We start from the raw sequence: 57,671 nt of genomic DNA on the forward strand, positions 1-57,671 counted from the left end.
GCATCGGGCTCGGGCAGCATTTACTCCTATACCGCTGTGACCGCACGCGACGGGAACTACGTGCTCGCGCTCGTCACCCTCACAGAGGGCCCCACGATCATGACCAACATCGTCACCGACAATCCCGGTGTGATCGCAGTCGACATGCCCGTGAAGGTCCAGTTCGTCGACACGGCGGGCGATGAAAAGATGTTCGTGTTCGCGCCGTCCTGATCCGGCGCTCCATCACTCGAATCGGCTCCGAGATGCTGTGGAACGCTGGTCACGACCACTCTCGCAAGGGGCAAAGCTGAAGGAATGAGCATGTCTTCGTCACGTCCCGAACCCCGTCGTTTCCGTGCGCGCCTCAAGGCGGGCGAGCCCATGATCGGAACGTTCATGAAAGTGCCGGCTCCTCAGAACACTGAAGTGCTGGGACTGGACGGCTTCGACTTCGTCATCCTCGATGAGGAGCACGCTCCCTGGAACCGGGGGACGCTCGACGCGGCGCTGCTGGCCTGCCGCGCCTTCCAAATCGCCGGTGTCGTTCGGGTTGCGCGCCCGGACGCGAACAGCATTTTGGCGGTGCTCGACGATGGCGCGATGGGGGTCATGGTGCCGCATGTCGACTCCGCCGAGAAGGCGCGCAGCGTCGTCTCTTGGGCAAGGTATCGCGGTGGCACGCGAGGCGCCGGCGCGAGCCGGGGTGGCGAGTACGGTAGAAACGGCGCCAGGAACTTCGACCTCTCGGACGAGACTGCCGCGGTCATCTGTATGATTGAGGACCGCCAGGCGCTCGACGCCATCGACGAAATCGTTGCCGTCGACGGTGTGGATGCGATCTTCCTCGGCCGCGGGGATCTCGGACTCTCGCTGAGCAACGCCACCGGTCCGGCACCGACCGTCGACGAGGCAGTATCCAAGGTCGTCGAGGCATGCAGACGTGCCGGAAAGCCGCTCGCCGCCCTGACTCAAACGATGACCGGCGACGAAGCCCGGTGGCTAATCGACCTTGGCGTGAAGGCGATGGTGGTCGCCTCCGACCTCGGCTTCCTCCGGCAGGCGGCTGGCGCTGCACTCCGCGATTTCAACGAGGTGATGAGGTCACCTCACCCGGCGTCGGGCGAGCGGTGAGCAACGCCCGCTCCCCGGCCCAATCTCCAACTCGATAGGCAGAGGCATATGCAAGACACACCCGTTCCCGAACTATCGCCAGAGGCAGGATCGTCGGCGCTAGCACGGCCCCGCATCTACGACGCACATGCACACCTGATCTCCGACGATCCCGTGCGCTATCCGCGCAATCCGATGCGTTCGGACGGGGCCACCCCGCCGAACTCGCCCTTCGGGCCTGGCACCATCGGCAAGCCGGGGGGCATGCACGGACCTGATCCGATCAACGAGAAGCCGACGGCCGAGCAGATGCACGCTTGGATGGCGGAGGAAAACGTCGTCGGCATTACCGCCGTGCAGAAGGGGATGATCTACGGCACGGACAACAGCTACATCGTCGATGCGGCAGACGCGTTCCCCGATCAAATGCGCGCGATCATCATCGTCGATCCGCAATCGCCAGAGACGCCGCAGATGGTGCGCGCCTATGCCGAGCGCGGGATCGTCGGCATTCGATTCTTCGGCGTCGGCGTGAAGGACAAGAGCGTCTGGTTGAGCTCTCTGGCAGCTCAACAGGTCTGGGCGTTGGCGGCCGAACTCGATCTCGTTGTCGATATCGAAGCTCCCGCGCTGGGCGCGCAGGTGCTCATCCCAGTGATTGAAAACATGGCGGATCGATACCCGGACCTGCGCATCGTACTCGACCACATCTTTCTGCCAACGGTCACCGATCCGGACTTCGGCATCGGCGAGCGGTTCGCCGGGTTCGCCACGCGAAAGAACATTTCTGTCAAGTTCACGTCGCTCAACATGGACGTGATCCGCGAGGCGGGCGTTGCTCCCGAGGCCGTGCTGCGTCGCGCCGTCGACTTCTTTGGCTCCGACAAGGTGATGTGGGGATCCGACATCGGCACGTCGTCTGGTTCCTACAACGAGATGATCGGGCGGGCGATAGCGTCGACCAGAATGCTGAACGACGAGGAGCGTCGAAAGGTGCTCCACGACACTGGACGCCGTGTGATGCTCCGGTGGGCCGACGGGTAGGCCAGAAGCACCTCCGTTCTGCCGAGCACTCGGCGCGACGCGCGCAACGAACCGCAAAGACACACGAGCATCGACGCCGAACTTCCACGTGGAGTCAGGGCAGTCGGCCGACTTAGGGAGAGTTCCATGACCAACATGTCTCAGAAGATGCGCTGCTCGACGTCTGTCATGGTCCTGACCATGACCGCGTTGACGCAGGTGCCGACCAGTGCATCGGGATCGACCCGACTGACCGACCGAATGCCGCAGGACGCGACTGCTGCGACGGCTGCACTTCAGGCGCAGGACCGCCCACAGGCTCCCGTGGGTGGCGGTACCACCCCGGCCAATCCCGGGCAGGATAGCGGCAACGCGGCTTCTGACCCATCCCCGCCGGCCAGCGCGGAGCCGGCCGGCAGCGATGCGTCGGCGGACATCATCGTCACCGGTTCACGTCTGGCTCGGGCCGGATACGACGCACCGACCCCGGTCAACGTGGTGGGTGAGCAGCGCCTGCAGCAGCTCGGCATCAACAACATTGGCGACGCGCTGAACCAAATTCCCTCGTTCAGGGCCACCAACACACCCGCGAACAACTCATTCCGGGTATCCGGCAATATCGGCGGGCGGGTGCTCGATCTACGCGGCCTGGGTGCGACGCGCACGCTGGTCCTGCTGGACGGACGCCGCTTCATCGGCAGCAGCGATCAGAGCACGGTCGACCTGAATGCCATCCCCTCCATCCTCATTCAGCGGTCGGAGGTCGTCACCGGCGGCGCTTCGGCAGCCTATGGAGCCAATGCCGTCTCCGGCGTGGTCAACCTGATCGTCGATAGCAAGCTGAACGGCATCAAGGCCGAGGCGAGCAGCGGCATCAGCCAGCGGGGTGATGCACGGCAGACCTACCTTGCCGCTGCGGCGGGCACCGATTTCGCGGGTGGTCGCGGCCACATCGTCTTTGGTGCAGAATATCAGAAAGAAACCGGCATCGGCGCGTGCGAGGAACGGTCCTGGTGTCGGAAATACACCAACTACGTCGCCAATCCCGGGTACAATGCCGCAACCCGCACCAGCACCAACGGTCTTCCGGCCACCTTGGTACTCGACGACGTGATGTTCGTGTACAACGAGAACGGTATCCTCACCGGAGCGACGAAGCCGGGAGCGACGCCAGGATCGACGATCACGCTTGGCCAGCAGCTGCTGAACGTGGGCGCGACGTCACTCCCTGCCGCGTTGCGCAACCGGCAATTCGACGCCGCGGGCAACCTGGTGCCCTACGCTTTCGGCAATTTCCTAAGCGGCACGTTTCAGCAGGTTCCCGGCGGCGACCCCACGCAGCCCTTCCTGCTCGGCTTCAGTCCGACTCCGCTGCTGGTGCCGGTGAGGCACCACTCGGCACTCACCCGTGCGGACTATGAGCTGAGCGACACGATCTCCGTCTCGGCCGAGTTGCTGTACTCAAGGGTGGTCGGCGGACCGACCCAGGCCGGCGCGCCGGTCGACTCTACCTCCGTCGGGCTGGACAATCCTTACCTGTCGGCTGACACGGTCGCTGCTGTGCGGGCAGCCGACCCCGCAATCACGCGCCTGCTGGTCAATCATGGTGCCACACTCTTCGGTGCCGTGTCGCAGGGCAGAAGTGTCAACGACACCTATCGCGCCGCCGTATCGATCAAGGGTGCGTTCGGCGACGGTTGGGCTTGGGACGCCTATTACACCTACGGCCGGGTCGATTCCGACGTGACCGTCGGCAACGTGCGTCTCAAGCTCTGGAACAACGCTATCGACGCTGTGCGGGTCACCGCGGCGAACCGCGGCAACTCGGGCCTGGCGATCGGCAGCATCGCGTGCCGCACGACACTGTCGAACCCCGGTAATGGCTGTATCCCGCTCAACCTGTTCGGCGTGCAGCCGGTCACCCCGGAGCAGCAGGCCGCCTACTTCGCCACCGCCACGCAGGATCGTCGGTACCGGCAGCATGTGATCGCCGCAAATCTGCGCGGTTCTCCATTCAGTACATGGGCAGGTGACGTCAACGTGGCGATCGGAGGCGAGTATCGGCGGGACACGGCGGTCGGCGGTACCGACGCCAACACTCTGGCCGGCAATTACATAAACGCAACGACTTCGGCGCTGCCGTTCACCAAGACGACGGTAACGGAAGGATATCTCGAAGTCGGAGTTCCGCTGCTGAAGGACTCGCCGCTCGGCAGATCCCTGGACGTCGACGGCGCGGTCCGTCGGACGCACTACAACAGCTTCGGCAATGCGACGACTTGGAAGGTGGGCGGCGTCTACACGCCGGTGAGCGACATCACCTTCCGCGTTACGCGCTCTCGCGACATCCGCGCGCCAACTCCCGCGGAATCGAGCCCGAACTCGACAACCAACGTCATTCCCCTGCCGGATCCTTTCATCGGCAGCACCACGCAGCAGCTGGTCGTGACCGGTGGGAACCCGGACCTCCGGCTCGAACGCGCAAACACCTTCACCGCCGGCGTCGTACTCAAGCCCCGCTTCGTCCCGCGCTTCAACCTGTCCGCAGACTATTACAACATCCGGGTCAGCGGGGCGATCGACTCGCTGACGGGTCCCGCGATCGCCACCGCATGTCGTACGCAGAACCTGTTGTGCGATCTGCTGTCCTTCAATCCGAACGGCTCCATCAACACCGTCTTCTCGAACTTCCAGAACCTGAACCAGCTGCGCGCCAAGGGGGTGGAACTGGTCGTGGACTACCGCCTACCGGTCGGTGCAGGGAACATCGACTTCCAGGGTAACGTGAATTACGTCATTGATCTGTCGACCACCGGCGGTACCGGGCTGATCACGCAGCTGGACAATGTGACGGGCAACGCTGGAACGGTGACGAACGTCCAAGGTGTTCCCCGCTATAAGCTTGACGGCGTCCTGACATACTCTCAACGCGCATTCTCTCTGACCGCCCACGGCCGATACATACCGCAAGGTATGCTCGACTCGACCAAGATCGGACCGGAGGACGACGGCTACGACATCAACAATCCGAACAGCATTACGACCAACAGGATCGATGATCGTTTCTATCTCGACCTGACAGCGCGCATAAAGATACAAGACAGCGACAGCGCGGATCGTTGGGAGTTCTACGGAACGATCAACAATGTGTTCGACAAGGATGAGCCCCGGCAGCTGCGGTTAATCGGCAATCCTCTGAACTTCGATCCTATCGGTCGCTTCTTCAAGGTCGGCGTCCGCAGTCGATGGTAGCCGATGGCCGCTTCGGTTTTCGGGCGCTGAATAGCGTCCGCGGACGATCCACGAGGCTGACTTGTGCCGCCCCTTTAGTTGCTGCTTCGTGGCGCCGAATGACTGCCGCTACCGTCCGCTTCGATGACGGTATGCGACGCGCACAGTCGGCTAAAGCGCATCGGGAGATGTCCGTCCGGGTGCTGAACCTAGCGAAAGCGGCGCCTTCAGTGGAGTAACATAGGTGGCACGTTCAATTGTCAGTCATGATGGTGGGATGTCGTTTACTGAGAGCCAATAGCCTCCTTTCTGCAGAACGATCCGAGTTTTGCAGCGGCCAAACCCTGTCCCCGCAACCAAACCTCAGAATGCCACAACCGCCCGGGACATCCTGCGGCGGTTTTTTTGTGCCTTTTCTCCGCGGCTTGTGCCCGGTTCAGGGCACCTCCGTTTGTCCCATCCGCACCCCCGGAATGCCAGGAGGTCGGCTTGCATTCGGGGGTGTTTTCAGGGGTACTGCCCGGCATCACCGCCGGAGTACCCCCATGGCCCTGAAGGAACTCGAAGCCCGTTACGCCACGAAAACGCGCAAAGGATTACAAGCTTGCCGAGGGGCTGTACCTGCTCGTCCGCGCCAGCGGCTCGAAGCTGTGGCGCTTCAAGTACTGGTTTGCCGGCAAGGAGAAGCTGCTCGCCTTTGGCGTCTATCCCGCCGCAGCCTTGCTGCTGCACGGCTGCGGCGTGCCGAGGCGAAGGTGGCGCCCGGACAGGACAGGATCCCCGGTGCCAAGGATGCGCCGGCAGCGGTCATGACATTCGAACAGGCGGCGCGGGCGTGGCATAAGGTCGAGTCGCTGCTCCGCAACCGAACGAAAGAGTTGGTGATCGACGTCGCGCATGGGCCATCGCTGTCCCAGAGCCTCCAGCGCAGTCTCGACCTCTCGCGTTCGCGCGGGATTGCGCTGTAGTCGTCAAGGCCATGGACACGAACTGCGACGCCGGCAGCCCCGCCACCGACCTTGCCCAGGCCTTGGAGGCGCTGCGCGGCGATATGGGTCTTGGGCAGCTGCCTCACAGACCAAAGTGAAATGATGTAGACAGTGATCCGCTTTCGACTGACCGCGCCCATTTGGCGTACGTCGGCGCGTTGCAAAAGAGAAAACCTCGTTCTATGTTGCATTCGGATGCAAAGAGGAGGACGAGTGTGCGCCATCTTAAGCGGGGCCTGGCACAGGACGCGCGTGTCGAGCAGAATCGGTCGGTTCGCGACACGGTGGAGGGCATTCTCGCCGATATCGAGGCGCGCGGCGACGCCGCAGTGCGCGAGCTTTCGGTCAAGTTCGATCGCTGGGACCGCGACACCTATCGCCTGACCGATGCCGAAATCCAGGGGTGCATCGATCAGCTCAACCCGCAGGATCTGCGCGATATCGAGTTTGCGCAGACTCAGGTGCGCAACTTTGCGCAGATCCAGCGCGCCAGCATGACCGATGTCGAGGTGGAGACGCTGCCTGGCGTGGTGCTGGGCCACAAGAACATCCCACTCAACGCCGCCGGCTGCTACGTGCCCGGCGGCAAATACCCGCTGCTCGCCAGCGCGCACATGAGCGTCATCACCGCCAAGGTCGCCGGCGTGAAGCGGGTGGCGACCTGTGCGCCGCCGTTCAATGGCGCACCTGCCCCTGCAATCGTCGCGGCGCAGGCGATGGCGGGCGCGGACGAGATCTACTGCCTGGGCGGTATCCAGGCGGTGGCGGCGATGGGGCTCGGTACCCAGTCGATCGCGCCGGTCGACATCCTGGTCGGTCCCGGCAACGCCTTCGTCGCGGAGGCCAAGCGCCAGCTGTTCGGCCGCGTCGGCATCGACCTGTTCGCGGGTCCGACCGAGACGCTGGTCATCGCCGACGAGATCGGGGCCGATGGCGAGCTTTGCGCGACCGACCTGCTCGGCCAGGCAGAACATGGGCCCGACAGCCCGGCGATCCTGCTGACCACCTCGGAAAAGCTGGCGCGCGAAACCTTGGCGGAGATCGACCGACTGCTGACCATCCTGCCGACCGCCGACCATGCCCGCAAGGCGTGGGAAACCTATGGCGAGGTGATCGTCGCCGATTCCGACGAGGAAATGCTGCAGATCGCCGACGAGATCGCGTCGGAGCATGTCCAGGTGATGACCCGCGAACCCGATTACTTCCTGGCCAACATGACCAATTACGGTGCGCTGTTCCTGGGCCCGCGCACCAACGTGGCGTATGGCGACAAGGTGATCGGGACCAACCACACGCTACCGACCAAGAAGGCGGCGCGCTATACTGGTGGACTTTGGGTGGGCAAGTTCCTGAAGACCTGCACCTATCAGCGGGTGACCAGCGACGCAGCGTCGGCAATGATCGGCGAGTATTGCAGCCGGCTGTGCGCTCTGGAGGGCTTTGCCGGCCACGGCGAGCAGGCCAATGTCCGCGTGCGCCGCTATGGCGGCCGCAACGTTCCTTATGCCGGCCGGGCCGAGCCGGTCGCCGAACCGGCGTGATCCTGCCGCGGACGCCCTCGTTCCGGCTCGACGGTCGGCGCGCTCTGGTTACCGGCGCGGGGCGGGGCATCGGCCTGGCGCTCGCGTCGGCGCTGGCGGAGGCGGGGGCGGAATTAGTGCTCGCCGCCCGGACGACGGATGAGATCGAAGCGGGCGCGGCGGCGATCCGGGCATCCGGCGGACGGGCCGGGGCGGTGGTGCTCGACGTCGGCGATGCGGCCGCGGTCGCCGCCTTTTTCGACAACGCCGCCCCGTTCGACGTGCTGGTCAACAATGCCGGCACCAACCGGCCCAAGCCGATGCAGGAGGTTACCGCGGCGGATTACGACGCGGTGCTCGACCTGAACGTTCGCGCAGCCTTCTTCGTGTCGCAAGCCTGTGTGCGGGCGATGCTGGCGGCAGGCATCCGTGGGTCGCTGATCCATATCGGCAGCCAGATGGGGCATGTCGGCGGGCCCAACCGCTCGCTCTACTGCGCATCAAAATGGGCGCTGGAGGGAATGAGCAAAGCCTTCGCGCTTGACCTGGCACCGCATGGCATCCGCTCCAACACGATCGCGCCGACCTTCATTGAGACGCCGATGACCCGCCCCTTTTTTGAGGATGCGGCGTTCAAGGCGAGCGTGCTCGCCAAGATCAAGCTCGGGCGGCTCGGCCAGGTCGAGGACCTGATGGGTGCCGCCGTGTATCTCGCCTGCGACGCATCCGCGATGGTGACGGGAACCAGCCTGATCGTCGATGGCGGCTGGACCGCCGACTGACCTTTTCCCGAACGAAAGCACCGCCATGCCCGACCATATCCTGACGACCCATGTCGGCTCGCTTCCCCGCAGCGCGGAGGTTACCGAGCTGATCTTTGCGCATGAGCGGGGCGAACCAGTAGATGCCGTGCGCTTCGACGCGGTGTTGACCGAAGCAGTTGATGCGTGCGTCGCGCGGCAGGTCGCCTGCGGCATCGACCTGGTATCGGACGGCGAGATGGCCAAGATCTCGTACGCCACGTACATCAAGGATCGCATCACCGGCTTCGACGGCGACAGCGAGCGTACGCCGCCCGCCGATCTGGAAGCCTTCCCCTCCTTCCTGAAGCGCCAGGCGACCAGTGGCGGTACACCGACCTATCGCCGACCATGCTGCGTCGGGCCGATCGCGCCCAAGACGCTGGTGCCACTGAGGGAGGATCTGGCCCGCTTTGACGCCGCGATCGCGGCACACCGGCCCGCGGACGGCTTCATGAACGCCGCATCGCCCGGCGTGATCGCGCTGTTCCAGCCGGATCGCCATTACGGTTCGCAAGACGCGTATCTGGAGGCGCTGGCCGAGGCGATGCGGCCGGAATATGAGGCTATCGTCGCGGCCGGCTATATCCTGCAACTCGACAGCCCCGATCTGGGGCTGGGCCGGCACATGATGTACAAGGACCGCAGCGACGACGATTATCTCGTCCTGATCGCGCGCCATGTTGAGGTGCTCAACTACGCACTGCGCAACGTGCCCGCCGATCGCGTCCGCATGCACGTCTGCTGGGGCAATTACGAAGGGCCGCATCATTGCGACGTCGAGATGCGGACGATCCTGCCGGTGCTGATGAAGGCAAAGCCGCAGGGCCTGTTGTTCGAAACGTCCAACCCGCGCCACCAGCATGATTGGCAAGCGTTCCGAGACCTTGCCGTCCTTATCCCGGACGATCGCGTTCTGATCCCCGGCGTAATCGATTCGACCACCAACTTCATCGAGCATCCCGAGGTGGTGGCGCAGCGGATCGCGCAGTTCGCCGATCTGGTCGGGCGCGACCGCGTGATCGCCGGCACCGACTGCGGCTTCTCGACTTTCGCAGGGTTCGGCGCGGTCGATCCCGAGATCGTCTATGCTAAGCTCGCAACGCTGGCCGAGGGCGCGGCGCGGGCCAGCGAGCGGCTGTGGCGCGCATGAGCGAATTGAAGCAGCGGCTTGCCGCCGCCGAGGCGATTGTCGGCACGTTCGTGAAGACGCCGTCGCCGATCGTTGTCGAGGTGCTGGCGCTGACCGATCTCGACTGTTTGTGCCTCGACGCCGAACATGCGCCGTTCGACCGGATGGCGATCGACGGCTGCATCATGGCGGCGCGGGCAGGGGGTATGGATGTGCTGGTGCGCATTCCTGCCGTCACCCCGGATCATGTGCTGAATGCGCTCGACTGCGGCGCGACCGGTATCGTCGCGCCGCATATCCGGTCGGCGGAGGAGGCGGCTGCGCTGGTGGCGATGAGCCGCTATGGCCATGGCGGGCGAGGCTATGCCGGATCGTCGCGCGCTGCTGGCTATACGACGCGAACGATGGCCGCGCATCTGGCCGCCTCGGCCGAACGGACGGTCGTGATCGCGCAGATCGAGGACCCGGAGGCGATCGATGCGATCGATGCGATCGCGGCAGTGCCAGGCTTGGACGCGCTGTTTGTCGGCCGCGTCGACCTGACCGTCGCCTATGGGGTCGAGACGCAGGACGATCCACGCGTCGTCGCCGCGGTCGAGGCGGTGTGCGCGGCGGGACAGCGCCACGGCGTGCCGGTCGGCATGTTCCTGGCGCGCACGGCTGATATTCCCCAATGGCGGGCACGCGGAGCGACGCTGTTCCTGCTGGGGTCGGATCATGGCTTCATGCTTGCCGGCGCCGCGGCGCTGGTCGCGGCGGCGCGAAGCTAGACGCGCCGTCCGGGCAGCAGCGGGTTCGGGTGCGTTTCCGGCAGCCATAGCCAGATCAGAGCGGCGGCGGTAAAGGCGGCGGCGGCCGTCCCCATCGTCACACCCAGTCCGAAACGGGTCGCCAGTGTGCCGGTAATCAGCGGCGCGAAGAACGAGACCAGACGGCCCCAGTTGAAGATCGACGCCGCAGTAGATTTCAGATGGGCGGGAAACAGCTCGGTCAGCCACGGCCCCCAGATGACGCTGGCAGAGAGCATGAAGCCATAGACGACGCCGATCGAACCCAGCAGCAGCGCGTCGGTCTCAACATGCAGGTACAACAGGATCGCCGCCGCCGCCGCCAGAAAGCCGAGCGCGTTGAACCGCCGCCCGAACCGGTCGCCCGCCCAACCCCAGACGAAGCCGCCGACGATATTGGCGCCGAACTGCCATGCGACCAGGTTTCCCATCGCGGTCGGATCCAGCCCCCGAACGTCGCGCAAATAGGTCGACAGCCAGCCGCTATAGGCCTGATAGCCGAAGAAATTGAGGCCGGTCAGCGCCGCAAGCAGGACGGTGCGGCCGCGCAGGCCGGGGGCGAACAGTTCCAGCACCGGCAGGCTCGCGGTCTTCTCCGTGACACGTGCACGCACGTCCGCCGATTTCGGGATGAGGACGAAGGCGAGGCCGGCGAGCAGGATCGGCGGCAATCCCCCCGCGAGCAGCAAGGTCCGCCAGTCGCCGTTCACCCAGCCGCTCGCCAGCCCCAGCATGGTGATCGCGCTGGAGAAGATCGCGTTGATGAGGCTGGCCAGCCGGCCGCGCACGCTGCGCGAGAACAGGCCGACATAGATCCCGACGACGATCGGGAAGATGCCACCCATGAACAAGCCCAGCACCACCCGCTGCGCCAGATAGGCCGGGTAGCCGGTGACGAAGCTTCCCGCGATCAGCGTCGCGCCATAGCCGACCATCACCAGCGCCAGCATTGCGCGCCGTCCGAGCCGGTCGGCCAGCTGCCCGATTACCACCGCGCCGACCAGCGCGCCGGCACCCTGCGCGGAATAGCCGGACCCCGCCTGGGTCAGCGTCAGCCCGAGCGTTTCGCGCATGAAGGGGCGCAGCACGTCGACGCTGTTCCACGCCCAGCTGTAGAAGAATTCCGCCACCATCAGGAAGGCGAAGGCCACCACGGCCCGTGGCAGTGGCGGCCGGCCGGTCGCGTCTTCGTGCAGCGCAGATGGCTCGACCAGCGTGTCGCGGCTTGCGTCCGCCACCGGGAGTATGGCGGACGACATCAGCTCAGTACCGGACGCCGACCCGCAGGCCGTAGACGCGGGGCGGGCCATAGGATTGCTGGATGCGCTGGTTGTTGCCGACCGTGGAGCTGTACAGCACCGCCTTCTTGGTCAGGTTGGTGCCGAACGCCTCGACATAGAGGCTGGACGATGCCGAGGTCCAGCGCAGGTTTGCATCGAGCAGAGCATAGGCATCCTGCTTGTCGATCCGGGTATTATAGTCGGTCGAGTAATAGGACGTCGAGTACAGTATGTTCGCCGCCGGCGTGATCCGCGACCCGCCGCCCAGCTCCAGGTCGTAATAGACGCTTGCCGTGCCCTTGAACGTCGGCGACATCGGCACGTCCTTGCCCGCCAGGTTCACCGTCAGCGGATCGCCGTTGGTTGCGGTGTAGAAGGGGTTGGGACGGGTATAGGCGGTGAACTGCGCATCCAGCAGCGCGCCCGTCAGGTCTACGTGCAGCCCCTGAAACGGCAGCGTGCGCAGCTCGACCTCGGCGCCATAGCTGCGCGCTGCGCCGGCACTGGCATAGTAGGACAGGTTGGTCCGCTGATCGAGGATGGTGATCTGCAGGTTCTTGTAGTCGTTGTAGAAGGCCGACAGGTTCAGGATCATGCGTCCGCCCAGCAGCGTGTTCTTGCTGCCGACCTCATAGGCGGTGACGGTCTGCGGCGCATAGCTGAACGGGATCGCCGCGTTAGAGGAATTGTTGTTGATCCCGCCCGACGAGAAGCCGGTCGACACGGTGCCGTACAGCATCATCCGGCGGGTGGGGGTGAACTCGACCCCGCCCTTCCACGTGACCTTGTTGAAGCTTGGCTCGCCGGTCGCGCGCGCGGCCGTCCGCGTGTTGAAGTTGAACGTCCCCGCCGGCGCGGTGAAGTTGGTGATGAGATAGCCCTTGCTCTCGTCCGAATAGCGGACGCCGCCGATGATCTTCAGCGTGTCGGGCACGATCGCCAGGCTGGCCTGACCGTAGGCGGCATAGGCCTTGGTATTAATATCAGTCCGCGACTCGGTGCCGCGGGTCGTGCCGGTCGTGTAGACCTGCTGGTAATATTCGGTGATCTTGTCGTGGAAGTAATAGCCGCCGACGATCCACTCGAACGCCGACGATCCGGCCGAGGCCAGCTGCACCTCCTGCGTGACCGAGGTAGTGTAGGTGTGCGCCGCCTGCAGGCCGGACGCGGCGAATCCGCCCGCAGTGCCAGTGGCCGGGAAGACGACGCTGGTCTGGTCGAGATCCGCGCTGCGATACGCTTCGAAGTCGGTATAGCCGGTGATCGAGCGCAGGGTCGCAAAGCCCAGATCGAACGCGATCGAACCGCTGCCATAGGCCTGCTTCAGGCGCTCGAACGGCTTGTAGTCCCAGGAATTTGTATAGGGATCGTCGGTCACCGACACACCGATGTCGACGCCGTTGACGAAGTTGCTGCCGTTGCGCGCGCTGGGGTTGACCGCATAGGGCTGGCCATTAATCGAGCGCAGGCCCGTCGCCGGATTGATGAGCGTGCCGCCGACGCGGTAGCCATAGGCGCCGCCGCCGGTATTGTCCCGCTCCCAATAGCCGCCACGCATGTCGATCTGGATCTGCGGTGTCAGCGTGATGGCGATCGCACCGCGCAGCGCCGTCTGATCCTCGTCGAGCAGGCGGAAGCCAGCGGTCGAGCGGACATAGCCGTCATGCTGGCTGTGATAGCCGGCGACCCGCAGCTGCACGGAATCGCTGACGGGCAGGTTCAGATAGCCGTCGAACTGGCGCAGGTCATAATTGCCCAGCGTTCCGTTCGCACCCGCCTCGAACCGCTTGGACGGCGCGTTGGTGGTGACGCTCAGGTTGCCCCCGAAGGTATTGCGGCCATAGAGCGTACCCTGCGGCCCGCGCTGCACTTCGACCCGGGCGACGTCGAACAGCGGGATGCTCTGTTGCTGGGTGCGGCTCTGGTAGATGCCATCAAGGTAGAAGCCGATGACGGGATCGCTCTGCGCGCTGACCAGCTGGGTACGGACGCCGCGGATCGCGGGGAAGGAGTCCGATCCCTGCTGTCCCCACGTCAGGCCCGGGGCCAGCAGCTGCAGCCGGCTGGCGTCGGTGATGCGGATGCGGTTCAGATCCTCGGCGCTGACCGCGGTGACCGACAGCGGCACATCCTGCAAACGTTCGGTGCGGCGCTGCGCCGTGACGACGATGTCGCCCAGCCCACCGGTGTCGCTTTCGGTCGGTGCGCTGGCGGCCTGATCGGCGGCGGCGGGGGACTGTTCGGCGGAGCCAGCGGGAGCGTCGACCGGCGCGGTCTGCGCCGTACCCGGCGTTGCGAGCAATGCCGCCAAAATGGTCAAGGAAACGCTGCCCAGATCCCGCTTGCTCATGCCCGACCCCTTAACGTTTCGGGCTGTTCCGCCCGTGAAGACGCCTTGGCTATCCACCGCTGGTGTCACTGTCCAGCAATAATTGCATCCGAATGCAGTAAAAGTTCATGTTGCCGGATGGCCGGATTTATTGAGCTTCAGCGCATAGTGCGACGCCTTTGACCGGTTGCTGATCGCCAATCTGGAGGCCTGAGATGAGTGCGCAGTCGCGTCAAACCCGAGCCGATTGCCCCGGTACGAACGCGCCGACGAACGAGCGACGCTCGGCCGGCAGATTGGGATCCTCGATCCGTTCCATGAGCATCTGTACCGCCGCTGCCGTCATTCGGCGCACCGGCTGGCGTATCGAGGTGACCTGATAGCTCATCCAGCCGGCAGGCTCCGACCCGTCGAACCCGACCACCGATACGTCCTCCGGCACCTTCAACCCGAGGTCGAAACGACAGCCGTCGATCGCGCCGATCGCCATCACGTCGCTTACGCAGACAAACGCGTCGGTATGCGTCGAAGCGCGTGCCAGCGTCGCCACCGCATCGCGCCCGCTGGCGTAGCTGAAATCGCCGCGAGTGACCGGCACGTCGTGAATGCCAGCCTCAGCAAGTCGGGCGAGCGTAGCTAGGCGGCGCTCCTCGCCGACGGCGCTATCTGCCGGGCCGGCGACGATCGCGAACCGGCGATGCCCGGCGGCAAGCAACCGATCGACCAGCTCGCGCTCGCCCGCCGCCGAATCGCACCATACGCTGGGGGTCAGGTGTTCGCCGGCTGTCCGATTGTAGAGAACGATCGGTATGCCATGTCGCCGGATACCGGCGATCTGTTCATCGTCCAGTCGCGCGGCAGAGATGATGCCGTCGACATCGTGGCGCCATACCTGTTCCAGCAGCTGATCAATCTCGCTCTCCGCGGTCAGTGCGAACAACAGCACGCGGATGTCGCGGTCGGTCAGCTGGCGGCTCAGCTCGGCCAGCACCTCGGGATAATGGAGGTTGGTGAGGCGCGAGATGAACACTGCGACCAGATTCGTTCGCCGGGTTATCAGTGCCTGCGCCAACGCGTTGGGTCGGTAGCCCAGCTCGGTCGCCGCCTTCATCACCTTCTCGCGCGTGGCCGGGGCGATGCTGCCACCGGGTGCGAAGCATCGCGACACGGCGGATTGGGACACTCCGGCCAGCTTGGCGACGTCGTAGGAGGTCGCCCGGCGGATGCCGCCGAAGGCTATTGGCGCTGCCGTGCCCATGTCCGTGTCGCTCTTCTTGCCAGACTTCGCCACTTCACCCCCGTGACATTTGCATTCGAATTCAATATGCGTCTGCCGACGCCACGTCGTGGCATTGCAAAGGAGGATTTGAATGACCGACGTGACACCCAAGGGGTTCGAGCAGACCACCGTCTATGTCAAGGCGCCGGCCCGCGACTCGATTGGAGACCAGCAGGACGTCGCGGGGCTGGTCGAAACCATCCTGGCCGAGGTACGTGCGCGGGGCGACGCCGCGGTCCGCGAATATTCGGTGAAGTTCGACCGAGCCGATGTCGACGTTTTCGAGGTGTCGATGGCCGATCGCGAGGCCGCAGTTGCCGAGCTCGATCCGCAGACCCGTGCCGATACCGAATTCGCGATCGACAATGTTCGCCGCTTCGCCGAGGCGCAGCTGGCGACGATCCTGCCGCTGGAGGTTGAGCCACTGCCCGGCCTGCATCTGGGCCACCGCGTCATTCCGATCGACCGGGTCGGCTGCTACGTGCCGGGCGGCCGTTTCCCGCTGCTATCCGCGCCGATCATGACGATCGTGCCGGGCAAGGTCGCTGGCTGTCGCGAGGTCGTTGCCTGTCTGCCGCCCAACGCGCACCGCGCGATGATCGCGGGCTGCCACTTGTCGGGCGCGGACCGCATCTTCCGCATCGGCGGCGCACAGGCGATCGCGGCGATGGCGTTCGGCACTGGGAGCGTGCCGCAAGTCAACAAGATCGTCGGCCCTGGCAACGCCTTCGTCAACGAGGCGAAGCGCCAGGTGTTCGGCCCGGTCGGGATCGACCAGCTCGCCGGCCCGTCGGAGATCTTCGTGCTGGCTGATGCCAGCGGCGATCCGCGCCTGATCGCCACCGACCTGCTGGCGCAGGCCGAGCATGACGTGCGTACCCGCGTGGGCCTCATCACCACTGACCGCGCCGTCGCCGAGCAGACCGCCGCCGAGGTGAAGCGCCAGCTGGAGACACTGGAGACGGCCAGTATCGCCGGGCAAAGCTGGGCCGATTACGGCGAGATCGTGCTGTGTGCGGACGAGGCGGCGATGATCGCCTATTCGGATCATGTCGCGGCTGAGCATCTCCAGATCCATACCAGCGACGCGCACGGCCTGGCCGCGAAGCTCCGCAACTATGGCTCTCTGTTCATCGGAGAAAATGCGAGCGTGGTCTATTCGGATAAAACGGTCGGCACGAACCATACGCTGCCGACGATGGGCGCGGGTCGCTATACCGGCGGACTGTGGGTCGGAAGCTACGTGAAGATCGCGACGCACCAGTGGCTCGACGACGAGGCGGTGCTGAAGGTCGGCCCCCCCGCCTCCCGCCAGAGCGCCAGTGAGGGTCTGGACGGGCACATGAAAGCCGCGCAGGTGCGTGTCGACCGGCTGCACCAGGCCGCGACCGCCTGACGACGTCCGGGGCGATCCAGCCGGATCGCCCCGCCGTCTGAACCAAGATGATATGAAGCCGGGCCAAGATGTTCCGAAGGGGATTGGCGCGAAGCTCCCTTCCTGACCGTCATTATTCGTCACGGCGGGACCATGCCGGCACGACCGGGAGGCGTCAGCCCGACATCGTCACACTCTCACTCCTTCGGCGACGTCACGAAGGATGGGTCGATCGACGCAGGCGCCGGAATTTCGTCCACCGAACGACCCGGCAGGGTCTCGCGCTGACTCAACCAAATCACTGCCGCTAGCGTGAACGCCACCGCGGCGGAGGCCATCGCCGCGGTCAATCCATACTGTTCCGCCAAGAAGCCGGTGATCAGCGGCGCAAAGAAGCTGATGATCCGCCCCCAGTTGAAGATCGACGCAGCGGTCGATCGCAGGTGTGCCGGGTACAGCTCCGCCAGCCACGGGCCCCAGATCACGCTGGAGCACAATGTCGCACCATATATCAGGCCGACGACCCGAAACAGCAGCACGCTGCCCGGCATTGCGAGATAGGTCAGGATCGCGGCTGAGGCGATCAGGAAGCCGATCGCGTTGAACCGTCGTCCGAAACGGTCCGCGGCCCAGCCCCAGACGAAGCCGCCGGCGATGTTGCCGGCGAACTGCCACGCTACCAGCTCGCCCGCAACCGCCGCGGTCAGGCCGCGCGTTTCTGTCAGATAGGTCGTCAGCCACCCGCTATAGGCCTGATAACCGAAGAAGTTCAAACCGGTCATCGCTGCCAGTAGCAGCGTCTGGCGGCGCACGCTGGGGTGGAACAGTTCGCGTACCGGCAGGGTCTCGCCGCGTACATGGTGGCGATCAACGCTGGACTCGGCCGGGATCAGTAGCAGCACGACGCCGGCGAGCAGCAGCGGCGGAATGCCGCCCAGCCACAGCAGCAGATGCCAGTCGTGCCCGCCAAGCCAGCCCAGCGCCATGCCCAGCGCTACGATCGAAAAGCTGAAACAGGCGTTCAGCGTGCCCGCGACCCGCCCGCGCACCCGCTCCTCGAACAGGTTGACATAAATGCTGACCCCGACCGGGAACACGCCCCCGGTGAATACCCCCAGCACGAACCGCTGTGCGAGCAATTGCGGGTAGCTCGTCACGAGCAGCCCCGATAGCAGCGCCAGCCCATAACCGAAGATGATCGTCGCCCAGACGCGGCGTCGGCCGAACCGGTCGGCGAGTTGTCCGATCAGCACCGCACCGACAAGGGCGCCCGCGCCTTGCGCGGAATAGGTCGAGCCAGCCTGCACCAGACTGAGCCCCAGCGCGCTGCGCTGGAAGGGGCGCAGTACGTCGACGCTGTTCCATGCCCAGCCATACAGGAATTCGCCGACCATCAGCGCAGCGAAGATCAGCAGGCGCCGTTGCCGCGTCAGCGGTACGGCAGTTCCCGTTGCGGCGGCTGCGTCGACACCCATGACCCTGCTCCTTCTGACCGCTTAGATTGCATTCGCATGCGGATGTAAAGTGCCTCATCGATGGGCGGTAAAGTGGTGAGATGTGGCTTCGTAGACACAAAGGCATCATTTGCGGCGTAAATGACGTAAGATTCATAGTTTGTCGGCTTGTGCAGGAATGCATTCGCATGCATTCCTGCACAGTCATAGGGGGGTCGGGTGATGTGGCCCGTAACTGTTCACAGGGAGGCTTTAATGATCGGCACGCACTGGCTACGAACCGCATCGGTTCTCGCGATCGTTCTTACCGCAGCGGCGAGCGCTCCCGCGCTGGCGCAAGAGGCGCCGATCCCGGCATCGGGGAACACTGACGCGACACAGCAATCCTCGTCCTCGACCGACCAGACCGGCGACGTGCTGCCCGGCGACATCGTCGTCACCGCCCAGCGTCGTGCCGAGCGGCTGCAGGACGTGCCGATCTCGATCACCGCGGTCAGCGGCGCCGATCTCCAGCGCCTGCATGCCGACAATGTCAGCCGATTGGAATTCATCGCGCCGGGGTTCACCTGGGGCAGCCAGGGGTCGGATTCCTTCCCTGCGATCCGCGGCGTGCGCACCAGCCTGGTCAGCGCGCAGAACGATCCGGTCATCGGCTTTTACATCGACGGCGTCTATCAGAGCCGCACCCAGCAGCAGAGCATCCCGCTGTTCGATATCGCGCGGGTTGAGGTGCAGCGCGGTCCGCAGGGCACGCTGTACGGGCGCAACACGTTCGGCGGCAATCTCAGCGTCGTGACCGCCTCTCCGACCAACCGCTACGAAGGCGGTCTGAACGTCGATTTCGGCAACTACAATTCCCAACGGATCGACGGCTTCGTCAACACGCCGCTCTCCGATACACTCGCGCTGCGCGTCGCGGGCGTCTATCAGGATCATGACGGCTATGTCCGCAGCACCTCCGGCGTCGAGATGGTCGATCTGAAGGAATATGCCGGCCGCGCCTCGCTGCGCTGGACGCCCGACAGTCGGCTTGAGGTCGAGCTGCATGGCGGCTTCTGGCGCCGCGACGATGCCGGCGCAGGGTCGTACGGGTACAAGGTGGCGGGCACGCTCATCAACCCGCAGACCGGGTACCAGTCAATCAACGGAGTGCCCTATGCGGTGAACCCATCGGTGAAGAACGGCTCGGTGTTGGTCAACGGGGTCGACATCGGCGTCGCGGTAACGCCGGGCGCCTACACGAATGACTGGGACTATCAGCCGTTCGAGCGCATCCGCGAGAATTACGTGTCCGGCACGGTCAGCTATGATCTTGGCGCGGCGACAGTACGCTCGATCACCGGCTACACCTTCTTTCGTGCGCATCGCAGCGCCGACAACGACCAGAGCAGCGTGATCTTCCAGGCGCCTGCCCAAGGCTTCGGTTCTGGCCAGCAGGAACCGAACACCCGTGCGAAGACCTTCACCCAGGAACTTCAGCTGGTGTCGAACAGCACGACGCCGTTCCAATGGATCGTTGGCGCCTACTATCTGAACGACGACATCTTTGAGACGTACCAGCAGAAAATCGACGCGCCGGGATCAACCGTGCCCGGCTTTCGCGCCGATGCCGCACTGAAGACCAACGCGTATGCGGCATATGCGCAGGGCACCTATGCGGTGATCCCCGATACGTTGCGCATCATCGGCGGCATCCGCTATTCACACGAGAAGAAGTCGTTCGACTTCGCCGATTTTGCCGATGGCATTCCCAATACCTATACTTTCACCACGCCGTACAGCGTGACGTCGGGCGCGCCGTCGTTCGACAGCGTCACCTGGCGCGCCGGTCTGCAGTTCACGCCGACCCGTGCGACGATGGTCTATGCCACCGCCTCGACCGGATTTGCGTCGGGCGGCGTCAACGACACCGGCGGCAGCACGGCGATCCCCAATTCCTATGCTCCGCAAAAGGTCGACGCGTACGAGGCGGGTATCAAGAACCAGTTCCTGAACGGCCGCGTGCAGACCGAGCTGGCGCTCTATTACAACCGCTATTCTAACCTGCAGATCAACGTCTATACGCCCCAGGTCTCATACTTTGGCAGCGCCGGCCGCGCGCGCAGCTATGGCGGTGAAGTGACCCTGCGGACGCTGCCGCTCCAGAATCTGCACGTCGACGCGACACTCGCGTATCTCAACGCCGAGTACACTCGCTACATCAGCGGCAACAACTTTTTCGGCGCGTCGAATGGGGCGGATCCGGTGTCGCTCGATCTGGCTGGCAAGCGCGTGCCTCAGTCGCCACGGCTGAAGACCACGCTGGCGGTCTATTACGACATCGACCTGGGCAGCGCCGGCACGCTCGCCCCTTATGCGAATTGGCTGCATTCGAGCAGCTATTTCACGACCGACTATAACACCGTGCTCGATTATCAGCGCGCGTACGACAAGTTCGACGTGTCACTGCGCTGGACCGAGGCGAAGGGCAAGTTCTACGTCGAGGGCTATGGCAACAACGTTACCGACAAGGCGGTGCTGCTGAGCGCGGTGGTCGGTCGTGCGCAGCGCGTGCAGGTGTCCTATGGCCCGCCCGCAACTTATGGCATCCGCGCCGGCGTGAAGTTCTGATCGGACATCCCGGCCGGCCGCAGGGCCGGTCGGGATTTCACTGCAACCGGGGGATCGGCCGTGGGCCGGTGCCTACCTCGATCGCGCGGCCGAGCGCGAACAGGATCGGCTCGGCATGGGACCGGCCGAGCAGTTCGACAGACAGCGGCATACCGCCCGCGGTGGATCCGGTCGGCACGACCAGCGCCGGCCAGCCGCTACACGCCGCCAGCTCCGGCGCCCAGCCACCTTTCGGATTGGCCAGCGATACCGGCAGAACGGCCGAGGGCGGGTAGAGCAGCGCGTCGAACCGGTGCTCCGCCATCATCCGGTCGAGCGCCTCGCGCAACCAGTTATGGCGGTCCAGGATGGCGCTGCGCACCGCCGGGTCGCGGCGATTTACTCGGGCGCGCAGTGTGGCGTCGTAATCGGGCAGAAACTGCCCGCTGGCGATCAGCTCGGCCAGCGAACCGGGCGCGGTGCCGGGCAGGAAGTTGTCGCGCAGATAGCGGTCGAACGCCGGACCGAACTCCTCGTCGACGATATGGTCGCCGGCTGGGATGACCGTATCGGGTAGGGTAGGAGCGTCGGCCACCGCGGCTCCGGCCGATCGCAGCGCTTCGATCGCCGCCGCCACGCCGTCTGCGATCTCTGGCATCGTGCCGAACAGCTGTCGGACCACGCCGACCCGCAAGCCCGCGACCGTAGCGAATTGCATCGGCTGATCGGGGTTCAGGACGGCGAACAGTAGCGCGACATCCTCGACATAGCGCGCGATCGCGCCAACCGTGTCCGTTGACGGAGCGAGCGGGGCCACACCCTCGGTCGGTACGGTGTTCCACGTCGGCCGCAGGCCTGCCAGCCCGGTATAGGCGGCCGGGACGCGAATCGACCCGCCGGTATCGGTGCCGATCCCCACCAGCGCGAAGCCGGCGGCAACCGCGACGGCGGTGCCGCCGCTGGATCCGCCAGAAGTCACGTCCGGTGCGAAGGGGTTGCGGGTATCGCCGCCCAGCGAACTGCGCGAGCGGATCTCGAACGAGAATTCGGACAGATTGGCCTTGCCGACGATCACCGCACCTGCCGCCGTCAGCATCTCGACCACCGGTGCCGTCCGCCGCGGCATCGCCCCCGCCAGCGCCCGGCACCCCGAAGTGGTCGGGGTGCCATGAAGGTCGATATTGTCCTTCAGGACGATCGGCACACCGTGCAGCGGGCCTCGCGGGCCGGTAGCATGGTCGCACGCCCGTGCCGCCTCGGCCGCGCCGGGCAGCACGCGCAGCATCGCCGCCAGCGTCCCGTCATGCGCGGCAATGCGGGCGAGGCCGTCGCGCATCGTTGCCTCCGCGCTCGCCGTGCCCGCATTGCAGGCAGCAACATACGAGCGAACAAGCGACATCGGCGGCGGTGCCGGTCAGCCTGCCGCGCGTTGCAGCGCGGCCAGCTTCACCTGCGCCAGCATCGACAGCTCGTCATATACCGCCCATTCGTCGACGATCTTGCCGTCACGGACATGGTAGTGGTTGACGCCCATCACGAACAGCGGATGCCCGGTCGGCGCGCCCAGCGGGCCATAGCCGAGATGGTGGCCGTCCAGCGTCCAGCGCACGGCATATTTGGTGCCGCCCTCTTCGCTGTCGACCGAGCAAATGTGTTGCGGCACGAAATAGCCGTCGGGGATCAGCGCGACGAGCCGCATCGTCTGCTGCAGCACCGCCGCAACGCCATAATATTCGCGCATCAGCGGCCCGTGCCACTGGCAGTTAGGCGCATAGAGATCGTGGATGCGGCCGAACATCCGCTTGTTGTAGACGTGGTGCAGGTCGCGCAGCAGTTGCGCCTCGCCGTCATTGTGCGCGATCGACAAGTCGGCTTCGGTTTCCGGCGGGTACTGGCCGAGCAGCCGGCGATTCTCCACCACTTCCATGATCGGTTCGCCCGCCTCGAACTTGCGGACGGCGATGTCCTGCGCATAGGCATGCGGATCGAGGCCCAGCTGGATCACCGGCCCCATGTTGTCGCGGACGATCCACTCTTTGTAGATCTTGTTCTCGACGATCATACAGTCGGCGACGGTGCGCGTCAGGAAGGTGCGGCCAGTCGGCTTGCCGTACATACCATATTGGCTGTGTCGGCCCTGCCCGTGCGTCATGTGGCTAGTGTAGAAACCCTCCTGATCGTCGCCGCGCCAGATGACCTGCTGCGCGAGGCCGCGGCGGTCGGGAAATTCTACCAGCCGCTGGATGGTGTCGCGGATGTGTGTCTCGCGATCGTACATCGTGCCCATCGTCGTGTAGGCGACACAATTGTGCGTGTAGTGGCTGTAGATCAGCCCGACGTCACGCTCGTCCCAGATGCGGTGCGTGCAGCGGACGATATAGTCGACAATGTCGGTGTAGATCGGGTCGAAGCCGCGCATGCCCTGCACTCGCTCACGGTCGGTCGGAACCAGCTGGGTAAAATCGCGGCGCTCGACCTGCAGGACGGTGCCGGTTTCTGCCGGCGGCGTGGTCTTGGTCATGGGATCTCCTGTGCGGATCGGGAATGTGGGGAAAGGTGTAGCGGCGTGGTCGACCCGCGCCAGCCAGCCAGCGACATGGCCGGCGACCGCGTCCGGCGCTTCCAGCGGCGCGAAGTGGCCGGCGCCGTCGATCAGCGCGAGCGTGGCGTCGGACAGGCCGTCGGCCAGTTCCCGCTGAAATGACGGCGGGCAGATCGCGTCCTCGGCACCCGCCAGCACCAGCGCGGGCATGGCAAGCCGTGCCAGCCGGTCGCGCTTGTCGCTGCGCGCGCCGGCCAGCCGCTCCTGCGCGGCATGGACGACGGCACCGACGTCTTCGGCCATTGCCGTCAGCAGCCGACGCAGGTCGGCATCGTCGGCCCGCGCCGGCGCGATCGATCGCGGCCATGCCGCTGCCACCGCGGCGGCAGGCGGCCCGGGATTTGGCGGCGCATCGGCGGCGCGCGCGCGGGCATTGCTGTCGAGCAGCGCCAGCCCGGCCACGCGTGCGGGCGCCAGCAATGCCATTTCCAGCGCCACCAGCCCGCCGAGCGAAAAGCCGAGCAGCGCGAAGCGAGGCGGTGCCTTGTCCAGCAGCGTGCGGGCCAGCGCTTCCGGATCATCGCCGTCGACCGCGAGTACCAGCACGTCCCGCGGTGCGAGCCGGTCCAGCAGCGGCGCGAACAGCCGCGAATCGCAGAGCGTACCGGGCAGCATTACCAGCGGCACGGCGGCGACGTCGTGCGGCATTGTCAGGGGTGGCCGGATCGGGGAAGTCACTGGAGGTTGGCCTGTCGCCTTGCATGCGGATCGCAGTTGGTCTAGCTGTTCTGCATTCGGATGCAAGAGCGTTTCCCGAGACCCGGAGATGGACGTGAACTGGACTGAGGAAGCCATGAAGGCGAGACTGGTGCGCTACGCGGACCTGGTGCCATGCCGCACCGCGTTCATCGACACCCGCACCCCGGGCTCGACGGAGAAGGAAAACTTCACAATCATCGGCGCCGGCGTTTCGGAGAGCGCCGACCAGCATGTCCATATCACCGAGCGACACGGCTTCAACATCGGTGCCGCGCGCCAGCCGTTCGGCTGCGTCAACTCTCAGCACAGCCACGACACCGCCGAGGTGTTCGTCGTCCATTCCGGCCATTGGCGGCTTCCGTTCGGTCCCAACAAGGAAGATGGGTCGATTGATATTGGGCCAGGCGACGTTGCATCGGTGCCGATCCACATGTTCCGCGGCTTCGAGAAGCTGGACGAGGGCGTCGGTTTTCTGTGGACTGTGCTGGGCGAGGACGATCCCGGCAAGGTAACGTGGGCACCAGCGGTGTTCGAAGCGGCAGCCGGCCATGGCTTGAAGCTGGCCAAGGGCGGGCGGCTGATCGACACGTCGCAGGGCGAATATACGCTACAAGATGTCGAGCTGGCCGAGGCCACGGACACCGACGCCGCTGGCGAGCTGAAGACGCCGCCGATGGACAAGCTGCGCGAGTGCGTCGTTGCGGCCGATGCAATGGAGGGTAATCCGAACTCGCCGCTGGCGGCCAACGGCGTTGCCGAGGCGCCAGTCATCATTCCGGAATCAACAGGCGACGGCTTTGTCGCCGGTCCGATCGTTGGCTGGTGGCCACACGGCTTCAACCTTCGCCGCCTGACCCTGACGTCCGGCGCTTATGTGCCGCAGCACGCCCGACGCGAGGTTGAGGTAATCTTCGTCCACGCCGGGACGCTGGAGGTCAGCTGGGACGGCGGCGCGATCGTCATGGGTGCGGGCGATACGCTGAGCGTGCCGATCGGCTTACCGCATGCACTGCGAAATACGGCGTCAGTCGATTTGGTCGCGTTTGTCGTCCGTGGTGGCGATGCGCCCGCCATGCCGGAGTTTGTGGATTACTGATGAAGCAGTCTTGCCGACAGGGCGGACACAAGCCGCGCTCGAAGTATCCGGACAGTTCGTTCGGCCGTCGCGCGAGACCGCGAATATCCCGTCACCAGGTACGGGCCCGACTGCCTCTCCACCGCGTCGCAGATGAACAGGCTGCTTGCGACGCTCGAGGAGGTCGCGCGCAAGGTTTCGCGGGCAGTGGCGGATGCCCCACCTTTGCAATGGATCCCACGAGCCGACTCCAGCTCCGCTGAGGGGGCAGGGAGGCGGCTGGTTCATTCATATGGACCAGCAGTCGGTTCGGGATAATCGTCCTCCGGCGCTGAATGGCCGCATGAGATCTCACATGAATTATCTCCACGACCGTTCAGCCGCAGCAAGCCTCTGTACGTGGCAAATTGCCTCATCCGGCTGGTCGATTTTGCTTCGCGGCAAGGCCTCCAAGGCTCGGCGGGGCCGCCTACTCGGGTGATTGAACCCGGCGGTTGACGATCACGGTGAGGCCGACATCTGCGGTAACGTTCCCGACCGTGCGGAAGATGTCGGGCAGGGTTTCCACCGCGAGTAACAGGGGCAGCAACTCGACCGGGACGCCCATCGCCAGGCAGACCGGCCCGATCGTCGTGAAGAACGACACCTGGCTGGGAAGCCCGACAGCGGCCAGGCTGACGACGGTCGCGACGACCATGCCGACGAGGAACAGGCCAGGACCGATCGCTATTCCGTGGAGCGCCGCGACGTAGAGCGCGACCGCAAAGTTGGCGGCCGCACTGGTGATGCGAAAGATCGATACCGCCATCGGCAGCACCATGTTGCGCACCGGCTCGCCGACGGAGAGCGGGCCGCCGGCCGCCTCGATCATCGCGGGAAGGGAGGCGATCGACGACTGGGTGCTGAACGCGATGGCCTGCGCGGGTGCGATCGCGCGCGCGAAGCGGCCGATACCGATCCTGCCGGCAATCCCCACGACCGGGTAAACCAGCAGCGTTACGGCAACGCAGGCAGCGACCACGATCGCGACGTAGTGGATCAGCGTGCCTGCCGCGGCCATGCCCGCCCGGGCACCGGCAACGGTCGCCAGCGCAAAGACTCCGGCAGGGGCCAGCCACAGGACCCAATGGACGATGACCATCAAGGTGTCGGTCACGCCCTGGAACCAGTCGACCAGCCCGGTGCGACGATCCCGCTCGATCCGGGTAGCGGCGAATCCGAACAGCAGCGCGAACACGACCACGGGCACCATTTCGCCCTCCGCCGCGGATTTCACGGGATTGGTGGGAATGAAGCTCAGCAGCCATTCTCCCGTGATCGCGGTAGCCTGGGGGGACAGGGTGGACGCCAGTCCCAGATTACCCATCGCTCCCGGTGCGACCGGCCAGACCGACAGCAATCCCTGCACCACCAGCCCCGACACGAGCGCGGAGGCGGTGAGACCGATGGCGATGAACAGCAGCGTCCGGCCAGCGACGCCGCCCGCGCGTGCCGCATCGGCAGCCGAGCCGACGCCGGTCACGATCAGGGCGAACACCAGCGGCACGATCGTGACCCGCAATCCGCCGACCCACGCCTTGCCGATCAGTTCGGCAACCGGAATCACGATTTCCCGGACGCCACCGAACCGCGTCACGACGAGGCCGACGACGAGCCCTGCGACCAGCGCAGCCAGGATACGCCGTGTCAGCGACATGACCCGGCCCTCACAACGATCCCGCCGGCACGAACGGCCCATGGTGTGTGCGGACCGGCATCACTGCGCCGGATCCATCATGGCGCGCGCGCTGCCCTGGTCCAGCATCGCACGCGCCAATCGCCGATCGGGGTGCCCGCGGACGATTTCCGCGAAGGTGTCGTCCGCCTCGTCCTGGCCCAGTTTGAACGTCGCCTCGCACGCCGTCACCGTGGCGCGGAACGCGACGATGTGCTCGATCAACGTGGCGTAACGGTCCCCCATCGCCTCGACCTGCCATGCCCCCTCCGGCTCGAGATGGGCGGCCAGCCGGCGCAGGGCGGCATCGTTCTCGGCGGGTACGAACGCGATATCCGCGATGATACGTACGGCGGCATAGTTCCAGGTCGCGCCCCATCGCGGCCTCGACACCAGCGTCGGCGAGACGTAGCCCTGCGGCCCGGCGAACAGGATCAGGGCGGCGGGATCGCGCTCGAACATCGCGACCTGCGGATTGCGGCGTGCATAATGGCCTAATAGCGAGATCAGCCGACCCTCCGCATCGCATTCCGCCAGCAACGGGAGCGGCGTCGCCTCGAAATCGCGCGATACCACCCATGCCAGCGGATATGCGGCAATCAACGCGACCACGTCTTGCGGCGAGCGGGGTGCGAAGCTCATGCGGGCTGCGCGTGCAGGCGCTGCGTCAGCCAGCGGGCGGCATCGTCGAACGCCCGGTCGGCGAGGGTCGACACCGACACCGCCTCCAGGAAGCTGTGGGTGGCGCCCGCATAGACCTGCATCGTCACCGGCACGCCTGCCTCGGCCAGGCGCGATGCCATCGCCCGATTGGCGTCCGCGAGAATGTCGCACTCCGCGACCGCCAGAAACGTCGCGGGCAGGCCCGCCAACATCGCCCTGGCAGGAACGACATAGGGGTCGTCCAGCGCCTCCGCCCCGGGGACGTAATTCATCCAGAATCGGTCCATCTCGGCGATCGTCAGCATATAGGCAGGGCCGTCGTAGCAAGCGTAGCTGGGCTGCTCGACGGGATCGAACGCCCCATAGTTCAGGAGCATCGCACGCGGCAGCTGCTCCCCGCGGTCGCGCAGCGCGAGGCACGCCGCGACCGACAGGTTCGCGCCGGCCGAGTCGCCGCCCACCGCCAGCGCCTCCGCATCGATGCCATAGGCGGCGGCATCCCGGCGGAGCACGCGCAGAGCCTCCACCACCTCGTTCAGCGCGGCGGGGTATTTCGCCTCGGGCGACAGGCTGTAGTCGATGCCGATCACCACCACGCCGGCGCGGGCGGCGTATTCGCGCATCAACCGGTCGTGCGTGTCGATGCTGAACATCGTCCAGCCGCCGCCATGGATGTACAGCATCGCCGGCAGCGCCGCCTCATCGGCGCCCGGCGCCACCGGATAATGGAGCCGGGCACGGCAGCCTGCGATCACCGTCTCCCGCGTTTCCGCCATCACCGGTCCACCGGCCCGCCACCGTTCGCGCACCGTTTCCGCCGCCGCCCGCCGTGCGGGCAGGGGCAGCGCGTCGAAGTCGGAGAACTGCCCGTAGCCGTGGTTCAGGGCGACGACGAAACGGCGGATTTCGGGATCGACATCGTCATGCTCGGCCAGCGCCTCAACCGTGAGATCCATGGATTGATCCTGCTCCTTGTCCGGGCACTGGCGGCCCGTGTCCTGTTGACGGGGATGGCGCCGGCACCCGAGCGAGCCGACGGGGCATGGCGTGGCTGCCCGACGAACGTCGGCCAACGCCTATGGCAAAGCGTACATGCTCGGCGGCACGCCATAGGCGCGGCGGAACATGGCGGTGAAAGCGCTGGGACTGTCGTACCCGACATCGAAGGCGATCGTCGTGACGGGCCGGCCCGTGGCCATCAGCGACAGCGCCTCCATCAGGCGCACCTGCTGACGCCAGACGGCGAGCCCCATTCCCGTCTCTCGCTTGAAGGCACGGGTGAAGGTGCGGCGCGCCATTCCCGCTATTCGCGCCAACTGGTCGACATCGCGATTGTCGGCCGGATCGGCCAGGATTTCCTTGCAGACCCGCAGCAGCCGCGGGTCGGCCGGCATCGCCGCGCCATAGGGGGCGATCGGCATCGTCGCGATCTCGTTCAGCAGTACCTCGACGATGCGGCCCGGCTGGCCGTCGATATCGTAGTCGTGGCCGAACGACACCACCTTCAGGATCAGAGCCCGCAGGAAGTCGCTGACCTCGATCACCCGGCACTCGGGCGCCTGCACATACCGCGCCGGATCGACGTAGAGGGTCCGCAACGACACCGCGCCACGGCACGACACCTCGTGTGGCATCCCCGCAGGCAGCCACACCGCCCGTTGCGGTGGCACGACGAAACTGGTCGCCGGGGTCACGACGGACATCACGCCCGAACAGGCATAGAGCACCTGGATCCGGTCGTGGGCATGGACCGGATCGACGAACCCGGCCGGGTACTCGTCGGTCAGGCCGCATACCGGCAGCCCGCACCTTTCGAAGCTGCCGGAATGCTGCATGGCCCCGATCCCCCGGATGTGGTCGTGATCGTTGCGAAACTGCCATCTTTAAGCACCAACGGCAATCATTCTCCGGGCCCGGGGATCAGCGAAGCCCGAACCGCAGGCTGGCGCCGATGGTGCGAGGGCGAGTGACGCTGCCGGCGAACGAGAAGGGGGCGTTGAGGATGCCGTATTCGTCGAACAGGTTCTTGGCGAACACTCCCGCCTCGATGCCGTCGGTTACCCGGATAGAGGCATTCAGGTCGATCAGGCTGTAATCGCCCTTCTGCAAGGTCGCACCGAAGGCCACCGGCGCCTTCGACAGATAACGATGGGCGATGCCGATGCGCGGGCGCAGCGGTGAATCGCGCAATTCGAAATCGAGCTGGTTGGCGATGATCCAGTCGGATGCGCCCGGCAGCTGCGTCCCTGCCGCATAGCCACCACCGGGGGCGAAGCTGTCGGGCAGCAGGCTGGACAGACGGGCATCATTGTAGGTGAGGTTGGCGGTGTAGGTGAGATTGCGTGACGGGCGGAAGGTCATCGACAGTTCGATGCCGTCGATCTTCGCGCCGCCGCCGTTCACGGTGTAGGCGTTGAAGTCGTTGGGCGTGAACAGGCGCGACTGGATGTCGTTCCATTTGATGTGGAATGCCGCGACGTCGAACGACATCGTGCCCGGCACCAGATCGAAGCGTGCACCTACTTCATAGTTCTGGGTCGAGTCGCTGTCGAAGTCGAGCGGAACACCCGTCGCAACGGCATAGGTGTTGATGCCGCCGATCCGGAATCCCTCCGAATACAGGCCGTACACCGTGAACCGGTCGTTCGGCTTGTACCGCAACGACACCTTGGGGATGAAGCCGGATTCCTTTCGGGCACCCGGCTGATAGTCGAACGGCGCGATCAACGCGGCGTTCGGCAGGAACTGGAGCCGGGGCCGCGACTTGTACTCGAACAGCCGACCGCCGACGGTGAGGGTGACCGTGTCGGCCACCGTGTACGACAGTTCGCCAAAGGCGGCGAGTTCGCGGACGCGGCTGGTGCCCCTGGTGCGGCGCAGCAGATCGCCGGGCGCGAGCAGGCTGCCCGGCTGGCCCCCAAACAACCCCGGATTGGCATCGATATAGGCGCCGATGCCCTCGACGAAGGCGCCATCGGTCGATGTCGAACGCAACCGCGTATAGTTGCCGCCGATCAGCCAGGTGAACGGACCATCCCCGCTCGACGCCAAGCGCAACTCGCCATAGTCGGTGGTCGACTTGCCGACCGAGCTGGACAGTTGCGGCGTATCGGTCCGCGGATCGTTGCCGCCGAAGATCGAATCGTCGAAGGCGAGATCCGCCTTCTTGATGGTGTGACTGCCGACGGCGGTGAAATTGGCGAAACCAAGCTCCTGGTCTAGGCGGAGGCTGTACAGCTGGATCTCGGTGTCCTGGAACTCGTCGACATTGGTGTTGCGATCATAGGTCTTCGGATCCGTGCCGAACAGGACGTAGGTCTGATCGTCCAGATCATATTCCTGGTACATGCCCAGGGCGGAGATCCTGGTCGTCTCGGTCGGGGTGAAGACGATCGAGCCGCGCAGGCCGCGGACCCGCAGGTCGTTGCTGCCCTTTTCCCCGGTGCCGATATTGGTCAGATATCCCGCGTCGTATCGCTGCAGGGCGACGACGCGCACCGCCAGCTTGTCCTGCACGATCGGCAGGTTGAACATCGCCTTGGCCGCATAGCTCGCCGCGCCGGATCGACGGGTCGACGACACGATCCCCTCTCCGCCCACATCAATGGCCGACGGATCGGCCTCGTTGACGACATAGTTGATCGCGCCGCCCAGCGACGACGATCCGAACAGCGTCCCCTGCGGACCGCGCAGCACTTCGACCTGCTTCACGTCGAACGAATCGATGTCGGGGATCACCAGCGGGAAGCCCGGCTCCACCAGCGGGATCTGGTTGATGTAATACCCGGTCGTGGCCTGATTGGCCTCGTGATAGGTCGTCGACGCGACCCCGCGGATCACCACCTCCGATACGCCGGGCTGGTAGTCGTTGAACACGACGCCTGGCACGCGGGTGATATAGTCCGACAGGCTTTGCGCATTCAGCCGCTGGAGGTCCTGTTGCGTCACCGCCGAGACCGACCCGGCAACGTCGCTCGCCGCTTCGTCACGCTTCGTCGCGGTCACGACGATCTCGCCGTCGTCGCTGTCCGCCGCCGGCCCCGACTGCGCGGCGGCGAGCGAAGGAGACAACATTATCAAAGCCAAGGCGATCCGGCTCACCCGGCAGGTGAATGAAACATTGTTGCGCAATGCTGCCCCCTATATTCTGTCTGGGGCCAAGGTTACGGTTATTTGACTCTCTTTCGAGCGCCATGATTGCGCTAGCAGGGCCGATGGTTGTTGCGATCGGGCCAAAGCGGGCTTGCACCCCGGCACGGCGATTGCCGATCGCGCCGGCGAGGACCTACCCTGTGGCCCGCCGCCAGCACAGGATGTCGATAGCGATGACACTGACCAGCCCTCCGATCGCCCGGCGCCGCTTTCTGACGAAGGCCGGCATCGCCGCGATGATGAGCGGCGTTGCCTTTCCCGCCCCGGTGGGTGCCGCCGCCGGCGCTGCAGGGCTGCCGACGCCGCCGGTCACGCCGCGCATCCCGCTGGTTCGCACGCAGCTCGGGCGGACGCGTACCGATCCTTATGCGTGGCTGAAATACGTACCGAAGACGGGGCAACGCAGCGTCGCAACGCTGCCCGCTCCCATCCGCGCGCACCTTCTGGCGGAGAACGAGTATGCCGGAGCCGTCCTCGCCCGCGTGGCGGCGGACGAGCGCGTATTCTTCGATGCGATGCACGCGCGCGCGCCGGTCGGTGCGGCCGAACCCGACCTGATCCGCGACGGCTGGTCCTATCGCATCGCATATCCCGATGGATCGCACCCGGTCTATTCGCGTCGCCGCGAGGGATCGTCGGAGACGCAGACGCTGCTGGACGAAGCGGAACGTGCGAAGGGGCACGCCTACTACCGTGCCACCGCGCACCAGGTCAGCCCCGACGGCCGCTTCTATGCCTGGGCCGAGGATGTCGGCGGCAACGACCGCCACCGGGTCTGCGTCCGCGACATCGCCAGCGGCGAGGTGCGCATCGTCGTCGACACCGATGCGTATGGCTATGGCGGCGTCGTCTTCTCGCCCTCCTCGCGGTGGCTGTTCTGGATCTGGCGCGATGCGCGCAACCGGCCGACAAGGGTCTATCGCACCCCCGTCACCGGTGGCGCGAAGGTGCCGGTGTACGAGGAAGCCGATCCCGCGATCTTCATGCAGATCGGCCGCACCGCCGCCGACGGCTTCGTCGCGATCACCCTGGCGGGGCCGGACACCAGCGAAGTGCGGTTGATCCCCGCGAACGCGGAGGAGCGCGCGCCCGCGCTCGTCTGGCCGCGCGCTACCGGCCGGCGTTACTCGATCGAGGAGTGGAACGGAGGCCTCGTCGCATTGATCGAGGACGCCGACGCACTGGACGGCCGGATCGCCCTGGTCGATCGTACCGGCTTTGCCGAGCGGGGCGATCTCGTCCCCCATCGTCCCGGCATCCAGATCCTGCAAATGGCCTCGTTCCGGACCGCGCTCGTGCGGCTCGAGCGGCGCGATACGCTGCCGCAGCTGGTGCTGACCACGCCTGCCGGCAAGCAGACGCAAGTCGCGATCGCCGGCGAAGCCTATACCCTGACGATGCCGCCCGGACAGGACCATGGCAGCGCGACCTGCCGTGCGACGCTGGAGACCCCGTCGACCCCGCCGACCTGGATCGACGTCGACCTGACCACGGGCGCCATGACGACCGTCGCCGCCCAGCGGATCGCCGAGTTCGATCCTCGGCGGTTCGAGGTGCGGCGGCTGTTCGCGACGGCGCCGGACGGCGAAAAGGTGCCGATCACGCTGCTGACCCGCCGGGGATCGGCGGCGGACGGCACCACCCCGCTCCTCCTCTATGGCTATGGCGCCTATGGCGTGTCGAGCGAGGCGGTGTTCGACATCGCGCCGACCGTGCTGGTCGAGCGCGGCTGGAACTATGCGATCGCGCATGTCCGCGGCGGCTCGGAGAAGGGGCGCCGCTGGTTTCTGGATGGACGACGTCACCGCAAGCACAACAGCTTCGGCGATTTCGTCGCCTGTGCACGTCACCTGCTCGCCACCGGCCATGCCGCGCGCGGCAAGCTTGTCTCCTATGGCCTGTCGGCAGGCGGGCTGCTGGTGGGCGGGTCGATGAATGCCGCGCCCGACCTGTGGGCCGGCGTGATCGCATCGGTGCCGTTCGTCGACATGCTCAATACGATGAGCGATGCCGATCATCCGCTGGTGCCGCTGTTCCGTCCCGACTGGGGCGACCCGCTGTCGAGCGAGGAGGATTACGATTACATGGCGAGCATCTCCCCCTACGAGAATGTGAAGCGCGTTCCCTATCCGCCGCTACTGACCACTGCCGGCCTGATGGACGACCGTGTCGGCTATTGGGAACCGGCCAAGCTGGTCGCCGAGGTCCGCGCGCGTTCGACCGCCGACCGGCCGGCGATGCTGTTGACCGACATGGCCGCAGGGCATCAGGGCAGCGGGGGACGCGACGACCAGAACCGCAAGATGGCCCGGTTCTACGCCTTCGCGCAGGGGTGCGTGGACGGGAGGTTCGCATGATCCGCGTATTCGATCCGCGCCAGCTGGCACACGCCCCCGTCCGCGAACTGCACAATGGCGGCTGGACCCCCTATCACGAAAGTCCGGATCGGGCCGAGACCATCCTGACGGCGATCGGCTCTGCGATACCGGCGCGCGACGCAGGGATGGCGCCGCTCGAGGCGGTGCACGATCCCGACTATCTCGACTTTCTGCAGGTCGCGCATCGCGACTGGCTGGCGGCGGGCCGGAAGGGCGATGCGATCGGCTATACCTGGCCGGTGGTGGCGCGGCGCGCACTCGACCTGACGCGGATCGACGCCCGGCTGGGCCGCTACAGCTATGACGCCGCCACGCCCATCAGCGCCAACAGCTGGTCCGCGGCCTACTGGTCGGCGCAGACCGCGCTGACCGCGCTGGACGAGGTGGAGAGCGACCCCCGGCGCGCCGCCTTCGCGCTGTGCCGCCCGCCCGGTCATCATGCCGGCCGCGATTACCTGGGCGGCTATTGCTTCCTGAACAATGCGGCGATCGTGGCCGCCGAGGCCCGGCGGCGGGGGCTGGGCCCGGTCGCGATCCTCGATGTCGATTACCATCACGGCAACGGCACGCAGGACATCTTCGCCGGTGATCCTGCCATGTTGTTCGTCTCGCTTCATGCCGACCCTGCGATGGACTACCCCTTCTATTGGGGGCACGCGGACGAGGGCGGGACCGGCGCAGGGGAGGGCAGCACGCTGAACCTGCCGCTTCCCCGCGGCACCGACTGGGCCGCGTACGAACCCGCGCTCGATCACGCACTGGCGGCGATCGCGGCCTATGGCACCCGGTTCCTGGTCGTGTCGTTCGGTGCAGACACCTTCGCCGACGACCCGATCTCGCACTTCGCGTTGCAACGGCCGGATTTCACGCGGATGGCACGCCGGCTGGCCGCGACGGACCTGCCGACCGTGATCGTCATGGAGGGGGGGTACGCGACCGCCGAGCTGGGCAACAACGTGGCGGCGTTCCTGGCTGGCTTCGCGTGATACGATCAACGCCAGGCACTCACGACTGATCACCCCCGCAAAGAGCGGCGAGAACAGCAACCGGGCAGCAAGCAGGATGTCCTCGTCGTCGTCGACGATCAGGCAAGGGTCGCGGGGCGCGGCCACGGGCATATCGGTCATCATGCCGCGCCAACAATTCAGACGCGTGCCAGTGACCGTTTCCGGACGCCGGTCGCCCGCAATCGGACGCGGCGACGCCGGGGACGAGACGGTCTGAACGAGGTATGTCGTTTAATTGCAGGTGCATAGCGGGTTTGGCACGGTTGATGCTTATTGATCCGTCGACATGTACGTCGACAGAAAGGATCATCCCATGACCTCGTTTCGCAATCACGTCGCCTTCTCCTGCCTCAGCATCGTAGGGACCATCGGGCTCGTGTCGTTCTCCAACCCCGCGAACGCCGCCGAGGTGGACGGCGTTCGTCAGGCGACCGTCCTCACGGCCGACCTCGACCTCGGGAATTCCGCCGGTCAGGCGACATTCGAACGCCGGATCGGTGCCGCCGCCCGCATCGTCTGCGCCGAGCAGTCGCGCGACAGGGCTTCTGCCGAGACGGCCTGCCGCCGCAACGCCGTGACGCAGGCACGCCGCGACGCCGGGCTCGCCGATGTCTCGGCCGGCTGATCGATCACACAGGCGCTGGCCGGAAGCGGACAGCGCCTGTCCATGTCCGGGTTCATGGATCACCCATCTCGATCCTCTTCCGTCCTTCCCGAGCAGCGGCGCCGCGCACCGACTCCGCGGCGCAAGCTCGCGATCGGCGGTGCGCTCGGTCCCCGTCCCTCGCGCTCTGGTGGCTGCTGCCGTCCGTCGTTGTACAGGAAAGAGACCGGACAGCAGCGCTTCGATCCACTCCACCCGGCGATTGGTCGAATGGCGGTGAGCCGCGTCTAACGTCTGATGACATACTCCATCAGATCAGCTTCAACGCACTTCGAAGTGTTCGCAAGTGCGCGTAAGCCGCTTTCGTATTCCAGCTTCCACTGAATCGGCGAAGCTATTTGCCGATCGCTCTTGCGATGAATGCATCGGATCGCTCGAGCATGTCGGCGCGCGCTGCATCGTCGGCGAGTTGATGGTCCAACTTCGGCAGTTCGACATACTCGACCGACTTGCCTGCGCCGCGTAGCCGCGATGCCATCATGCGCGACTCACCGACGCCGACATTGGCATCCCAATCGCCGTGGAACAGCAAGACAGGTGCGCGGATCGCCGTAACATTCTGTGCAGGCGACCCCGCGCGAACATGATCACCATGGCCGATAAACGCGTCGACCTGCGGAAAGTTGGTAAAGTTGCGCGCTTCCGACCGTAGCGTTTCGAGATCGGTAACTGGCGCGATCGCGACGATCGCTTTGAAAAGGTCGGGATCTAGCGCCGGAGACTGCAATGCAGCATAGCCGCCGTACGACCAGCCCAGCACTGCCAGTTTCCCTGGAGCTGCGATGCCTTGGGAGAGAAGCCACCGACCGCCATCGTTCACATCTCCGACCGCGACACGCCAGGATTGAAAGCCGTTGTTCTGGAACCACGCGTCGCCATAACCCGCCGAGCCGCGGAAGTTCGGCTGGAGCACGGCATAGCCGCGGCTCGCGAAATACTGAGCCAGCCAATCGAAGCCCCATTCGTCCCGTGCTCCGGGTCCACCATGTGGCAGCACGATGGCGGGCAGGCCTTTGCCCGAGCTTCCTGCCGGCAACGTCAGATAACCCGGGACCTGCGTCCCATCCGCTGCCGCGTAGCTGACCGGCTTTACAGGCGACAACGTCGTCTTGCCGAGTTGCGGCCTGACCGGCAGGATCTCCGCCATCTCCCGGCTTGTCTTGTCATAAATGTAATATTTACCGGGATCGACATCGGAACCGGCAAACAGAACCAGCTTCTTCTCGTCTGCGCTGGCATCGACGAAAGTGATGAGCGGCAGGTTGGGAATTGCTCGGGACAGCGACCTGGCAAGCGTTTTCAGCTCGGGATCGAAGAAGATCGTGTAACGCTTGTCGGTCGCGTAGCTTGCACCGACGACGCGATTCTGTCGTCCGATCCGGATCAATCCGTCCACGTCGACATCAGGGTTCGCGTAGACCAGTTCGCGCTTCATCGATCCATCCAGCAAGATGCGATAGAGCGCCTGTCGGCCGTCCTTTGGCTCGAACCCGTACACGACGTCGAGGTCCGGATCGACCGCGACGGGGTTGAAGCCGGTGGTACCGCTTGCGACGAGCATCAGCGTCGATAGCGGGGTCCAGTCTCGCGTGCCGGCCTTGCGATAGGAATAGGAGATGCGGCTCGCATTGTAGCCGTAACTGCCGGGCGGCTGAACACCCATGACCCTCACCACGCCATGGCCGTCCGTGATGAACTCTGCCGACCGCCCGCGCGGTGGCTCTACCAAGGTTCTCTTCAAAGTGAGGGTGTCGACCCGCTCTACCGCTACTCCCTCGCGACTGTCCGCCGTGTGCGTGCCGGTTGTCTGTTCGGGCACGAGCATCCGCGTCATGAGGACATTGCGACCGTCAGCTTTGCCGGCATCCCCGCCAAGCCAATCAATGACCTCCCCGCCGTTCTGCGCGACGCCAAGCGCGCGGATGTTCGTTCGCGCGCTCAGCAATTTCATGTTGCCGCCGTCGGCATCGATCGCGACCATGCGCGAGAACAACAGCGGACCATCGCCGCCATCGTTACGCAGCACATAGGTGCATACCAGACGAGAGGCAGCGGACCAGCGACAACCCCGCAAACGGTCTGGGTTGCCATTCGCCGCGAGGATCACCTTACTGTTCGTTCCGTCGATTCCGACGACCATCACTGCCTGGCCACGTGTGGGAACAGCTCGAACGATCGCCAGCCGTTGGCCGTCGGGTGACAGGCTGACATCCATGATGTCCTCCCTCGCGCCAAATGCGCTGGCAGCGGACACCTTCTCGGCGCCCTCCTGTGCAGCCACCGCCGACGATTGCACGACGACCATCGACGCAGCCGCGCTCAGATACAGTTTCAGGCTCATGTTTCTCCCCCCGAGGCGGAGGATATAGAAGGCTTCGCACAGGTCCAGCCCGGTCCGCTCGTTCATGGTCAAGCGGGTGCAGCAAGCTTCACATACCCTCCTGGATAGTGCCGACAGCCTGTTGGGATAGTCTAGCGGGTGGCCGATAGATCGAAGGTCATGGTCGCTGCAGAAGGCACCATGACGAACGATCCAGTGTGGCTGACGCCTGACCAGAAGAACAAGCACGAGAGCAATGCCATCGGAGTTGTCAGCCGGCGTCAGGTGCAGCTGGCATGCCCGAATGCGGAACGATCACCTTGTGTCGGCAGCCGAGTGAGTTACGGCGAAGATGTCATCGCGATCTTGCAAGGTAGCGCCGTCGTGATGTCGTTATCGTCGCGGGTAGGCACGGCGTGGTGGGCATGCGCTACGGCTACTCCACCATGGCCTTCGCTGTCGCGAGGAGCGTGACGGACGGGACTGCGGATCGTCGCAGCCCCGGCGGTCGTCAGGCCTTGGCGGGTTTGGCGTTGGCGATCGCGTTGGCGGCGGTGAAGACGATCGCATCCTCGACGAAGCCTGTCGCGGTCTGGCCCCAGCGGCGCATCGCCCATTTGCGCGCTGCGAGCCCGGCGTAGGAGGAGGCGATCGCCGCGGTGATGCCAACCGCCGCGCCGGCCAGCTGCCGCTTCGGCGGAGCGAGCGTCGCGCCTGCAAAGCCGCTGGTGATCGTCCGGGCGAGGAGGCCGAGGAAGACGGTGCGGTCGGGCGCGGTCTTCATCTTGTCGCCGGCCATCTCGGCTGCCGCCATGACGACCCCGCCGGCGGAGATCAGCGGATGCTCCATCAGCCGTGCCGGTGCATTATCCTCTGGCAGCGTGCCGCGCTGCGCCGCCCCTGCAAGAGCGGACAAGGGCGTCATGGCGCGCTGGCCGGCGACCAGCCCCATCAGAAGCGAACGCAACATCGGCATCTCCTATCGTTACCGGAGTGGAACGCCGGAACCGGGCTAGGGTTCGCTGTTCTCAGGCGAGAGTGAGGAAGCCGCGACGCGGACGCGGGGTCCGCGGGAAGAAGCGCGTTGAGCAGTGGCCAGTCCGATCATCGGCAAGCCACAGCGCAGGAGCCTTCGATGTCGGTACGGGCACAGTTGGGGGAGTGGCCCTGCATCATGGCCGGGCGACACGAACGAGGAGGGAGGCCGATCGTGGGACCGCTGCCGATTTCCCCTCCCGCCCGCTCGGGCATCGCCTACCAGGCCAGGTTCAAGCGTCCGTAGATCTGACGGCCATTGAAGCCGAAGGGCGAGTAATAGGGGAAGGCGGTGACGCCGTTGTTGTTCAACGTGGCGGGGCTGATGGCGGGATAGACATCGAACAGGTTGTCGGCACCGATCGCCAGGGATACCTGGTCGTTGAACCTGTAGCGAGCTTCGAGATCGATCAGCGTGTGTCGGCCGGTGTCGATGTCGCTGGCCGCCGTGGTCCCCGGCTGGAGGACATTGCCATAGTGGATGGCGCGCATGGTGGCGCCGAATCCCTCGAGCCGCCAATCGACCGAGCCGACCAGCTTCGTGGCCGGCGTACCGTCCTCGATCGTCAGGATGCGGTTGCGGCCGAACAGGCTGGGCGCCGGGTTCAGCGTCGCGGTCGATGTCGGGATGCGGATGACCTTGATGTCGTTCAGATTGGCCGCCGCGCTCAGGTTGAAGCTGCCCAGCGCGTCGGTCCGCAACGTATAGGCGGCGACCACGTCCAGTCCCTTGGTCGTGGTGGTGATGCCGTTGATGAAGAAGCGTGCGGCCTGAACGCCGAACGGTGCGAGCAGGGCAGCGACGGCGGGGCTGGCGGTCGACTGGATGTTTTCCGACAGGGCGATCTGATCGCGGATGCGGATGCGATAGGCATCGACGGTCAGGCTGAACCCACCCGCCCGGATGACGGTGCCGAGCGAGTAGTTGCGGGACTTTTCCGCATCCAGCGGCACGGCGCCCAGCGCCCGGGCGATGTCGCTCGACACCGGATAGAGGCCCGTCTCCAGGATCTGGTTGCCGGTGACCAGCGTCTGGGTGGAGGTATAGTATTGCTGCTGCAGCGAGGGAGCGCGGAAACCGGTCGACACCGAACCGCGAAACGCCAGCCAGGGCGCGACGTCGTAGCGCGCGGACAGCTTTGCCGTCGCGGTCTCGCCGAAATCGGAATAGGTTTCGCCGCGCGCTGCGACACCGATGATCAGCCGGTCCCAAAGCCGCGCCTCGACATCGGCGTAGATGCTGCCGTTGCTGCGGTGAACGTCGACCTCGTTGGCGGGCTGGAAACCCAGAAAACCCTGAGCGCCCGAGCCGAGCGTGGCGGCGGCACCGGGTGCGCGATTGTAGCTTTCCGGCTGGCCGGCGCCGATCTTGAACCCCTCGCGACGATATTCGCCGCCGGCGGCGACGTTGATGACCGCGGCGCCGAAGCTGTATTCGCGGGCAACGTCCAGTCCGGTCACGAGCTGATCATAGGTCAGGCGGCCTGAATCGAAGTCGGTCAGCGTCGCATTGCCATAGGTGGCGTTGGCCGAGTTGCGGGTGGCGAAATCGATCGTGTTGCGGCCGTAGCTGACGGTCAGGTCGGTGTTCCAGCCGCCCAGCTCGCCACGGATACCACCGGTCGCGTTGTAATCCCGCGACCGGGTGCCGATCAGAGGAAGGAACCCGTCCGGGTACACACCCCGAACCGCCTCCGCATTGAGGTTGCCGGCGCCGGCGACGCGGGGAAAGGCGGCGCTCTCGCTGTCGCGCTGCTGAAATCCGCCATTGGCATAGGCCGTCCAGCCGGCATCGCCCAGCGGCACGGCGGCGTTGACGTAGACCGTACCCTGCTCGACCTCCGGGTCGCCGAAGCGGGCGCGGATGCGTTGCGGCGCCGGGCCGCGCGGATCGATGTCGGCGCGGTTGATCGGCTGGCGGGTGACATATTCGCCCGACACCGTCAGGAAGCCGTCGGCGCCGATGCCGAAGCCCTGCCAGCCGCTGACCGTCAGTGCCTCGCCGTCGCGAGCGCTGCGGGATGTGCGGGCGGCGTCATATTCGGTGACGAAGCGGCCGAAGGTGACGGCGGCGCCGCCACCGGACCGCGCCTCGCGCAGGCGCAGGTTGACCACGCCGGCGATCGCGTCAGAGCCATATTGGGCGGACGCGCCCTCCCGCAGGACCTCGACCCGGTCGAGGGCGATCGTCGGGATGGTGTTCAGGTCGACTGCCGCCGAGCCGCGGCCGACCGAGCCGTTGATGTTGAGCAACGCCGATGGGTGGGCGCGGGTGCCGTTGATCAGGACCAGCGTCTGGTCGGGCGACAGGCCGCGCAAGGTAGCCGGCCGGATCGCATCGGTGCCGTCCACCGCCGCCTGGCGGGGAAAGTCGATCGACGGCGCGATCGTCGCGAGCGCGTCCGCCAGTTCGGTCGTACCTTGCGCCCGCAGCGCCTCGCCGCCGAGGACGTCGACCGGCGAGACGCTGTCCAGCCGGCTGCGACCGGGCGCACGGGTGCCGGTGACGACGATCTCATCGTCGGCAGGCGGTGCGACGGCGGGCTCCGCCCCGGCAGCGACGGCGCTCTGGGCGTATGCCGGCGTGGCGAGGGCGGGCATCAATAGAGATGCGCTCGCAAGGAGCAGGTGGCGAGCGTCGATCACGTAAATTCCCTTTGGCAGCCGCGGCTTGTGCTTGCCGCGTAATCTCTACCATTGACAAGGGATTAGGAGAAACGGTTGCTTGCAGATCGATAAGCAGAGCTTCGAGGGGATGTGGCGGTCGGCCGCGCGCGACGTGCCATAGGCCGATGAGGCGAGGCGGATCGCTTCACACGGCCCAGCCGTCACATCTTCCGGCGATAGCGGATGATGCAGGTATCGAAGGGCGCCATCGCCATCCCCGAATCCGTCCGCCCCGACGCGCAGACGCGCTGACCGAAAACCGGGACCGGACCCGTCCAGCCGGTGGGGGCCGCCGTACCGGCGGTCGCGCCGGTATTCGCCAGGACCAGCGCGCCGGTGCCTTCCGGGCCGACGCGCAGGCATGGTCGAGGATCAGCCGGACGTCCGGCCCGCGCTGGCGACTTCGCGTTCTGCCTGGGTGAAGCCGTAGCGCGGGACCACTTCGTCGGTACGGTCGGTCACCGTCGCCCATTCCTGGATCAGCCGATCGGCTGCCTGCTGTCCGCCGCCGATGAAGAGCCCCTGCGTCAGGGTGATGTTGGCGGTGGCGAAATGACCGGCACCGGCGCACAGGATGGTCCGCGTGGGTGCATCGTCGCCGACCAGGGCGAGCAGCCCGGGGCTGACGAGGGCGGGGTCGAGGCGGGTCAAATTGTCCTCGCTGAGTACGCCATGCGTCATCTGGGTGGCCGCCGTCGGCGCCAGCGCGTTGACGCGGATGCCATATTTCTCGCCCTCGATCGCCAGCGTCTGCATCAGCCCGACCAGCGCCATCTTGGCCGCGGCATAGTTCGCCTGGCCGAAATTTCCGTACAGGCCCGACGAGGACGTGGTCATGACGATGCGGCCGTAATGCTGGGTGCGCATCGTCTCCCACACCGCCCGCGAGCAGATGGCGGCGCCGAAAAGGTGGACATCCACCACCTGGCGGAACTCGTCCATCGACATCTTGGCGAAGCTCTTGTCGCGCAGGATGCCGGCATTGTTGACCAGTATGTCGATCCGGCCCCATGCGGCATGGACGCGACCGACCATGTCGGTAACGGCGGCTTCGTCGGTGACCGACGCAGCGATCGCGATCGCCTCTCCGCCGGCGCTCCTGATCTCGCCGGCGACGGCCTCGGCCTGGTCGAGCGATACGTCGTTGATCGCGACGCGGGCGCCCCGGCCGGCCAGGAAGAGCGCATGCGCGCGGCCCAGGCCGCCGCCTGCTCCGGTGACGATCGCGGTACGGTTGTCGAGGTTCATGAACGGTCCTTCGGGCGTGAAGCGGTGGGAATGATCGACAGGCGGGAAAGTGGCCGTCAGGCCATCGGCGCACGACCATGTTCGTCGCGCAGCCGCAGCTTGTCGATCTTTCCGGTCGCCGCGAGCGGCATCGCGGCGAGACGGACGATCGCGTCGGGGATCCACCACGACGCCACCCGGCCGCGCAGCGCCGCCAGCAGCGTTTCGTCGGCGACATCCTCGCCCTCGCGCAGCTCGACGACCAGGATCGGGCGCTCTCCCCATTTCACGTCGGCGCGCGCGATGACGGCGGCGAGCGACACCTGCGGCATGGCACTGACCACGCCCTCGATCTCGGCGGGGTTGATCCATTCCCCGCCCGACTTGATCAGGTCCTTGGCGCGGCCGGTGATGAACAGGTTTCCGGCATCGTCGATGCGCGCCAGATCGCCGGTCGGGAACCAGCCCGCGGCATCGGTCGCCGCGTCGTCATGGCCGAAATATCGCTCGACCACGGCAGCGCCGCGGACGCGCAGATGCCCCTCGACGCCGCGTTGTTCGAGCAGGGCCGCGCCGTCGATGTCCGTCAGCAGCAGGTCGACGCCGATCGCGGGGCGCCCGGCCGACGCCGCGGACCGCGCAGGGTCACCCGGCACCGCGAAGGTTCCCGAGGGGGAAAGTTCGGTCATGCCCCAACTGGTCTGGACGGTAGCGCCCAGCCGCTGCTCCAGCCGGTCCATCAGCGCCGGCGCCATCGGGGCACCGCCAACGATGATCCGCTTCAGGCCGGGCACGTCCTCGCCGGTTGCATCCAGATGCTCCACCAGACCCAGCCATACCGTCGGTACGCCGACCGCGATGGTGACCGCCTCTTCCCGGATCAGCCGCGCGAGACTGGCGCCGTCGATCTGTCGGCCAGGCAGCACCAGCTTGCCGCCGACAGCGGGCACGGCGAACGGCAGGCCCCATGCATTGGCATGGAACATCGGTACCGCCGCGAGCACCGCATCGGCGTGCGAGATCGCCATGACATCCGCCTGCAGCATGCGGAGCGTGTGCAGGAAGCTGGAACGATGCGTGTAGGTGACGCCCTTGGGCGCGCCCGTGGTGCCCGAGGTGAAGCACAGCCCCGACGGCGTACGCTCGTCGAAATTGCCCCATGCCGGCGTCGGGCGATCATGGTCCAGCAGATCGTCGAGCACCTGGATGACCAGCGTGCCGGATTCTGCCGGTGGCACCGGGCCATCGATCACGAGCAGCCGATCGACGGTCGCCGCCAGCGCCGCGATCTCGCGGGCGAGGGGAAGAAGGTCGCCGCCGACGATCAGGATGCGGGCTTCGGACTGCCGGATCATCGCCGCGAGTTGCACGGCCGTCAGGCGGGGGTTCAGGGTATGACAGGCGGCCCCGATCCCCATGATCGCATACCATGCCTCGACATGCGCCTGCGTGTTCCAGGCGAGCGTCGCGACACGATCCCCGACCCCGACCCCGTAATCGGCGAGCAGGGCCGAGACGAGCCGCGCCCGCCGTTCGAGTGATGCGTAGCCGGTCCGCCCGGCCGTGCCCGCCGCCCCTGCGGTGACCACCTCCGCGGCGGGATGCCATTTGGCCGCGTGATGCAGGAAGCGATCCAGCGTCAGCGGGTAATCCTGCATGCTGCCGTCGATCATCGACACGATCCCGCCCTGACCAGGATCGGGGAAGCGACGCCGGTGTTCCAGTTCCATGGCTGGTCCCCCGCCGCGCGCCGGCGACAGGTGGCGGCTTCGTGGAGCGCGTACATGTTGGGGAGCAGATAGGTGCCGGGCCGCGGCTCCTGCGCGAAGGCCATGTAGTTGGCCTGATCGCCATAGGGCTGCCAGTCCGGGGCGCCGGGCGCCACCGGCGTGCCGGTGCGCGCGAAGGATGCCCAATAGCCCATCATGGTGCGCGACAAGGCCCGCTCGCGCGGGGTATCGGGCACCTTCGGCCAGGCGGCCGGCATGTCGCCTGCCGTCCCGAAGACATACGGTATCTCGGCGGCATGAAAGGCGTGCAGGCCGTTGTCGTCCGCGGCCGGATAGCCATGATCGAAGAAGTAGAGATAGGATCGTTGGCCGGCGACGGTCTGCTTGATCGCCAGCCGTGTCGCGGTCCAGCCGTACATCGCGTCGCGGGTCGTCGCCAGCATGCTGCTGGCGATGTCGGCGGACGGATAGAGGCCCAGGAACGCGTTGCCGAGGTCGCGGTAACGATCCCGGATCGTCGCCTCGTACGTCGCGGCGTTCGCCGGCGCGGGGGGCAGGAGGAAGCGCAGCGAGCGAATCTCGCCGGCGTTGAAGCCGGCCAGCACGGGCACCGGTGCCTGCTCGCCGCGGTCGAATGTGTCGACGAGCTGCCTCGGCAGCGTCTTGCCGTCCACCGTTCCCCACGGGATGTATCCGGCGGCGGCCGCCTTCTGCACCAGCGTTTCAGCGGGCAGGGCGCGCAGGGCGGCAAGGTCCGGCGCGCCCATGGCGGTCGCCAGGCGGACGCCCTCGGCCTCGGCCGATGGCATGCCGTGCGCGGTGGTGCGCAGCTCCGGCATCGACACCATATAGGCGCTCTGCGCGATCGCCTTGTGGAACAGCCCGCGCGCCGGCGGCGCGGCCATCAGATAGGTCGTGCTGAGCGCGCCGGCCGACTCACCAGCGACCGTGACGTTGTCGGGATCGCCCCCGAACGCGGCGATGTTGCGTCGGACCCAGCGCAGGGCGGCGATCTGGTCGAGCAGGCCGTAATTGCCCGACACCTTGTCGCCGGACTCGGCACTGAGGGCGGGATGCGCGAGGTAGCCGAGGATACCGAGGCGATAGTTGATCGTGACGACGATCATGCCCTGTCGCGCCAGGCGGGCGCCGTCGAACATGGACTCGTGGCCGTATCCCGCGAACAGGGAGCCGCCATGGATCCAGACGAAGACCGGCAGCTTGCCCCGCTTCCTGGGTGCCCAGACGTTCAGGACCAGGCAGTCCTCGCCCATGCGCTTCGGTGCGTCGGCGTAGATGCTGCCGGGCCGCGGCAGCGGCTGGACGCAGGCGGCGCCGAACTCCCGCGCCTGGCGGACGCCCTGCCAGTCGGGCATGGGTGCGGGCGGACGCCAGCGAAGCGGGCCGGTCGGCGGCGCAGCGAACGGCACGCCGCGGAAGATGTCGAGGTCGCCGGCGCTTTCGCCCTCGATCCCGCCAGCCGGGGCCATGACGACCGGGCGGGTCGCGGCGGGTGCCGTGCCGGCGACGAGTGCGGCGATCGCCGCACCGAGCAGGATGTTGCGCATCATCGCACCTCGATTGCAGGATGTTCGCGCCGGATGGCTCGCGCGAGGGCGAGGAACAGCAGCACCGCGACACCGTAGAACGGAAGGATGGTGTAGAAGGCCATCTGCAGCGGGTTGCCGTAGCCCGCGACCTTGAACCAGTCGCTGGCGGCACCGAGATAGGTGGGGCCGAGGCCCAGGCCGATCATGTTCATGACCAACAGCAGCAGGGCACCGGCCATCACGCGCTGGTTGGGCCGCACTTCCTCCTGCACCAGCGCGACCGCCGGCGAGAGATAGAAATAGTTCAGCGCCATGGGGAGGACCAGCAGCACCATGGCCCATCGCCAGCCGGGCGCGGCGACGAAGCCGACGAAGAACGGAGCGGCCACGATCAACGCGATCGCCGGGATCAGGGCGTAGACGCGCTTGTCCCGACCGGCGAAGCGATCGACGAGGCGGCCCGAGGCGAAGATGCCGCCGCCCATCGAGACGAGCACCAGCAGCGCATACCACAGCGCGACCTGACGCAGCGTCATGCCCTTTTCCTCCATCAGGAACAGGGTCGTGAAGTTGGCGGTCGCGTAGGTGATGAACTGGTTGGCCCCGGTCGCCAGCGCGGTCAGACGCAGGACGGGGCGGGCGAAGAACATCCGGCACGTGGCCACGAACGGTGCCTTTTCCGGTGCCGCGTGGGGAACCGCAGCGGCCGCATCGCCGTCCAGTCCGCCGCGGACCGGTTCGCGGACCGTCACGAAGACGAGCAGCGCGGTTGCGACGCCGACGATGCCGAGGACGATGAACGCGTCCCGCCAGCTATAGGCCGCGGCGATCGAGGCGCCGAATGCGACGCCCAACGCGTTGCCGATCGGCGGTCCCAGATTGTAGATGCCGAGCGCGGTGCCGCGCGTGCCCGGCCGGAAATAATCGGAGATGATCGCGTAGGATGGCGGCACTCCGCCGGCCTCGCCGACGCCGACCGTCATGCGCGCGGTCGCCAGCTGGCCGTAATTGGCAGCCAGCCCGCACGCGGCGGTGGCCGCGCTCCACAATGCGCAGGCGAGCGAGACGACACGGACGCGGTTGGTCCGATCCGCGAACCAGGCGACGGGCACCGAGATGATGCAGTAGAACAGCGCGAAGTAGAGCCCGCTGATCAGCCCGATCTGCCCGTGCGTCAGGCCGAGTTCGTCACGGATCGGCTTCGCCAGGATCGCGAGCAGCTGGCGATCGAGGAAGTTGAGCACGTAGACGAAGCAGAGGACCGACAGCACGAACCAAGCCCGAGCCGTCGTCCGTCCGGTATCCGCCCCGGCGCCCGGCACGGACAGGTCGGCCGGATGCGGAGATGAGGTCGCCACCGGTCAGATCCCGTAGGCGAGGCGGATGCCGACCGTCCGCGGGCGGAGTGTGCCGATGCGGCTGGCGAAGAACGCCTCGGGATGGATGTACACGGCCGAGTGGTTGTCGGTCACGTTCTCGACGTACAACTGGCCCGTCCAGTCTCCACGCGCGATGCCGAGGCTGAGGTTCAGGTTCACATACTCGTCCGTCTCGCCAAAGGTCGGCAGGCGCGCGCGGGGATTGCCCGGCACGTTGGGGAACGAGCTGTTGTACGATCCGACATACTGGGCGTTTACCGCTGCGGTGGCGCGGGTACCGGAGCCGATGTCGAACCCGTAGGCCAGATATGACGATCCCTGGAGACGCGGCGCCGACAGCCGGTGGCCGAGCACGGCGCCGGAGATCGCCGCTTCGGCAGCCGTCAGCTCGGTAATCTTGGCGTCGTTGTAGGCGGCGTTCAGGCCGAGCGTGACTCCGGTCGCCGGAATGACCGCCGTCTCGACCTCGAACCCGCGGCTGCGTGCCGCACCGATGTTGGTGGCGAACTGTACCGAGTCGGAGATGCGGTTCGCCTGGACCTGGATGTTGCTCCAGTCGATCCAGTAGGCGGCGGCGTTGATCGTCACGCGGCCGTCGAGCCAGCGGCCCTTGGCGCCCACCTCATAGCTTTTCAGGTCGTCCGACGAGGCGCCGGCGGGAATGACGATGTCGCTGGCGTTGACGGTGCTGACCCGCCCGGCGAACGCGTTCACCACCGGCCCGCGATAGCCGGTCGCGAAGGTAGCGTAGGTGGTGATGTGCTCGACCGGCTTGAAGCTGGCGCTCGCCTTGTAGGACGGCTTCGATCCCTTCGCCTTCACGCCCGTCACCGCAGTGTACGGGGTCAGGGTCAGCCGACCGCGACGTCCGGTGAGGGCCGCGACGAAATAGTTGCTGTTGTATCCGCCCGCTTCGGTGAAGCCCTGAGCCGTGATCCGGCCATAGCGCAGGCCGCCGGTCAGCCAGAAACGGGGCGTGAAGCGGAACGTCACCTCGCCGAATCCGGCCAATTCGGAGCTGTTCTGATAGGTGTACTGTTTTTGGTAATATTGATCGGGCAGCCCGGTGATGCCGCGTGCCTGAAGGAACGGCAGCGACGAGCGGTAGAAATAGTCCACGTCGCGGCGACGGTTCAGGTAAAAGCCGCCGACGACGAACTGCAGCGGGCCATCGAAGGTTGATGTCAGCCGCGCCTCCTCGACGAAGACCTTGTCATAGCCGTTGGCGTCGAGGCCGAAGGCGATGGCGCCGCCGAAAGTGTTGGCCAGATCGGCGTAGAAGCGCTGCTTGAAGCGCGAATAGGTGCTGGAGCTCGTCAGCTTGGCGAAATCGAAGTCGTAGTCGATCGTGCCGTTGACGATCGTCTGCTTGCCGGTGAACCGGTCCGGCTGGTCGGAGATCCGCTTCTCGCGGCCGAGCGACGGGCTGGTGAGCGACGAGTCCTTCGGATCGCTGTCCTCGTAGGAGCCGAGCAGCCGGATCGACAGGCGGTCGGTCGGCTTCCACAACGCGATGACCCGGCCGCCGTAATCGACCAGCGTATTGGAATTGTGCACGCCGGTGCCGACGTTATCGAGATATCCCTCCTCGTGACGGTAGAAGCCGACCGCGCGGACGGCCAGCTTGTCGGTCACCAGCGGCACGTTGACCATGGCGTTGTAGCGCTGTCGGAACGAATCCGATCCGGTCAGGCCCAGATCGACCAGCGCCGAGGTGTCGAAATCGTTCAGATCGGGGCTCTTGGTCAGGATCCGCATTGCACCCGACAGCGATCCCGATCCGAACAGCGTGCCTTGCGGCCCGCGCAGGAACTCGACCCGCTCCACATCGAACAGGTTGGGATCGACGACGGTGGTGTTGCCGATCGTGGAGACGGGCAGCTCGTCCAGATATACCGCGACCGTGCTTTGCAGATTGGCGCCGTAGCCGTTGGTGGCGATGCCGCGAACGGTGAAATTGTTGAAGTTCTGCGTCGGGCGATTCAGGATCACGCCCGGCGTCTCGCGCGCGACACCCTCGAAACCGACGATGCCTTTGCGGCTGAGTTCGGCCTGCTGGAAGGCGGTGACGCTGATCGGTACATCCTGGATGCGCTCTTCACGCCGGGTGGCGGTGACCACGATCTCGTCGTTCTGCACCACGTCGCCGTCCCGCTCTCGATCTGACCGCGCGGTCTGTCCGGACTGGTCGGAGGTCGTCTCGGCAGGCGGAGTAGCGACCGGCCCCGGTGCGCCGCCATCCTGGGCGTGGGCCGGCACGGCGGCGATCGAAAGCGCGACCAGACCCACCGATGCGTACAACAATCCCCGCATACTCTCTCTCCTGTCGGTCCGGCTGTTCGCGCCGGTTCCCTGATCGTGATTTGACAGGACTTGATTGCCTCTGTCAACACTCACTATCGCAATAGTGAACGTTTTAATTCGGGCACAAGCGGATGGCTGTGGATCAGCAGTACGGACAGACTGGAACGCGTGAAGGAGCTTCGGCGGGAGGCGGTCGGATGGGCGCTATGTTCGGCACGGACGACCGCAGATTTCCCTGAAGCCCGCGGCCATGAACTGCGCCATGCGTTGCTTGACCGCGACGAAGTCGTCCGAGCGGCAAAGCCCGCCGGACAGCTTGTCGATGCGGCCCGTCCGCGCGAGGGTCAGCATCAAGGCCCCCGTGACGAAGTGGTACCCCCAGAAGATGTCGTCGCGCGCGCAGTCGGGCATCGCGCTCTGCAGGATCTCGATGAGGCGCAGGACGACCGGGTCGAAATAATCGTCCATCATGTCCGCCCCCCATTCGGGCGTGTTCGCCACCTGCGCGCCCAGCGCGGCATAGTTCTTCCAGCGTTCGCCACCCTGGATGTAGAGATCGAGATCGGTGTCGAGAAAGGCGTGCAGAGCGCCCTCCACGGTCGGTGAACCGGCACTGGCCCGTTCATACTCGTCCAGCGCGCGCATCCGGGTCTCGCTCGAGACGATCGCCCGCCGCGCGAACACCTTGTCGAACAGCTCCTTCTTGTCCTTGAAGTAATAACTCAGGAGAGTGCGATGGACGCCGACCCGGACCGCGACGTCGTTCAGGGTCACGCCGTTCAGTCCATGTCGCGAAAAGAGCTCCTCCGCGACATCGAGGATCTGCTCGATCATCTCGGCGCGCTGCTCTGCCTTTCGGGTCGCTCGCTTGACTGGCTTCGGCTCGTTCACGCGCATTCCCTGTCAGGAATGGCGTTCCGCCGTCAAGAATGGAGCCGAGACGAGCCGATCGTCCTGGATCGCCGTTGCCGCGGCGAGGAGCGCATCGACGATCCGGCTGGCGGCCGCAATGTCGGGATCGCTGTGTGCGGCGAAGACCAGCCCGATGTCGCGCGTGAAGTCGAAACCCTCCAGCGGCACGCGCACCACGCCCGGCTCATGGAAACCGTCCGGCATGACCGTCACGCCCAGTCCGGCGCGCACGTAACCAAGCGCCTTGTCGTCGCTGGTGGTGCGGGCGGGGAAGAAAGGCCGGATGCCGCGTGCCGTGAAGAAGCGGCTGGTGTCGGGCAGCAACTCGCAATGCCGCCGCAGGATCATGGGATCGTCGGCAAGTTCCTCTGCGCGGATGCTGTCACGCGTGGCGAGCGGATGGGCCGCGGCGAGCGCCAGTGAATAGCCTTCGGTCAGGATGTGACGTCGCAGCGCCGGCGGATCGTCGTCGCGGACGATCATCAACGCGGCATCGATCCGGCCGCGGGCCAGCCGGCTGCGCAGGTCGCGTTCCTTCCCCTCGACGATCTCGATGCGCATGCCGGTACGATAGGATCGATGTTCACGAAGAAAATTCTCTATCCAGCGACCTGCCATGGTCGCCAGGACGCCCAGGCGGAGGGTGCGCGACCGGACCGTGTCGATGACTTCCCGCTCCGCCGCGGCGAATTCAGATTCGATCAGGCGGGCATGGGACAGAAGCCGAACGCCCGCATCGGTCAGCTCGACACGGCGGTTGGTGCGGTTGAACAGGGGCCGCCCCAGCGACTTTTCCAGCTTGGCGATCCCGACGGAGAGTGTCGGCTGCGACACGTTGCAGGCCGCCGCCCCTCGCGAGAAGTTGCCGGTATCCACCACGGCCATGAAATAGCGCAGGTGATAGCGATCGATCATAGACGGTCTCTATGCACTTCTTCCGCGCCTTTCAATTTTGCAGGCTGGTCGTGCCGGTCTAGAACCCGTTACAACGACGAACGGGAGAGTGACATTGGCCGACCTGGACTTCTGTCTCGGCGAGATGGCGGACACGATCCGCGACACCACGCGACGGTTCGCGCTGGACCGGATCGAGCCGATCGCGGCGCGGGTCGATGCCGAGGACAGCTTTCCGCGCGACCTGTGGCCCGAGATGGGCGCGCTGGGCCTCCACGGCATCACCGTCGAGGAAGCGGATGGCGGCCTTGGCCTCGGTTATCTCGAACATCTGATCGCGTGCGAGGAGATCAGCCGCTCGTCGGCGTCGGTCGGGCTCAGCTATGGTGCCCACTCCAATCTGTGCGTGAACCAAATCCGCCGCTGGGGTAATGCCGAGCAGAAGGCGCGGTATCTGCCGAAGCTGATCTCCGGCGAGCATGTCGGCAGCCTGGCGATGTCGGAGGCGGGCGCCGGATCGGACGTGGTGTCGATGAAACTGCGCGCCGACAAGGTGGATGGCGGCTGGCGACTGAACGGCACCAAGTTCTGGATCACCAACGCCCCCTATGCGGACACGCTCGTCGTCTATGCCAAGACCATCGCCGATGGCGGATCGAAGGGGATCACCGCCTTCCTGATCGAGAAGGATTTCGGCGGCTTCTCGATCGGGCAGAAGATCGACAAGGTCGGCATGCGCGGCTCGCCCACCGCAGAGCTGGTGTTCGACGACTGTTTCGTCGCCGACGAGCAGGTGATGGGGCCGCTGAACGGTGGTGTCAAAGTGCTGATGTCGGGGCTGGATTACGAGCGCGTCGTGCTGTCCGGCATCCAGCTGGGGATCATGCAGGCCTGCCTCGACGTCGTTCTGCCCTATGTCCGCGAGCGCAAGCAATTCGGCCGGCCGATCGGCGAGTTCCAGCTGATGCAGGCGAAGGTCGCGGACATGTACGTCGCACTGAATTCGTCCCGCGCCTATGTCTATGCGGTCGCCAAGGCGTGCGACGCCGGCCGCACCACCCGGTTCGATGCGGCAGGATGCATCCTGCTCGCCTCCGAGAACGCGGTGAAGGTAGCGGGCGAGGCGATCCAGGCGCTGGGCGGCGCCGGCTATACCAAGGACTGGCCCGTCGAGCGGTACTGGCGGGATGCCAAGCTGCTCGACATCGGGGCGGGCACCAACGAGGTGCGGCGGATGCTGGTCGGTCGCGAGCTGATCGGCCACGACGCACCGAAGGCGCAGTGAAGGCCGATGGCGACCATCACGACCAATGTCGATGCAGGGTCCGACGTCTTTCGGGCCAACGCCGCCCATAACGGCGCGCTGGCGGAAGCGCTGCGCGCGACCGTGGCAAAGACTGCGCTGGGTGGATCGGAACAGCACCGCGCGCGGCACGTCGCGCGGGGCAAACTGTTGCCGCGCGACCGGGTCGAGCGGCTGCTGGATCCCGGCTCGCCGTTCCTGGAGATCGGGGCGCTGGCCGCCAACGGCATGTATGATGACGGGGCGCCCGGAGCCGGCGTGATCGCCGGCACGGGCCGGGTATCGGGGCGCGAGTGCATGATCGTCGCCAACGACGCGACGGTGAAGGGCGGCGCCTATTTCCCGATGACGGTGAAGAAACACCTGCGCGCGCAGGAGATCGCGCGCGAGAACCGGCTGCCGTGCATCTATCTGGTCGACAGTGGCGGCGCCAACCTGCCGCATCAGGCGGAGGTGTTTCCCGATCGCGAGCATTTCGGGCGCATCTTCTTCAACCAGGCGCAGATGTCGGCGGAGGGCATCGCCCAGATCGCGTGCGTGATGGGCAGCTGCACGGCCGGCGGTGCCTATGTTCCGGCGATGTCGGACGAGACGGTGATCGTGCGCGATCAGGGAACGATCTTTCTGGCCGGACCGCCGCTGGTGAAGGCGGCGACGGGTGAAGTGATCTCCGCCGAGGAACTGGGCGGAGCCGAGACGCACGGGCGCAAGTCCGGCGTGGTCGACCATGTCGCCGAGAACGACGAGCATGCGCTGCTGATCGTGCGCGACATCGTCGCCACGCTGAACCGGCCCAAGATGGTCGATATCGAGATCGTCCCACCCCGTCCGCCGAAGCTCGATGCGCAGGAGCTGTACGGGATCGTGCCGCAGGACGTACGCGCGCCGTACGACGTACACGAGGTGATCGGGCGGATCGTCGACGGATCGGAGTTCCACGAGTTCAAGCCGCTGTACGGCACCACGCTGGTCTGCGGGTTCGCCCGGATCTGGGGCATGCCCGTCGCCATTCTCGCCAATAACGGCGTGCTGTTCTCGGAAAGCGCGCTGAAGGGCGCACACTTTATCGAGCTGGCATGCCAGCGGCGGGTGCCGCTGCTGTTCCTCCAGAACATCTCGGGCTTCATGGTCGGCGGCAAGTATGAGGCGGAGGGGATCGCCAAGAACGGGGCCAAGCTGGTCACCGCCGTCGCAACGGCGTCGGTGCCCAAGATCACCGTGCTGATCGGCGGCAGCTTCGGGGCGGGCAATTACGGGATGTGCGGGCGCGCCTATTCACCCCGCTTCTTGTTCACCTGGCCCAACGCCCGCATCTCGGTGATGGGCGGCGAGCAGGCGGCCAGCGTGCTGGCCACGGTGCACCGCGATGCAGACAGCTGGGCGCCGGAGGAGGCCGAACGCTTCAAGGCACCGGTCCGGCAGAAGTACGAGGACGAAGGCAATCCCTATTACGCCACCGCGCGGCTGTGGGACGATGGCATCATCGATCCTGTCCAGACGCGCGACGTGCTGGGCCTCGCCTTCTCCGCCACGCTGAACGCGCCGATCCCTCAAACGCCGAAGTTCGGCCTGTTCCGGATGTGACGGCCATGATGAACAGCCTTTTGATCGCCAATCGCGGCGAAATCGCCCGCCGCATCATCCGCACCGCGCAGCGGCTCGGCATCCGCACCATCGCCGTCCATTCCGACGTCGATGCGGGCATGCCGTTCGTCCGGGAGGCGGACGAGGCGGTGTGCATCGGCACGGCAGCGGCGACCGACAGCTATCTGCGGCAGGATCGCCTGCTGGAAGCGGCGTGGGCCACCGGCGCGGAGGCGATCCATCCCGGCTACGGCTTCCTGTCGGAGAATGCGACGTTCGCCGAGGCGGTGATCGCGGCCGGGCTGATCTGGGTCGGCGCGCCGCCCGCCAGCATCCGGGCGATGGGGCTGAAGGATGCGGCGAAGGAGCGCATGATCGCGGCGGGCGTGCCGGTCACTCCGGGATATCTGGGTGCGGACCAGTCCCCCGAGCGATTGCAGGCGGAGGCCGACACGATCGCCTATCCGGTGCTGATCAAGGCGGTGGCCGGCGGCGGTGGCAAGGGCATGCGCAAGGTCGACGCCGCGGCCGATTTCGCCACCATGCTGGAAAGCTGCCAACGCGAGGCGGCGGCCTCGTTCGGCAACACGCAGGTGCTGATCGAGAAGTACATCCTGTCGCCACGCCATATCGAGGTGCAGGTGTTCGGTGACATGCACGGGCAGGCCGTCCACCTGTTCGAGCGCGACTGCTCGCTTCAGCGGCGTCATCAGAAGGTGATCGAGGAGGCACCCGCGCCGGGCATGGACGCGGCGACGCGCGCGGCGATATGCGACGCGGCGGTTCGCGCCGCGAAAGCGGTCGATTATGTCGGCGCCGGCACGATCGAGTTCATCGCCGACGGATCGGACGGGCTGAGCGCCGACCGCATCTGGTTCATGGAGATGAACACGCGGCTGCAGGTGGAGCATCCCGTGACCGAGGCGATCACGGGCCAGGATCTGGTCGAATGGCAATTGCGCGTCGCCTCTGGCGAGCCATTGCCCAAACGGCAGGACGAATTGTCGATCGACGGCTGGGCCATGGAAGCGCGCCTTTATGCCGAGAACCCGAGCAACGGCTTTCTGCCCTCCACCGGGCCGCTCGACCGGCTGCACTTTCCCACCGGGCTTCGGATCGACAGCGGCGTGGAGGAGGGCGGCGAGGTGACGCCCTATTACGATCCGATGATCGCCAAGCTGATCGTCCACGGCACCTCACGACATCATGCAACCGCGAAGCTCGCGGCGGCTGCGCGTGGGACGCAGGTATGGCCGGTCAGGACCAACGCCGCCTTTCTGGCGCGGGCGGCGGCGCACCCCGACTTCGTCGCCGGCCGGGTCGACACCGGTTTTATCGAGCGGCATGCGGACGCGTTGATTCCCGCGGCCGAGCCATCCGCGGCGGTGCTGGCGGCAGCGGCGGCGGCGATACTGCCGGCCATGGCGGGCGATCCGTGGACCGACCTGCGCGGGTTCCGCGCCAACGCCGATCCGTCGCCCCAGGTCGAGGTGGAGGTCTCCGGCAAGCCCTATCTCGTCCGCGACGCAGCGGCCGGGGACGCGATGATCGCGAACGACGTGCTGTTCCTGGACGGCGAGGCATGGTCATTCGGTCCGCGCCGGGCGGACCATGCCGGCGGTGGCGGTGAGGGCGATGGCGCGATCCTGTCGCCGATGCCGGGCCGCGTATTAGCGGTGCTCGTCGCGGCGGGGCAGACGGTCGCCAAGGGCGAGCGCATGCTGGTGCTGGAGGCGATGAAGATGGAACAGGCGTTGCTGGCGCCGTTCGACGGCGTAGTTGCCGAGCTGAAGGTCAGCGAGGGTGCGCAGGTGCCCGAGGGCACGCTGCTGGCACGGATCGCCAGGGGGGAAAGCTGATGGCCGGACGCTGGTTCGACGAGTGGCGGGTCGGTGATCGGATCGTCCACGAGATCCGCCGCACGGTGACCGAGACGGACAATCTGCTGTTCTCGACGATGACGCACAATCCGCAACCGCTTCACATTGATGCGGAGGCGGCGCGCGCCAGCGAGTTCGGCCAGATCCTGGTCAACGGTACCTTCACCTTCGCGCTGATGGTCGGTCTTTCGGTGAGCGACACGACGCTGGGCACGCTGGTGGCCAACTTGGGATACGACAAGCTGGTGATGCCCAAGCCGGTATTCCTGGGCGACACGCTGCGCGCCGCTTCGGAGGTGGCGGAGCTGAAGGACAGCCGGTCGCGTCCCGAGGCGGGGATCGTCACCTTCACGCATCGCCTGCTGAACCAGCGCGACGAGATCGTCTGCCAGTGCCTGCGCAGCGCGCTGATCAGGCGGTCGCCGGCATGATGCTGCGATCGCTGCTGTTCGTGCCGGGCGACCGGCCGGAACGGTTCGACAAGGCCGCCGCCAGCGGCGCGGACGCGCTGATCCTCGACCTGGAGGATTCGGTCACCGCGGCGGCGAAGGATGCGGCGCGCGAGGCGGTGGCCAATCGCCTGAGAGGCAAGCGGGACGGCGCGATGCTGTTCGTCCGGGTCAATCCGCTGGATACGGGATTGTGCGAGCAGGATCTCGACGCGCTACGCGGCCTGTCGCCTGACGGCGTGGTGTTGCCCAAGGCGGAGGGCGGTGCCAGCGTCCGTCGATTGGCGGAGCGGATGGCAGCCGTGTCGATCGACGCACCGGTCCTGCCGATCGCGACGGAAACGGCGGCGGCCGTGTTTCAGCTCGGCAGCTATGGTGGAAGCGGATGCCGGCTGGCCGGGCTGACCTGGGGAGCGGAGGATCTGCCCGCCGCGATCGGCGCCGCCACCTCGCGCGAGGCGGATGGCCGCTACACCGCTCCCTACGAGATGGTGCGATCGCTGACGCTGTTCGGCGCGCATGCGGCAGGAGTGGCGGCGATCGAGACGGTCTATCCCGCCTTTCGCGATGAGGAGGGGCTCGAGACGTATGCGCGGCGGGGT

41 protein-coding genes (2 of these 41 only partly in view) are annotated in these 57,671 nt (G+C 66.1%); 20 read left to right on the forward strand and 21 right to left on the reverse strand.

Translation table 11 applies throughout. The annotated features are described in order from the left end of the window. The 9 genes from ABC319_RS12740 to ABC319_RS12780 form a co-directional block, all read left to right on the forward strand. Nucleotides 1–213 carry the 3' portion of a Zn-ribbon domain-containing OB-fold protein gene (locus ABC319_RS12740; protein ID WP_413070584.1) on the forward strand. 174 nt of this gene lie to the left of the window's left edge, so 213 of the gene's 387 nt are visible here — the last part of the coding sequence; its start codon lies off the left edge, out of view; it ends in the stop codon at nt 211–213. 150 nt (nt 214–363) lie between these two features. Next, nucleotides 364–1,113 (forward strand): HpcH/HpaI aldolase family protein, encoded by a 750-nt coding sequence (locus ABC319_RS12745; protein WP_413070585.1) that lies wholly within the window; start codon nt 364–366, stop codon nt 1,111–1,113. 48 nt (nt 1,114–1,161) lie between these two features. Beyond that, complete coding sequence (locus ABC319_RS12750) at nt 1,162–2,136, forward strand: amidohydrolase family protein (protein WP_413070586.1); 975 nt, start codon at nt 1,162–1,164, stop codon at nt 2,134–2,136. A gap of 126 nt (nt 2,137–2,262) precedes the next feature. Further along, nucleotides 2,263–5,367, forward strand: coding sequence for a TonB-dependent receptor domain-containing protein (locus tag ABC319_RS12755; RefSeq protein WP_413070587.1), 3,105 nt, complete (start codon nt 2,263–2,265; stop codon nt 5,365–5,367). A gap of 524 nt (nt 5,368–5,891) precedes the next feature. Next, nucleotides 5,892–6,314 carry a hypothetical protein gene (locus ABC319_RS19835; protein ID WP_459565470.1) on the forward strand — a complete coding sequence of 141 codons (423 nt, stop codon included), beginning with the start codon at nt 5,892–5,894 and terminating at the stop codon, nt 6,312–6,314. Nucleotides 6,315–6,550: 236 nt separating this feature from the next. Further along, entirely contained in the window at nt 6,551–7,876 is a 1,326-nt protein-coding gene (gene hisD, locus ABC319_RS12765) for a histidinol dehydrogenase (RefSeq protein ID WP_413070588.1), read from the forward strand. Beyond that, on the forward strand, nt 7,873–8,637 hold the full coding sequence (locus ABC319_RS12770; protein ID WP_413070589.1) for an SDR family NAD(P)-dependent oxidoreductase: 765 nt from the start codon (nt 7,873–7,875) through the stop codon (nt 8,635–8,637). Before hisD (ABC319_RS12765) ends, ABC319_RS12770 begins: the two co-directional genes overlap by 4 nt. 25 nt (nt 8,638–8,662) lie before the next feature. Further along, on the forward strand, nt 8,663–9,808 hold the full coding sequence (locus ABC319_RS12775; protein WP_413070590.1) for a cobalamin-independent methionine synthase II family protein: 1,146 nt from the start codon (nt 8,663–8,665) through the stop codon (nt 9,806–9,808). Further along, nucleotides 9,805–10,557 carry an HpcH/HpaI aldolase family protein gene (locus ABC319_RS12780; protein WP_413070591.1) on the forward strand — a complete coding sequence of 251 codons (753 nt, stop codon included), beginning with the start codon at nt 9,805–9,807 and terminating at the stop codon, nt 10,555–10,557. The genes ABC319_RS12775 and ABC319_RS12780 overlap by 4 nt, the downstream gene beginning before the upstream one ends. Here ABC319_RS12780 and ABC319_RS12785 read toward each other — a convergent pair. From ABC319_RS12785 to ABC319_RS12795, 3 genes are all read right to left on the reverse strand, one after another. Continuing rightward, nucleotides 10,554–11,834, reverse strand: coding sequence for an MFS transporter (locus ABC319_RS12785; protein WP_413070592.1), 1,281 nt, complete (start codon nt 11,832–11,834; stop codon nt 10,554–10,556). The two genes, ABC319_RS12780 and ABC319_RS12785, sit on opposite strands and share 4 nt — an antisense overlap. A gap of 4 nt (nt 11,835–11,838) precedes the next feature. After that, a complete protein-coding gene (locus ABC319_RS12790) occupies nt 11,839–14,205 on the reverse strand; it encodes a TonB-dependent receptor (protein WP_413070593.1) in 2,367 nt (788 codons plus the stop codon). Between the two features lie 211 nt (nt 14,206–14,416). Beyond that, the gene (locus ABC319_RS12795) at nt 14,417–15,475 is read right to left on the reverse strand and encodes a LacI family DNA-binding transcriptional regulator (RefSeq protein ID WP_413070594.1); all 1,059 of its coding nucleotides are present in this window, start codon (nt 15,473–15,475) and stop codon (nt 14,417–14,419) included. Nucleotides 15,476–15,554: 79 nt separating this feature from the next. Here ABC319_RS12795 and hisD (ABC319_RS12800) point away from each other — a divergent pair, with 79 nt between their 5' ends. Beyond that, on the forward strand, nt 15,555–16,859 hold the full coding sequence (gene hisD, locus ABC319_RS12800; protein ID WP_413070595.1) for a histidinol dehydrogenase: 1,305 nt from the start codon (nt 15,555–15,557) through the stop codon (nt 16,857–16,859). A gap of 176 nt (nt 16,860–17,035) precedes the next feature. Here the strand turns inward: hisD (ABC319_RS12800) and ABC319_RS12805 are convergent, their stop codons facing one another. Continuing rightward, complete coding sequence (locus tag ABC319_RS12805) at nt 17,036–18,313, reverse strand: MFS transporter (RefSeq protein ID WP_413070596.1); 1,278 nt, start codon at nt 18,311–18,313, stop codon at nt 17,036–17,038. 234 nt (nt 18,314–18,547) lie between these two features. On the opposite strand from ABC319_RS12805, the gene ABC319_RS12810 reads away from it, so the two are divergent. Beyond that, nucleotides 18,548–20,902, forward strand: coding sequence for a TonB-dependent receptor (locus ABC319_RS12810; protein ID WP_413070597.1), 2,355 nt, complete (start codon nt 18,548–18,550; stop codon nt 20,900–20,902). A 37-nt stretch (nt 20,903–20,939) separates the two neighbouring features. On the opposite strand, the gene ABC319_RS12815 is transcribed toward ABC319_RS12810, so the two are convergent. Both ABC319_RS12815 and ABC319_RS12820 read right to left on the reverse strand, forming a co-directional pair. Next, the gene (locus ABC319_RS12815) at nt 20,940–22,217 is read right to left on the reverse strand and encodes an amidase (protein ID WP_413070598.1); all 1,278 of its coding nucleotides are present in this window, start codon (nt 22,215–22,217) and stop codon (nt 20,940–20,942) included. Nucleotides 22,218–22,295: 78 nt separating this feature from the next. Continuing rightward, nucleotides 22,296–24,131, reverse strand: a complete 1,836-nt coding sequence (locus tag ABC319_RS12820) for an alpha/beta fold hydrolase (RefSeq protein WP_413070599.1) — start codon at nt 24,129–24,131, stop codon at nt 22,296–22,298. Between the two features lie 118 nt (nt 24,132–24,249). Here ABC319_RS12820 and ABC319_RS12825 point away from each other — a divergent pair, with 118 nt between their 5' ends. Continuing rightward, the gene (locus ABC319_RS12825) at nt 24,250–25,278 is read left to right on the forward strand and encodes a cupin domain-containing protein (protein WP_413070600.1); all 1,029 of its coding nucleotides are present in this window, start codon (nt 24,250–24,252) and stop codon (nt 25,276–25,278) included. Between the two features lie 448 nt (nt 25,279–25,726). Here the strand turns inward: ABC319_RS12825 and ABC319_RS12830 are convergent, their stop codons facing one another. The 5 genes from ABC319_RS12830 to ABC319_RS12850 form a co-directional block, all read right to left on the reverse strand. Continuing rightward, on the reverse strand, nt 25,727–26,953 hold the full coding sequence (locus ABC319_RS12830; protein WP_413070601.1) for a dicarboxylate/amino acid:cation symporter: 1,227 nt from the start codon (nt 26,951–26,953) through the stop codon (nt 25,727–25,729). A gap of 60 nt (nt 26,954–27,013) precedes the next feature. After that, the gene (locus ABC319_RS12835) at nt 27,014–27,613 is read right to left on the reverse strand and encodes an FMN-binding negative transcriptional regulator (RefSeq protein WP_413070602.1); all 600 of its coding nucleotides are present in this window, start codon (nt 27,611–27,613) and stop codon (nt 27,014–27,016) included. Further along, nucleotides 27,610–28,590 carry an alpha/beta hydrolase gene (locus tag ABC319_RS12840; RefSeq protein ID WP_413070603.1) on the reverse strand — a complete coding sequence of 327 codons (981 nt, stop codon included), beginning with the start codon at nt 28,588–28,590 and terminating at the stop codon, nt 27,610–27,612. The genes ABC319_RS12835 and ABC319_RS12840 overlap by 4 nt, the downstream gene beginning before the upstream one ends. A gap of 120 nt (nt 28,591–28,710) precedes the next feature. Beyond that, the gene (locus tag ABC319_RS12845) at nt 28,711–29,469 is read right to left on the reverse strand and encodes an AraC family transcriptional regulator (RefSeq protein ID WP_413070604.1); all 759 of its coding nucleotides are present in this window, start codon (nt 29,467–29,469) and stop codon (nt 28,711–28,713) included. An 85-nt stretch (nt 29,470–29,554) separates the two neighbouring features. After that, nucleotides 29,555–31,708: a TonB-dependent receptor gene (locus tag ABC319_RS12850; protein ID WP_413070605.1), complete on the reverse strand. Its 2,154-nt coding sequence runs from the start codon at nt 31,706–31,708 to the stop codon at nt 29,555–29,557. A gap of 251 nt (nt 31,709–31,959) precedes the next feature. Here ABC319_RS12850 and ABC319_RS12855 point away from each other — a divergent pair, with 251 nt between their 5' ends. From ABC319_RS12855 to ABC319_RS12865, 3 genes are all read left to right on the forward strand, one after another. Beyond that, complete coding sequence (locus ABC319_RS12855; RefSeq protein ID WP_413070606.1) at nt 31,960–34,143, forward strand: S9 family peptidase; 2,184 nt, start codon at nt 31,960–31,962, stop codon at nt 34,141–34,143. Next, complete coding sequence (locus tag ABC319_RS12860) at nt 34,140–35,150, forward strand: histone deacetylase family protein (protein WP_413070607.1); 1,011 nt, start codon at nt 34,140–34,142, stop codon at nt 35,148–35,150. The genes ABC319_RS12855 and ABC319_RS12860 overlap by 4 nt, the downstream gene beginning before the upstream one ends. A 334-nt stretch (nt 35,151–35,484) precedes the next feature. Next, entirely contained in the window at nt 35,485–35,796 is a 312-nt protein-coding gene (locus ABC319_RS12865) for a UrcA family protein (RefSeq protein ID WP_413070608.1), read from the forward strand. A gap of 373 nt (nt 35,797–36,169) precedes the next feature. Here ABC319_RS12865 and ABC319_RS12870 read toward each other — a convergent pair whose 3' ends face one another. From ABC319_RS12870 to ABC319_RS12915, 10 genes are all read right to left on the reverse strand, one after another. After that, entirely contained in the window at nt 36,170–38,242 is a 2,073-nt protein-coding gene (locus ABC319_RS12870) for an alpha/beta hydrolase family protein (protein ID WP_413070609.1), read from the reverse strand. A gap of 424 nt (nt 38,243–38,666) precedes the next feature. After that, entirely contained in the window at nt 38,667–39,125 is a 459-nt protein-coding gene (locus tag ABC319_RS12875; protein ID WP_413070610.1) for a DUF4126 domain-containing protein, read from the reverse strand. A 284-nt stretch (nt 39,126–39,409) separates the two neighbouring features. Then, nucleotides 39,410–41,791, reverse strand: coding sequence for a TonB-dependent receptor plug domain-containing protein (locus ABC319_RS12880; RefSeq protein WP_413071692.1), 2,382 nt, complete (start codon nt 41,789–41,791; stop codon nt 39,410–39,412). A gap of 438 nt (nt 41,792–42,229) precedes the next feature. Beyond that, on the reverse strand, nt 42,230–43,105 hold the full coding sequence (locus ABC319_RS12885; protein WP_413070611.1) for an SDR family NAD(P)-dependent oxidoreductase: 876 nt from the start codon (nt 43,103–43,105) through the stop codon (nt 42,230–42,232). 56 nt (nt 43,106–43,161) lie between these two features. Then, entirely contained in the window at nt 43,162–44,814 is a 1,653-nt protein-coding gene (locus ABC319_RS12890) for an AMP-binding protein (RefSeq protein ID WP_413070612.1), read from the reverse strand. Next, nucleotides 44,754–46,385, reverse strand: coding sequence for a carboxylesterase/lipase family protein (locus tag ABC319_RS12895; protein WP_413070613.1), 1,632 nt, complete (start codon nt 46,383–46,385; stop codon nt 44,754–44,756). Before ABC319_RS12895 ends, ABC319_RS12890 begins: the two co-directional genes overlap by 61 nt. Beyond that, the gene (locus ABC319_RS12900; protein WP_413070614.1) at nt 46,382–47,722 is read right to left on the reverse strand and encodes a spinster family MFS transporter; all 1,341 of its coding nucleotides are present in this window, start codon (nt 47,720–47,722) and stop codon (nt 46,382–46,384) included. Before ABC319_RS12900 ends, ABC319_RS12895 begins: the two co-directional genes overlap by 4 nt. A gap of 3 nt (nt 47,723–47,725) precedes the next feature. After that, nucleotides 47,726–50,056, reverse strand: a complete 2,331-nt coding sequence (locus ABC319_RS12905) for a TonB-dependent receptor (protein ID WP_413070615.1) — start codon at nt 50,054–50,056, stop codon at nt 47,726–47,728. 195 nt (nt 50,057–50,251) lie between these two features. Further along, entirely contained in the window at nt 50,252–50,938 is a 687-nt protein-coding gene (locus ABC319_RS12910) for a TetR/AcrR family transcriptional regulator (protein WP_413070616.1), read from the reverse strand. A 12-nt stretch (nt 50,939–50,950) separates the two neighbouring features. Continuing rightward, the gene (locus ABC319_RS12915; RefSeq protein WP_413070617.1) at nt 50,951–51,874 is read right to left on the reverse strand and encodes a LysR family transcriptional regulator; all 924 of its coding nucleotides are present in this window, start codon (nt 51,872–51,874) and stop codon (nt 50,951–50,953) included. A 94-nt stretch (nt 51,875–51,968) separates the two neighbouring features. Here ABC319_RS12915 and ABC319_RS12920 point away from each other — a divergent pair, with 94 nt between their 5' ends. The 5 genes in view from ABC319_RS12920 to ABC319_RS12940 are tightly spaced (at most 6 nt apart) and all read left to right on the forward strand, a layout consistent with a single transcriptional unit that may run on beyond the window. Continuing rightward, the gene (locus ABC319_RS12920; RefSeq protein WP_413070618.1) at nt 51,969–53,138 is read left to right on the forward strand and encodes an isovaleryl-CoA dehydrogenase; all 1,170 of its coding nucleotides are present in this window, start codon (nt 51,969–51,971) and stop codon (nt 53,136–53,138) included. Between the two features lie 6 nt (nt 53,139–53,144). Then, nucleotides 53,145–54,740, forward strand: coding sequence for a carboxyl transferase domain-containing protein (locus ABC319_RS12925; protein ID WP_413070619.1), 1,596 nt, complete (start codon nt 53,145–53,147; stop codon nt 54,738–54,740). Nucleotides 54,741–54,745: 5 nt separating this feature from the next. Further along, entirely contained in the window at nt 54,746–56,599 is a 1,854-nt protein-coding gene (locus tag ABC319_RS12930; protein WP_413070620.1) for an acetyl/propionyl/methylcrotonyl-CoA carboxylase subunit alpha, read from the forward strand. After that, nucleotides 56,599–57,051, forward strand: a complete 453-nt coding sequence (locus ABC319_RS12935) for a MaoC family dehydratase (protein ID WP_413070621.1) — start codon at nt 56,599–56,601, stop codon at nt 57,049–57,051. The genes ABC319_RS12930 and ABC319_RS12935 overlap by 1 nt, the downstream gene beginning before the upstream one ends. Next, nucleotides 57,048–57,671: the 5' portion of an HpcH/HpaI aldolase/citrate lyase family protein gene (locus tag ABC319_RS12940; protein WP_413070622.1), read on the forward strand. 237 nt of this gene lie beyond the right edge of the window; the window shows 624 of its 861 coding nt (coding positions 1–624); it begins with the start codon at nt 57,048–57,050; its stop codon lies off the right edge, out of view. Before ABC319_RS12935 ends, ABC319_RS12940 begins: the two co-directional genes overlap by 4 nt.

It is taken from the genome of Sphingomonas phoenicis, assembly GCF_047238005.1.
GTDB lineage: Bacteria > Pseudomonadota > Alphaproteobacteria > Sphingomonadales > Sphingomonadaceae > Sphingomonas.

Excerpts from the sequence above, each read along its gene's own strand:
- ABC319_RS12850 (WP_413070605.1), bottom strand. The coding sequence starts at position 31,708 with ATGTTGTCTCCTTCGCTCGCCGCCGCGCAGTCGGGGCCGGCGGCGGAC.
- ABC319_RS12885 (WP_413070611.1), bottom strand. The coding sequence starts at position 43,105 with ATGAACCTCGACAACCGTACCGCGATCGTCACCGGAGCAGGCGGCGGC.
- ABC319_RS12875 (WP_413070610.1), bottom strand. The coding sequence starts at position 39,125 with ATGTTGCGTTCGCTTCTGATGGGGCTGGTCGCCGGCCAGCGCGCCATG.
- ABC319_RS12925 (WP_413070619.1), top strand. The coding sequence starts at position 53,145 with ATGGCGACCATCACGACCAATGTCGATGCAGGGTCCGACGTCTTTCGG.
- ABC319_RS12785 (WP_413070592.1), bottom strand. The coding sequence starts at position 11,834 with ATGTCGTCCGCCATACTCCCGGTGGCGGACGCAAGCCGCGACACGCTG.
- ABC319_RS12840 (WP_413070603.1), bottom strand. The coding sequence starts at position 28,590 with ATGGATCTCACGGTTGAGGCGCTGGCCGAGCATGACGATGTCGATCCC.
- ABC319_RS12805 (WP_413070596.1), bottom strand. The coding sequence starts at position 18,313 with ATGGGTGTCGACGCAGCCGCCGCAACGGGAACTGCCGTACCGCTGACG.
- ABC319_RS12815 (WP_413070598.1), bottom strand. The coding sequence starts at position 22,217 with ATGCGCGACGGCCTCGCCCGCATTGCCGCGCATGACGGGACGCTGGCG.
- hisD (WP_413070595.1), top strand. The coding sequence starts at position 15,555 with ATGACCGACGTGACACCCAAGGGGTTCGAGCAGACCACCGTCTATGTC.
- ABC319_RS12750 (WP_413070586.1), top strand. The coding sequence starts at position 1,162 with ATGCAAGACACACCCGTTCCCGAACTATCGCCAGAGGCAGGATCGTCG.
- ABC319_RS12775 (WP_413070590.1), top strand. The coding sequence starts at position 8,663 with ATGCCCGACCATATCCTGACGACCCATGTCGGCTCGCTTCCCCGCAGC.
- ABC319_RS12845 (WP_413070604.1), bottom strand. The coding sequence starts at position 29,469 with ATGCAGCATTCCGGCAGCTTCGAAAGGTGCGGGCTGCCGGTATGCGGC.
- ABC319_RS19835 (WP_459565470.1), top strand. The coding sequence starts at position 5,892 with ATGGCCCTGAAGGAACTCGAAGCCCGTTACGCCACGAAAACGCGCAAA.
- ABC319_RS12905 (WP_413070615.1), bottom strand. The coding sequence starts at position 50,056 with ATGCGGGGATTGTTGTACGCATCGGTGGGTCTGGTCGCGCTTTCGATC.
- ABC319_RS12880 (WP_413071692.1), bottom strand. The coding sequence starts at position 41,791 with ATGCCCGCCCTCGCCACGCCGGCATACGCCCAGAGCGCCGTCGCTGCC.
- ABC319_RS12755 (WP_413070587.1), top strand. The coding sequence starts at position 2,263 with ATGACCAACATGTCTCAGAAGATGCGCTGCTCGACGTCTGTCATGGTC.
- ABC319_RS12870 (WP_413070609.1), bottom strand. The coding sequence starts at position 38,242 with ATGAACGAGCGGACCGGGCTGGACCTGTGCGAAGCCTTCTATATCCTC.
- ABC319_RS12745 (WP_413070585.1), top strand. The coding sequence starts at position 364 with ATGATCGGAACGTTCATGAAAGTGCCGGCTCCTCAGAACACTGAAGTG.
- ABC319_RS12895 (WP_413070613.1), bottom strand. The coding sequence starts at position 46,385 with ATGATGCGCAACATCCTGCTCGGTGCGGCGATCGCCGCACTCGTCGCC.
- ABC319_RS12820 (WP_413070599.1), bottom strand. The coding sequence starts at position 24,131 with ATGCCGCACGACGTCGCCGCCGTGCCGCTGGTAATGCTGCCCGGTACG.
- ABC319_RS12930 (WP_413070620.1), top strand. The coding sequence starts at position 54,746 with ATGATGAACAGCCTTTTGATCGCCAATCGCGGCGAAATCGCCCGCCGC.
- ABC319_RS12810 (WP_413070597.1), top strand. The coding sequence starts at position 18,548 with ATGATCGGCACGCACTGGCTACGAACCGCATCGGTTCTCGCGATCGTT.
- ABC319_RS12780 (WP_413070591.1), top strand. The coding sequence starts at position 9,805 with ATGAGCGAATTGAAGCAGCGGCTTGCCGCCGCCGAGGCGATTGTCGGC.
- ABC319_RS12835 (WP_413070602.1), bottom strand. The coding sequence starts at position 27,613 with ATGAGCTTCGCACCCCGCTCGCCGCAAGACGTGGTCGCGTTGATTGCC.
- ABC319_RS12935 (WP_413070621.1), top strand. The coding sequence starts at position 56,599 with ATGGCCGGACGCTGGTTCGACGAGTGGCGGGTCGGTGATCGGATCGTC.
- ABC319_RS12830 (WP_413070601.1), bottom strand. The coding sequence starts at position 26,953 with ATGTCGCTGACACGGCGTATCCTGGCTGCGCTGGTCGCAGGGCTCGTC.
- ABC319_RS12860 (WP_413070607.1), top strand. The coding sequence starts at position 34,140 with ATGATCCGCGTATTCGATCCGCGCCAGCTGGCACACGCCCCCGTCCGC.
- ABC319_RS12825 (WP_413070600.1), top strand. The coding sequence starts at position 24,250 with ATGGACGTGAACTGGACTGAGGAAGCCATGAAGGCGAGACTGGTGCGC.
- ABC319_RS12915 (WP_413070617.1), bottom strand. The coding sequence starts at position 51,874 with ATGATCGATCGCTATCACCTGCGCTATTTCATGGCCGTGGTGGATACC.
- ABC319_RS12890 (WP_413070612.1), bottom strand. The coding sequence starts at position 44,814 with ATGGAACTGGAACACCGGCGTCGCTTCCCCGATCCTGGTCAGGGCGGG.
- ABC319_RS12865 (WP_413070608.1), top strand. The coding sequence starts at position 35,485 with ATGACCTCGTTTCGCAATCACGTCGCCTTCTCCTGCCTCAGCATCGTA.
- ABC319_RS12790 (WP_413070593.1), bottom strand. The coding sequence starts at position 14,205 with ATGAGCAAGCGGGATCTGGGCAGCGTTTCCTTGACCATTTTGGCGGCA.
- ABC319_RS12855 (WP_413070606.1), top strand. The coding sequence starts at position 31,960 with ATGACACTGACCAGCCCTCCGATCGCCCGGCGCCGCTTTCTGACGAAG.